The organism is Nonomuraea deserti (genome assembly GCF_004348685.1).
GTDB classification, from domain to species: Bacteria; Actinomycetota; Actinomycetes; order Streptosporangiales; family Streptosporangiaceae; genus Nonomuraea; species Nonomuraea deserti.
Genome location: NZ_SMKO01000030.1, coordinates 1 through 54,683 on the forward strand (window position 1 = coordinate 1; position 54,683 = coordinate 54,683).

Annotated in this window: 62 protein-coding genes (1 of these 62 running past the window's edge); 25 read left to right on the plus strand and 37 right to left on the minus strand. The window is 71.3% G+C overall.

Going from position 1 to position 54,683, the window contains the following annotated elements; all coding sequences use genetic code 11:
* The 6 genes from E1292_RS14385 to E1292_RS14410 form a co-directional block, all read right to left on the minus strand.
* A partial coding sequence (locus E1292_RS14385; protein ID WP_165974532.1) for a serine/threonine-protein kinase occupies positions 1-1,028 on the minus strand: 1,028 nt, incomplete at its 3' end.
* 137 nt (positions 1,029-1,165) lie between these two features.
* Positions 1,166-2,785, minus strand: coding sequence for an alpha/beta fold hydrolase (locus E1292_RS14390; protein ID WP_132595644.1), 1,620 nt, complete (start codon positions 2,783-2,785; stop codon positions 1,166-1,168).
* Between the two features lie 47 nt (positions 2,786-2,832).
* On the minus strand, positions 2,833-3,393 hold the full coding sequence (gene pspAB, locus E1292_RS14395) for a PspA-associated protein PspAB (RefSeq protein ID WP_132595645.1): 561 nt from the start codon (positions 3,391-3,393) through the stop codon (positions 2,833-2,835).
* A gap of 6 nt (positions 3,394-3,399) precedes the next feature.
* On the minus strand, positions 3,400-4,299 hold the full coding sequence (gene htpX, locus E1292_RS14400; RefSeq protein ID WP_132595646.1) for a zinc metalloprotease HtpX: 900 nt from the start codon (positions 4,297-4,299) through the stop codon (positions 3,400-3,402).
* A gap of 4 nt (positions 4,300-4,303) precedes the next feature.
* On the minus strand, positions 4,304-4,582 hold the full coding sequence (gene pspAA / locus E1292_RS14405; RefSeq protein ID WP_132519798.1) for a PspA-associated protein PspAA: 279 nt from the start codon (positions 4,580-4,582) through the stop codon (positions 4,304-4,306).
* Positions 4,579-5,403, minus strand: a complete 825-nt coding sequence (locus tag E1292_RS14410; protein ID WP_220446822.1) for a PspA/IM30 family protein — start codon at positions 5,401-5,403, stop codon at positions 4,579-4,581. The genes pspAA and E1292_RS14410 overlap by 4 nt, the downstream gene beginning before the upstream one ends.
* 150 nt (positions 5,404-5,553) lie before the next feature.
* Between E1292_RS14410 and E1292_RS14415 the strand changes: the two genes are divergently transcribed.
* Positions 5,554-6,138 carry a DUF3043 domain-containing protein gene (locus tag E1292_RS14415; protein WP_246090113.1) on the plus strand — a complete coding sequence of 195 codons (585 nt, stop codon included), beginning with the start codon at positions 5,554-5,556 and terminating at the stop codon, positions 6,136-6,138.
* Between the two features lie 45 nt (positions 6,139-6,183).
* Here the strand turns inward: E1292_RS14415 and E1292_RS14420 are convergent, their stop codons facing one another.
* Positions 6,184-7,197: an SMI1/KNR4 family protein gene (locus E1292_RS14420; protein WP_132595648.1), complete on the minus strand. Its 1,014-nt coding sequence runs from the start codon at positions 7,195-7,197 to the stop codon at positions 6,184-6,186.
* A 57-nt stretch (positions 7,198-7,254) separates the two neighbouring features.
* Between E1292_RS14420 and E1292_RS14425 the strand changes: the two genes are divergently transcribed.
* Positions 7,255-8,256 carry an aldo/keto reductase family protein gene (locus tag E1292_RS14425; RefSeq protein ID WP_132595649.1) on the plus strand — a complete coding sequence of 334 codons (1,002 nt, stop codon included), beginning with the start codon at positions 7,255-7,257 and terminating at the stop codon, positions 8,254-8,256.
* Between the two features lie 66 nt (positions 8,257-8,322).
* On the opposite strand, the gene E1292_RS14430 is transcribed toward E1292_RS14425, so the two are convergent.
* The gene (locus E1292_RS14430; RefSeq protein ID WP_132595650.1) at positions 8,323-8,529 is read right to left on the minus strand and encodes a hypothetical protein; all 207 of its coding nucleotides are present in this window, start codon (positions 8,527-8,529) and stop codon (positions 8,323-8,325) included.
* Between the two features lie 82 nt (positions 8,530-8,611).
* On the opposite strand from E1292_RS14430, the gene E1292_RS14435 reads away from it, so the two are divergent.
* Both E1292_RS14435 and E1292_RS14440 read left to right on the plus strand, forming a co-directional pair.
* Positions 8,612-9,301 (plus strand): SCO2322 family protein, encoded by a 690-nt coding sequence (locus E1292_RS14435; protein ID WP_132595651.1) that lies wholly within the window; start codon positions 8,612-8,614, stop codon positions 9,299-9,301.
* A 161-nt stretch (positions 9,302-9,462) separates the two neighbouring features.
* Positions 9,463-10,758: a bifunctional adenosylcobinamide kinase/adenosylcobinamide-phosphate guanylyltransferase gene (locus E1292_RS14440; RefSeq protein WP_246090114.1), complete on the plus strand. Its 1,296-nt coding sequence runs from the start codon at positions 9,463-9,465 to the stop codon at positions 10,756-10,758.
* A 206-nt stretch (positions 10,759-10,964) separates the two neighbouring features.
* Here E1292_RS14440 and E1292_RS14445 read toward each other — a convergent pair whose 3' ends face one another.
* Positions 10,965-11,765 carry an ABC transporter ATP-binding protein gene (locus E1292_RS14445; protein ID WP_132595652.1) on the minus strand — a complete coding sequence of 267 codons (801 nt, stop codon included), beginning with the start codon at positions 11,763-11,765 and terminating at the stop codon, positions 10,965-10,967.
* A gap of 104 nt (positions 11,766-11,869) precedes the next feature.
* Here E1292_RS14445 and E1292_RS14450 point away from each other — a divergent pair, with 104 nt between their 5' ends.
* Complete coding sequence (locus E1292_RS14450; protein ID WP_132595653.1) at positions 11,870-12,712, plus strand: adenosylcobinamide-GDP ribazoletransferase; 843 nt, start codon at positions 11,870-11,872, stop codon at positions 12,710-12,712.
* Here the strand turns inward: E1292_RS14450 and E1292_RS14455 are convergent.
* Genes E1292_RS14455 through E1292_RS14470 form a run of 4 tightly spaced genes read right to left on the minus strand, consistent with a single transcriptional unit; the run spans position 12,701 to position 14,956 of the window.
* Positions 12,701-13,651, minus strand: coding sequence for a CPBP family intramembrane glutamic endopeptidase (locus E1292_RS14455; protein ID WP_132595654.1), 951 nt, complete (start codon positions 13,649-13,651; stop codon positions 12,701-12,703). The genes E1292_RS14450 and E1292_RS14455 overlap by 12 nt on opposite strands.
* Entirely contained in the window at positions 13,648-14,361 is a 714-nt protein-coding gene (locus E1292_RS14460; protein WP_132595655.1) for a DUF1648 domain-containing protein, read from the minus strand. Before E1292_RS14460 ends, E1292_RS14455 begins: the two co-directional genes overlap by 4 nt.
* A complete protein-coding gene (locus E1292_RS14465) occupies positions 14,340-14,612 on the minus strand; it encodes a DUF1648 domain-containing protein (protein ID WP_132595656.1) in 273 nt (90 codons plus the stop codon). The genes E1292_RS14460 and E1292_RS14465 overlap by 22 nt, the downstream gene beginning before the upstream one ends.
* Positions 14,609-14,956, minus strand: a complete 348-nt coding sequence (locus E1292_RS14470; RefSeq protein WP_132595657.1) for a GntR family transcriptional regulator — start codon at positions 14,954-14,956, stop codon at positions 14,609-14,611. Before E1292_RS14470 ends, E1292_RS14465 begins: the two co-directional genes overlap by 4 nt.
* 105 nt (positions 14,957-15,061) lie before the next feature.
* Here E1292_RS14470 and E1292_RS14475 point away from each other — a divergent pair, with 105 nt between their 5' ends.
* The 12 genes from E1292_RS14475 (at position 15,062) to E1292_RS14530 (ending at position 27,224) form a co-directional block, all read left to right on the plus strand.
* Entirely contained in the window at positions 15,062-16,531 is a 1,470-nt protein-coding gene (locus E1292_RS14475; protein ID WP_132595658.1) for a leucyl aminopeptidase, read from the plus strand.
* Between the two features lie 50 nt (positions 16,532-16,581).
* Complete coding sequence (gene lpdA / locus E1292_RS14480; protein WP_132595659.1) at positions 16,582-17,946, plus strand: dihydrolipoyl dehydrogenase; 1,365 nt, start codon at positions 16,582-16,584, stop codon at positions 17,944-17,946.
* 38 nt (positions 17,947-17,984) lie between these two features.
* The gene (gene sucB / locus E1292_RS14485) at positions 17,985-19,430 is read left to right on the plus strand and encodes a 2-oxoglutarate dehydrogenase, E2 component, dihydrolipoamide succinyltransferase (protein ID WP_132595660.1); all 1,446 of its coding nucleotides are present in this window, start codon (positions 17,985-17,987) and stop codon (positions 19,428-19,430) included.
* A gap of 243 nt (positions 19,431-19,673) precedes the next feature.
* A complete protein-coding gene (locus E1292_RS14490) occupies positions 19,674-20,567 on the plus strand; it encodes a TIGR01777 family oxidoreductase (protein ID WP_132595661.1) in 894 nt (297 codons plus the stop codon).
* Positions 20,568-20,609: 42 nt separating this feature from the next.
* Positions 20,610-21,347, plus strand: a complete 738-nt coding sequence (locus E1292_RS14495; RefSeq protein ID WP_132595662.1) for a Type 1 glutamine amidotransferase-like domain-containing protein — start codon at positions 20,610-20,612, stop codon at positions 21,345-21,347.
* 37 nt (positions 21,348-21,384) lie between these two features.
* Positions 21,385-22,077, plus strand: a complete 693-nt coding sequence (lipB, locus tag E1292_RS14500) for a lipoyl(octanoyl) transferase LipB (protein WP_132595663.1) — start codon at positions 21,385-21,387, stop codon at positions 22,075-22,077.
* A gap of 192 nt (positions 22,078-22,269) precedes the next feature.
* Positions 22,270-23,199 (plus strand): lipoyl synthase, encoded by a 930-nt coding sequence (lipA, locus tag E1292_RS14505; protein ID WP_132595664.1) that lies wholly within the window; start codon positions 22,270-22,272, stop codon positions 23,197-23,199.
* Between the two features lie 175 nt (positions 23,200-23,374).
* A complete protein-coding gene (locus E1292_RS14510) occupies positions 23,375-24,334 on the plus strand; it encodes an AraC-like ligand-binding domain-containing protein (protein WP_165974533.1) in 960 nt (319 codons plus the stop codon).
* A 160-nt stretch (positions 24,335-24,494) separates the two neighbouring features.
* A complete protein-coding gene (locus E1292_RS14515) occupies positions 24,495-24,881 on the plus strand; it encodes a VOC family protein (RefSeq protein ID WP_132595666.1) in 387 nt (128 codons plus the stop codon).
* Positions 24,857-25,672, plus strand: a complete 816-nt coding sequence (locus E1292_RS14520; RefSeq protein WP_132595667.1) for an alpha/beta fold hydrolase — start codon at positions 24,857-24,859, stop codon at positions 25,670-25,672. The genes E1292_RS14515 and E1292_RS14520 overlap by 25 nt, the downstream gene beginning before the upstream one ends.
* 107 nt (positions 25,673-25,779) lie before the next feature.
* Positions 25,780-26,460 (plus strand): DUF4191 domain-containing protein, encoded by a 681-nt coding sequence (locus E1292_RS14525; protein WP_132595668.1) that lies wholly within the window; start codon positions 25,780-25,782, stop codon positions 26,458-26,460.
* Entirely contained in the window at positions 26,460-27,224 is a 765-nt protein-coding gene (locus E1292_RS14530; RefSeq protein WP_132595669.1) for a class I SAM-dependent methyltransferase, read from the plus strand. Before E1292_RS14525 ends, E1292_RS14530 begins: the two co-directional genes overlap by 1 nt.
* Here the strand turns inward: E1292_RS14530 and E1292_RS14535 are convergent.
* Genes E1292_RS14535 through E1292_RS14545 form a run of 3 tightly spaced genes read right to left on the minus strand, consistent with a single transcriptional unit; the run spans position 27,205 to position 29,278 of the window.
* Positions 27,205-28,143, minus strand: a complete 939-nt coding sequence (locus E1292_RS14535; RefSeq protein ID WP_132595670.1) for a glycoside hydrolase family 113 protein — start codon at positions 28,141-28,143, stop codon at positions 27,205-27,207. The genes E1292_RS14530 and E1292_RS14535 overlap by 20 nt on opposite strands.
* Positions 28,121-28,759 carry a TetR/AcrR family transcriptional regulator gene (locus tag E1292_RS14540; RefSeq protein WP_246090115.1) on the minus strand — a complete coding sequence of 213 codons (639 nt, stop codon included), beginning with the start codon at positions 28,757-28,759 and terminating at the stop codon, positions 28,121-28,123. Before E1292_RS14540 ends, E1292_RS14535 begins: the two co-directional genes overlap by 23 nt.
* Before the next feature lie 57 nt (positions 28,760-28,816).
* Entirely contained in the window at positions 28,817-29,278 is a 462-nt protein-coding gene (locus E1292_RS14545; protein ID WP_132595671.1) for an RDD family protein, read from the minus strand.
* Between the two features lie 230 nt (positions 29,279-29,508).
* On the opposite strand from E1292_RS14545, the gene E1292_RS14550 reads away from it, so the two are divergent.
* Both E1292_RS14550 and glnA read left to right on the plus strand, forming a co-directional pair.
* The gene (locus E1292_RS14550) at positions 29,509-30,021 is read left to right on the plus strand and encodes a hypothetical protein (RefSeq protein WP_132595672.1); all 513 of its coding nucleotides are present in this window, start codon (positions 29,509-29,511) and stop codon (positions 30,019-30,021) included.
* An 84-nt stretch (positions 30,022-30,105) separates the two neighbouring features.
* Positions 30,106-31,530 carry a type I glutamate--ammonia ligase gene (glnA, locus tag E1292_RS14555; protein WP_132595673.1) on the plus strand — a complete coding sequence of 475 codons (1,425 nt, stop codon included), beginning with the start codon at positions 30,106-30,108 and terminating at the stop codon, positions 31,528-31,530.
* Positions 31,531-31,764: 234 nt separating this feature from the next.
* On the opposite strand, the gene E1292_RS14560 is transcribed toward glnA, so the two are convergent.
* Positions 31,765-32,238, minus strand: a complete 474-nt coding sequence (locus E1292_RS14560) for a rhodanese-like domain-containing protein (RefSeq protein ID WP_132595674.1) — start codon at positions 32,236-32,238, stop codon at positions 31,765-31,767.
* A 94-nt stretch (positions 32,239-32,332) separates the two neighbouring features.
* Between E1292_RS14560 and E1292_RS14565 the strand changes: the two genes are divergently transcribed.
* Positions 32,333-32,815, plus strand: coding sequence for an Lrp/AsnC family transcriptional regulator (locus tag E1292_RS14565; RefSeq protein WP_132595675.1), 483 nt, complete (start codon positions 32,333-32,335; stop codon positions 32,813-32,815).
* 122 nt (positions 32,816-32,937) lie between these two features.
* Here the strand turns inward: E1292_RS14565 and E1292_RS14570 are convergent, their stop codons facing one another.
* The 4 genes from E1292_RS14570 to E1292_RS14585 all read right to left on the minus strand — a co-directional run bounded on the left by E1292_RS14570 (position 32,938) and on the right by E1292_RS14585 (position 35,384).
* A complete protein-coding gene (locus E1292_RS14570; protein WP_132595676.1) occupies positions 32,938-33,342 on the minus strand; it encodes a hypothetical protein in 405 nt (134 codons plus the stop codon).
* An 88-nt stretch (positions 33,343-33,430) separates the two neighbouring features.
* Positions 33,431-33,853: a hypothetical protein gene (locus tag E1292_RS14575; protein WP_132595677.1), complete on the minus strand. Its 423-nt coding sequence runs from the start codon at positions 33,851-33,853 to the stop codon at positions 33,431-33,433.
* A gap of 298 nt (positions 33,854-34,151) precedes the next feature.
* Positions 34,152-34,844 carry a B3/B4 domain-containing protein gene (locus E1292_RS14580; protein WP_132595678.1) on the minus strand — a complete coding sequence of 231 codons (693 nt, stop codon included), beginning with the start codon at positions 34,842-34,844 and terminating at the stop codon, positions 34,152-34,154.
* Positions 34,845-35,060: 216 nt separating this feature from the next.
* Entirely contained in the window at positions 35,061-35,384 is a 324-nt protein-coding gene (locus E1292_RS14585; protein WP_132595679.1) for a nuclear transport factor 2 family protein, read from the minus strand.
* Positions 35,385-35,451: 67 nt separating this feature from the next.
* Here E1292_RS14585 and E1292_RS14590 point away from each other — a divergent pair, with 67 nt between their 5' ends.
* Positions 35,452-36,000, plus strand: coding sequence for a TetR/AcrR family transcriptional regulator (locus tag E1292_RS14590; protein ID WP_132595680.1), 549 nt, complete (start codon positions 35,452-35,454; stop codon positions 35,998-36,000).
* Here E1292_RS14590 and E1292_RS14595 read toward each other — a convergent pair.
* From E1292_RS14595 to E1292_RS14620, 6 genes are read right to left on the minus strand one after another with little or no spacing between them, the layout of a single operon-like run.
* Positions 35,981-36,514: a GNAT family N-acetyltransferase gene (locus tag E1292_RS14595; RefSeq protein WP_246090117.1), complete on the minus strand. Its 534-nt coding sequence runs from the start codon at positions 36,512-36,514 to the stop codon at positions 35,981-35,983. The genes E1292_RS14590 and E1292_RS14595 overlap by 20 nt on opposite strands.
* 5 nt (positions 36,515-36,519) lie before the next feature.
* A complete protein-coding gene (locus E1292_RS14600; protein WP_132595707.1) occupies positions 36,520-37,272 on the minus strand; it encodes an amino acid ABC transporter ATP-binding protein in 753 nt (250 codons plus the stop codon).
* Positions 37,273-37,280: 8 nt separating this feature from the next.
* A complete protein-coding gene (locus E1292_RS14605; RefSeq protein ID WP_132595681.1) occupies positions 37,281-38,189 on the minus strand; it encodes an amino acid ABC transporter permease in 909 nt (302 codons plus the stop codon).
* Positions 38,186-39,124 (minus strand): ABC transporter substrate-binding protein, encoded by a 939-nt coding sequence (locus tag E1292_RS14610; protein WP_132595682.1) that lies wholly within the window; start codon positions 39,122-39,124, stop codon positions 38,186-38,188. Before E1292_RS14610 ends, E1292_RS14605 begins: the two co-directional genes overlap by 4 nt.
* Positions 39,117-39,917: a deaminated glutathione amidase gene (locus E1292_RS14615; RefSeq protein WP_132595683.1), complete on the minus strand. Its 801-nt coding sequence runs from the start codon at positions 39,915-39,917 to the stop codon at positions 39,117-39,119. Before E1292_RS14615 ends, E1292_RS14610 begins: the two co-directional genes overlap by 8 nt.
* The gene (locus E1292_RS14620; RefSeq protein WP_132595684.1) at positions 39,914-40,855 is read right to left on the minus strand and encodes a substrate-binding domain-containing protein; all 942 of its coding nucleotides are present in this window, start codon (positions 40,853-40,855) and stop codon (positions 39,914-39,916) included. Before E1292_RS14620 ends, E1292_RS14615 begins: the two co-directional genes overlap by 4 nt.
* Positions 40,856-40,972: 117 nt before the next feature.
* Here E1292_RS14620 and E1292_RS14625 point away from each other — a divergent pair, with 117 nt between their 5' ends.
* A complete protein-coding gene (locus tag E1292_RS14625; protein WP_132595685.1) occupies positions 40,973-42,325 on the plus strand; it encodes an aminotransferase-like domain-containing protein in 1,353 nt (450 codons plus the stop codon).
* Here E1292_RS14625 and E1292_RS14630 read toward each other — a convergent pair.
* From E1292_RS14630 to E1292_RS14640, 3 genes are all read right to left on the minus strand, one after another.
* Positions 42,309-43,343, minus strand: a complete 1,035-nt coding sequence (locus E1292_RS14630) for a hypothetical protein (protein WP_132595686.1) — start codon at positions 43,341-43,343, stop codon at positions 42,309-42,311. The two genes, E1292_RS14625 and E1292_RS14630, sit on opposite strands and share 17 nt — an antisense overlap.
* A gap of 82 nt (positions 43,344-43,425) precedes the next feature.
* Complete coding sequence (locus tag E1292_RS14635) at positions 43,426-46,386, minus strand: bifunctional [glutamine synthetase] adenylyltransferase/[glutamine synthetase]-adenylyl-L-tyrosine phosphorylase (RefSeq protein ID WP_132595687.1); 2,961 nt, start codon at positions 46,384-46,386, stop codon at positions 43,426-43,428.
* 86 nt (positions 46,387-46,472) lie between these two features.
* On the minus strand, positions 46,473-47,153 hold the full coding sequence (locus E1292_RS14640; RefSeq protein ID WP_132595688.1) for a type 1 glutamine amidotransferase: 681 nt from the start codon (positions 47,151-47,153) through the stop codon (positions 46,473-46,475).
* A 195-nt stretch (positions 47,154-47,348) separates the two neighbouring features.
* Here E1292_RS14640 and E1292_RS14645 point away from each other — a divergent pair, with 195 nt between their 5' ends.
* A complete protein-coding gene (locus tag E1292_RS14645) occupies positions 47,349-48,524 on the plus strand; it encodes a mandelate racemase/muconate lactonizing enzyme family protein (protein WP_220446824.1) in 1,176 nt (391 codons plus the stop codon).
* Between the two features lie 176 nt (positions 48,525-48,700).
* Here E1292_RS14645 and E1292_RS14650 read toward each other — a convergent pair whose 3' ends face one another.
* A complete protein-coding gene (locus E1292_RS14650) occupies positions 48,701-49,414 on the minus strand; it encodes a PaaI family thioesterase (RefSeq protein ID WP_132595689.1) in 714 nt (237 codons plus the stop codon).
* A 392-nt stretch (positions 49,415-49,806) separates the two neighbouring features.
* On the opposite strand from E1292_RS14650, the gene E1292_RS14655 reads away from it, so the two are divergent.
* A complete protein-coding gene (locus tag E1292_RS14655; RefSeq protein WP_132595690.1) occupies positions 49,807-50,604 on the plus strand; it encodes a potassium channel family protein in 798 nt (265 codons plus the stop codon).
* A 70-nt stretch (positions 50,605-50,674) separates the two neighbouring features.
* On the opposite strand, the gene E1292_RS54890 is transcribed toward E1292_RS14655, so the two are convergent.
* Positions 50,675-51,355, minus strand: a complete 681-nt coding sequence (locus tag E1292_RS54890; protein WP_132595691.1) for a transposase — start codon at positions 51,353-51,355, stop codon at positions 50,675-50,677.
* Between the two features lie 61 nt (positions 51,356-51,416).
* A complete protein-coding gene (locus E1292_RS14665; protein WP_132595692.1) occupies positions 51,417-51,863 on the minus strand; it encodes a DUF6262 family protein in 447 nt (148 codons plus the stop codon).
* On the opposite strand from E1292_RS14665, the gene E1292_RS14675 reads away from it, so the two are divergent.
* On the plus strand, positions 51,850-52,758 hold the full coding sequence (locus E1292_RS14675) for a histidine phosphatase family protein (protein ID WP_220446825.1): 909 nt from the start codon (positions 51,850-51,852) through the stop codon (positions 52,756-52,758). The genes E1292_RS14665 and E1292_RS14675 overlap by 14 nt on opposite strands.
* 216 nt (positions 52,759-52,974) lie before the next feature.
* Here E1292_RS14675 and E1292_RS14680 read toward each other — a convergent pair whose 3' ends face one another.
* From E1292_RS14680 to E1292_RS14695, 4 genes are all read right to left on the minus strand, one after another.
* The gene (locus tag E1292_RS14680; protein WP_165974531.1) at positions 52,975-53,145 is read right to left on the minus strand and encodes a hypothetical protein; all 171 of its coding nucleotides are present in this window, start codon (positions 53,143-53,145) and stop codon (positions 52,975-52,977) included.
* A 120-nt stretch (positions 53,146-53,265) separates the two neighbouring features.
* Positions 53,266-54,183: an aminoglycoside phosphotransferase family protein gene (locus tag E1292_RS14685; RefSeq protein ID WP_132595694.1), complete on the minus strand. Its 918-nt coding sequence runs from the start codon at positions 54,181-54,183 to the stop codon at positions 53,266-53,268.
* 75 nt (positions 54,184-54,258) lie between these two features.
* Positions 54,259-54,549, minus strand: a complete 291-nt coding sequence (locus E1292_RS14690; RefSeq protein WP_220446826.1) for a hypothetical protein — start codon at positions 54,547-54,549, stop codon at positions 54,259-54,261.
* Positions 54,546-54,683, minus strand: the end of a protein-coding gene (locus E1292_RS14695; RefSeq protein ID WP_132595695.1) for a hypothetical protein. Its footprint extends 321 nt past the window's final position; the window shows 138 of its 459 coding nt (coding positions 322-459); its start codon lies beyond the right edge, outside the window — the gene reads right to left on this strand; it ends in the stop codon at positions 54,546-54,548. The genes E1292_RS14690 and E1292_RS14695 overlap by 4 nt, the downstream gene beginning before the upstream one ends.

A 54,683-nucleotide genomic window follows, 5' to 3' on the forward strand; every position in this document is an offset into this window, starting at 1 on the left:
AGACAGGGCGAGACGGACATGGCGACGGTGGGCGTGGGGGACGCCGTGCGGCCCCGCAGGTCGCCGAGGCGCACGGCGACCAAGGTGCCGGCCGCGGCGAGGACGAGCGCGCCCGCGACGCTCCCGGCGACGATCCAGCCGGTCGCCCGTCTCCGCCCCGGCCGGGTGGGCGGATGGGCGGCCGTCGAGCGGTACGCCGCCTGTGCGCGGGAGGCGGCCGCCGCGCTGCCCTGCTGGAGGAGGCCTGGCTGCTCGTACGCGGGCCGCGGAGCCGGGGCGTGGCCGAGCAGGCGCATCAGGGCGTCGTTCGCGGCCGGCCGCCGGTCGGGGTCCTTGGCCAGGCAGTCCGTCACCAGGGCGCGCAGCGCGGGATCCCGGACGGCGCCGGCGTCCGGCTCGGTGTGCATGATTCGGTTGATCACGGCGGGCAGGCTGTCCTGCCCGAACGGCGGCTGCCCCGACGCGGCGTACAGCAGCGTGCACGCCCACGCGAACATGTCCGACTTCGGCCCCGGGCTCGACCCGGACAGCTGCTCGGGCGCCATGAACGCGGGCGTGCCGACCACGGCGCCGGTGAGCGTCGAGGTGAGGTCGAGCGCCTTGGCGATGCCGAAGTCGATCACCCGCGGGCCGTCGGAGGCCAGCACCACGTTCGACGGTTTGAAGTCGCGGTGCACGATGCCCGCCTGGTGGATCGCCACCAGGGCCGTGACGGTGCCGATGGCCAGCCGGTGCAGGGAGGCGCCCTCGCGCGGCCCCTGCGCGCGCACGACCTCGGCGAGCGTGGGGCCGTCGATGAACTCGCTCACGATGTACGGCCGGCCGCCGAACAAACCCGTCTCGATGACCTGGGCCGTGCAGAACGGCGCCACCCGCCGGGCCATCGCCACCTCGCGGACGAACCGCTCCGACGCCTCGCGGTCACCCGCCAGGTCGGCGCGCAGGAGCTTGAGCGCGACCCTAGTGCCGTCCGGCGCCGTGGCCAGGTAGACGATGCCCTGCCCGCCCTCGCCCAGGCGTCCGGTCACCGTGTACGCCCCCACGGACGCGGGATCCCCTGGCCTCGGAGCCGCGAGGTCCGGCATGTACTACCCCCACAATATGGCGTCTTTCCCGCCATTCTGGTGGGTTTCGCGGCTCCCCGTCACCCGTTCACGGGAGCACCTCAACGGACGCCCGAGACGGCGTCCACGATCGCCTCCGGGGCTTCGAGCGGCACCTGGCGGCCGACGGCCGGCAGGCGTACGAGCTCGGCCGCCAGGTCCCGCGCGAGCCGCTCCTGGCAGGCGTCCCGCTCACCCGTGCTGATCACGGTGACCGCCACGCCGGGGACCGGCTTCTCCTGCCTGAGCCGGTGCAGGTCGGCCGCCATGTCGCGGCGGGCCAGCCACTCCCCCACGACGGCGGCCGGCACCTTGCCCATGCTGTAGACGCCCGCGGGGTCGGAGCAGCCCGCGAACAGCCGGTGCGCCGGGGGGCCGATCAGGCGGGCCAGCGCGGTCGCCCCCCACGTGCCGCCCAGAGCGGGCAGCCACCGGCCCGCGGACCTGGCCAGCGCGAGCGGCCGCCGCTCCCTGGCGCAGGCCGGGGCCACCAGGACGAGCCCCGCCACGCAGAGCGGGTGCAGCCTGGCGAACGCCTCCGCGTGCCAGCACGCCACGCCGTGGGCGACGACCGTCACCCGCTCGGGGTGAGCCGGGGCCAGCGCGGCCAGCCTGGCGACCTCGGCGTACAGGGTGGGCGGGGCCGGTGAGCGAGGGCTGAGGCCGAGCCCCGGGCGGTCGAAGCGGATGACGCGGTGGCGCCTCACGAGCTCCGCGGCCACCGCGTCCCAGTGGAACCAGGCGCCCGCGGCGCCCGCCGTGATGAGCACCGCGGGCCCGGTCCCCTGCTCGACCACGTGGGGCGGCCCGTACCCGTCCACCGCTCCGAAGTCCGGCCTCCTGCCGGGCGCCCTCATGCCGGGTGGCGCGCCCGCCACCGCGCCGAGGGCGACGCCGGGGCCCGCGTTCAGCGCCATGCCGGGGCCCGCGGCCAGCACCTCGCCGAGGTCCCCGTCCGACGGCACGCGGGCCGCGATGCCGGGTGCTGGGCTCGGGGCGGCGTGCGTTCGGGCCGTCGCGGGCCGTCCTTCGCGGGCCCGCGTGACGGGGGCGGGTATCAGGTCGGGGACCGGCGCCTGGTGGTCGTCCGACACGAGCAGGTGCAGGGCCGCGTACACGAGCCAGACCGCGAACATCGCCAGCTGGGCCCGGTGCGCGATCCCCACGCCCTGCCCGGCCGCGAGCGCGCCCACCGTGAGCAGCGTGGCGGCCACGCTGAGCCAGGTGAGCAGCCACGACACCCACGACCGCCACCGCGCGCCGAGCAGCACCATCGCCGCCAGCCCGAAGACCGTGGAGAGCGCCGCCGCCAGTGAGTGCACCCGGTGCGACCAGGACGGCTCCCGCAGCCCGCAGGCCGGGTCGCTCAGCGCCGCGCAGTCGAGGGGGAACACTCCTGAGGCGAAGGTGAACAGCCCGAACGCGGCCACCGCCAGCCAGCCCGGCCACTCGCGCGCAGCCCTCGGCAGGAGCAGCACGCCGGACACGCACGCCAGTCCGGCCAGCCCGTCGCTGACCCGGAACAGGCGTGTCCACGGCTGGTCGCGGGCGGCCAGCTCGCTGACGTACCCGTGGGCCCTGTCGACCGCCGGCGTGGTGAACTGGCCGGTGATCCACGCGCTGCCCAGCACCGCCGCCACGATGAGCGCGGATGCCGCGAGCACCACCAATCTTCGCTCCACGTGAACATTAGATCACTGTGGGTGATAATCCCTCAGAAGGGCCCCCGTCAGAGGCCGGGCGCACCCCAGACGGGGAACCACCTGCTGAGGTCCTTCTCCAGCGGCAGCTCACCCTCCAGCACACCTCTGGCCTGGAGTTCGAGCGCGTTGTCGCGCCGCTGCCCGGGCAGCGGCGCGAACGGGTAGAACGTGCCCCGCTTGTACAGGTAGACGACCGCCAGCCGGCGCCCGTCGTCCGGGGCGGCGAACGACACCAGCGAGCACAACAACGAGGGCCCGAACCCGGCCGACTCCAGCGACGAGTTGACCGCGTGCAGCTCGGTGACCAGGTCGCTGAGCGCGTCGGGCGCGCGGCGCACCAGCAGCCAGGTGTAGCCGTAACCGTCGTCGGACTCCTCGACGCGCTCGCCCAGCAGTGCCTTGACGTCGCGTTCGAGCGTGGCGAACGCGCCTCCCTCAGCGGCCCTGAACGCCACCGAGCCGAGGCCCGTGGGCGTGAGCCCGGTCGCGGCCTGCAGCGTCACGGCCGCGGACGGCAGCGCGAACAGCGCGTCGAGATTGGGCTTGACCGGCTTCGACCGGCCGAGCAGCGCATCGAGCCAGCCCATGCGGGTTCAGCCCCTTCCGAGCTGCTGGGAGATGTTCGTCAGCTGCTCCAGGCGCCGCTCGAGCCGCGGGTGCGTGGAGAACAGGTTCGCGAGCGTCTCACCGGGGGCCAGCGCCGGGGCGAAGTAGAAGGCGTTGAACGGCTCGGCCTCGCGCAGGTCGCGGGTGGGGATCCTGGCCATGTCTCCGGTGATCTTGACCAGCGCGCTGGCCAGGGCCGACGGCCTCTGGGTGAGGAGCGCGCCCGCGCGGTCGGCGGCCAGCTCCCGGTAGCGCGACAGGGCGCGGGTGAGCAGGAAGCTGATGGCGTACACGATGACGGAGACCAGAACGATGATCAGCCCGATCGGCACGCCGCCCTGGCCGCCGTTGCGGCGGCCGCCGAGCCCGGTGTAGAGGGCGAACCTGGTCATGAGGCCCGCCACGATGCCGAGGAACGAGGCGATCGTCATGACGGCCACGTCGCGGTGCGCGACGTGGGAGAGCTCGTGCGCGAGCACGCCTTCGAGTTCCTGCGGCTCGAGTCGCCGCAGGATGCCCGTCGTCACGCAGACGACGGCGTTCTTCTGGTTGCGGCCGGTGGCGAACGCGTTGGGGACGTCGGACTCCGCGATCGCCACCCGCGGTTTGGGCATGTCGGCCAGGGCGCACAGCCGGTCGATCAGGCCGTGCAACTCGGGGGCCTCCTGCGGCGAGACCTCCCGCCCTCCCATCGCGAACAGCGCGATGCGGTCGGACAGGAAATACTGCACGACCAGCAGACCCCCTGCCAGCACCAGCACGGTCAGCGCCCGCACGCCCAAGGCGATCAGGACGCCGACGAACACCACGTAGAGCAGCCCGAGCAGGAACATCGTCACGACCATGCGGCTGGTCAGGCCGCGGTCGGACGCGAACCGCGTGCGCACGGGCTCAGCCCGGGATGAGGCCTTGGTCGCCCAGCATCTCCCGGACCTCCTCGATCGAGGCGTCCGCGGGGGGAAGGATCAGCTCTGACGGCTCAAGGCTGTCGTCGGGGAGCGCCTTGCCCACGTGGCGCACCTTGTCGAGCAGTGCGTGCAGCTTGACGCGGAAGGACTTCTCGTCGCCCGCGTCGATGGCCGCCTCCAGCTCGGTGTCGAGCTCGTTGAGGACCGAGATGTCGTCGGCGGAGATCTCCACCTGGCCCTCGCCCATGATCCTGACAATCATGCGCCCTCCCCTGGCTGCCGCAGCTGCTGGGTCTGGCCGGGCTGCTGCTGGGCCTGCTGCGGGGCCTGCTGGGGCTGCTGCTGCGGCTGGCCCTGCTCGATGGCGCCCTGCGGCGCCGGGCCCTGGCCCAGCTCGGACTTCATCCTGGCCAGCTCCAGCTCGACGTCCATGCCGCCGCCCATGCGGTCGAGCTCGGCCTGGATGTCGTCGGCCTTGGTGCCGCTGTAGTCGTCGAGCGCGCCGCTGGCCAGCAGCTCGTCGATGGCGCCCGCGCGGGCCTGCATCGAGGCCGTCTTGTCCTCGGCGCGCTGGATCGCCAGGCCGACGTCGCCCATCTCCTCGGAGATGCCGGAGAACGCCTCGTTGATGCGCGTCTGCGCCTCGGCGGCGGTGTAGGTGGCCTTGATCGTCTCCTTCTTCGTGCGGAAGGAGTCGACCTTGGACTGCAGCCGCTGGGAAGCCGTGGTCAGCTTCTCCTCCTCGGCCTGCAGGTTGTCGTGCTGCACCTTCAGGTCGGCCATCTGCGTCTGCAGATTGGACCTGCGCTGCAGCGCCTCGCGGGCGAGGTCTTCGCGCCCCACGGACAGCGCCTTGCGGCCCTGCTCCTCGTAACGCTGGGCCTGCTTCTCCAGGCCGGTGATCTGCAGCTCCACCCTCTTGCGTGACGTGGCGACGTCGGCCACGCCCCTGCGCACCTTCTGCAGCAACTCCAGCTGCCGCTGATAGGAGTAGTCGAGGGTCTCGCGCGGATCCTCCATCTTGTCCAAAGCCCTGTTGGCCTTGGACTTGAAGATCATCGAAAGTCTCTTCATCACGCTCATGCGCGTCGGCCGTCCCCTTCTAGGTCGTGCTGGTGTTCCCAATGCAGCGCAGCCGCCTTGGGATTACCCTACGCATAACGCGCGAGGGCGTCACTAAGTTGCAGTCCAGGTAGGGTTGACGTCGTGTTGCGACGCCGTTCCCAAACCTCCGTGGACGATACCCCCGCCCCCACTGACGATCCTAAGCCCCAGGGCAAAGGTCGTCCCACACCCAAGCGCCGGGATGCCGAAGGCAAACGGCGTCAGCCGGTCTCCGCGCCCAAAGACCGCAAAGAGGCCTATCGGCAGATGCGGTCCAAGCAGGCCGCCGAGCGTGAAAAGGCCCGCAGGGGCATGCTCGCCGGTGACGAGCGTTATTTCCCAGCGAGAGACAAGGGCCCCGCGCGCAAGTTCGCGCGCGACTGGGTCGACTCCCGCCGCCTGCCGAGCCAGTATTTTCTGCCGTTCTCGCTACTGATCCTGCTGGCGACGTGGATTCCCTGGCCCATGGAGATCCGCGCGCAGGTGCTCAACCTCGTCATCGCGGTCGGCTGGCCGATCATGATGATCGGCGTGCTGTTCACCTCCATCTATGTCGCCTGGAAGGTGAAGCGGCAGGTGGCGGAGAAGATGCCCGACGAGAGCCTCAGGGGCGTGGGCTTCTACGCGGCCATGCGGGCGCTGCAGATCCGCAAGCTGCGGTTCCCCCCGCCGCAGGTTCTGCCGGGCGGCAAGCCGGTACCACCCAAGCGATAACCAAGTTTTCCCGATTTTCGGGGAGATTCCGACAAATCGGGAAAATTATGGGTTGCCGTACTCGACGTTGTCCCAGCGCAGCACGCCTCCTCTGACCGCGGGCCGCCGGCCGTCGATCGCCTCGCCCTGCTCCAGGGCGTCGGCGACGGCCCGCATCAGCGCGTAGTAGGACGGCAGCCTGGGCCCCATGCCGGAGACCGTGTCGTCCCACCCGACGGTGCCCTCCACGGAATCGACCACGGCGTACACGCCGTCCCCGCTGTTGCGCTCCTCGAAGAGGACGAACGGGATCATGCGGCCGTTCCAGTCCTCGATCGCCGGATCGGAGCCCAGGTCGGTGCGGTTCCAGGAGCACTCCGACCGCCAGGCGTCCCTGATCTGGCGGATGCCGAGGATGGGGGCGCCGTCCCACCAGAACCCGAAACCGAACGCCCGCGCTCCTCGCGAGCCGTTGTGGCGCAGGAGCGAGGCGCGCAGGTCGTCGGGGAAGTCCACACCCATCTGGGCTTCGGCGATCGCGATCGTGCGGGCCCTGCCGGGCGCCCCGAGCGTCTTGTAGGTGCGCGGCGCGTTCGCCTCCAGCCACCGCTCGATCCGCCGCCACTGGCGGTCCACGGCCCGCTTGACCTTCGGATCGATCGGCCGCACCCGCACCCGGCGCGGCTCGGGCGCGCAGTCGGGGTCGGCAACCGGCGCCGGCGGGCCGGTCGGGGACGGCGTGGGGAACGCCGTGACGGCGGGACCGGTGGGGAGCGGTGTCGCGGGTTGAGCGTCGTCCCCGGACATCAGCGCGGCGGTGAGGGCGTCCTGTTCGGCCTGGTACGCCCGCGCCCGGGCCGAGGCCGCCTCATGCGCCCTCGTGGGGACCAGCGCGGCCACCAGGGTGACCGCCACGATCGCCGCGATGCCGGCCCACACCAGGCCCATCCCGGCCTTTCCCACCGGCGGCTGCGGCGGGGGCGGGGATGGTGTCTCCGGCATGCGGGCGCGGCGGCGCAGCCGGACCACGATGGCGGTCACGACGGCGGCCGTCAGCGCCAGCCGTACGAGCTTCAGCACGTCGCGCACCCTATCCCGAAACGGATCACGCCACGCGCCGGGATTAAGGTCGAGTGCATGGAATTCCGACACCTCGGTCGCAGCGGCCTCATGGTCAGCGAGATCAGCTACGGCAACTGGCTCACCCACGGCTCCCAGGTAGAGGAGGACGCCGCCAAGCAGTGCGTGCAGGCGGCACTCGACGAGGGCATCACGACGTTCGACACGGCCGACGTGTACGCGGCGACGAAGGCCGAGGAGGTGCTCGGCAGGGCGCTCAAGGACGTACGCAGGGAGTCGTTGGAGATCTTCACCAAGGTCTACTGGCCGACCGGACCCGGCAGGAACGACCGCGGCCTGTCGCGCAAGCACCTCACCGAGTCGATCCACGCTTCGCTGCGGCGCCTGCAGACCGACTACGTCGACCTCTACCAGGCCCACCGCTTCGACTACGAGACCCCGCTCGAGGAGACGCTCAAGACCTTTGACGACCTCGTACGCCAGGGCAAGGTCCTCTACATCGGCGTCAGCGAGTGGACGGCCGAGCAGATCGCCCAGGCCCTCAAGATCGCTGACGAGATGGGCTTCGACCGGATCGTGTCGAGCCAGCCCCAATACTCCATGTTGTGGCGGGTCATCGAGTCCGAGGTCGTGCCGCTGAGCGAGAAGGAGGGCATCGGCCAGATCGTCTGGTCGCCGATCGCCCAGGGCGTGCTCACCGGGAAATACCTCCCGGGCGGGCAGCCCCCGGAGGGCTCGCGGGCGACCGACAAGAGCGGCGGCAGCAACATGATCGCCCGGTGGATGAGGGACGACGTGCTGACCCGCGTACAGGAGCTCAAGCCCATCGCCGCGGACCTGGGGCTCAGCATGGCGCAGCTGGCCATCGCCTGGGTCCTGCAGAACCCGAACGTCTCCAGCGCCATCATCGGCGCCAGCCGCCCCGAGCAGGTGCGTGACAACGTGCGGGCGTCGGGCGTCAAGCTGGATGCGGACGTGCTGCGGCGGATCGACGACGTGCTCGGCCCCATCGTCGAGCGCGACCCCTCGAAGACCGAGAGCCCTCGCACCCGCCCGTAACCACAGAAACAGCAAAAACCCCTTGAGCCACGAATGCGCTCAAGGGGTTTTTGTCGTTTCTGTCATTCACTCCGGACGCAATGACATTCCCGCGTATTCGACGCGGTCCTCCTCGAGCAGGGCCACCTGCTCCACCCCGGATTCGAGCAGGTCACGCCAGTTCTCGCCGAGCCACGACTCCGCGTCCGCCTGGCTCGGAAAAACCTCTCGCGGCAAAGGACGATTTGTTACCTCACCACCATTTGCGTTTTCATAACGCCAACGCCATGTCATGCCATACGCTCCTTTTCCGCGGGTTCGCCGGCGCACCCTCCGCAGGCACTGGAACCCTACTCCCGAGCTTGGAGGTCCATCGATGCTGCGCGCGTTTCGTGTTGCGGCCGGAGTCGCCCTCGGGGCGGCCACCTTAGTCTCCCTCCCCTGCTCCGCCCTCGCCGCACCGCCCGTCTCCCCCGGAGACCCCGTGCCGGGCGCCGCCGACCCCGGCGCCGCGCGCGGATGGAGCGTCTGGCAGAGCGACGGCACCGCCTGGCTGGCGGCCGCGCCCGGCGACTCGCCGCCGGACGGCTCCGTCATCGGCTGGCGCTTCTCGGTCGCGCCGGACGGGACGGCGGGCGAGCCCCCCGGCGGGGAGCTGCCCTCTTTCCAGGCCGTGTGCGGCAAGGACACCGCCGCGTCCGGGCACAAGCGCGTGGTCCTGGCGGTGGACTTCGGCGAGGCCCGCTCCGACGCCTACCCCGGCGAACGGCCGCCCGCCGAACCGGCGGCCACGTGCGTCGCGGGCGCCGAGTCCGCCACCACCGCCCGGCTCCTCGCCTCCGTGGCCAGGGTCCGGGTGAACACGGGCGGTGACGTCGTCGCGGTCGACGACTATCCGGGCAGGGAGAAGGGCGGCTCGGCGCTCGGCACCGCCGCCCCTGCCGCCGCCTCCGAGGGCGGGGTGCCGGTCACGTTGATCGCGGGTGGGGCGGGCGTGCTGGCCCTGCTCGGAGGCGGCGCCCTGGTGGCCACCCGCCGCCGCACCACGGTGAAGACCGGCCGCTGACCCCGCCGACTCGACCACCGCCCTTGCGCCCTGGCACCCCGCCCTGGCACCGCGCCCCGGCACCGTGCCCTGGCACCGTGCCCTGGCACCGTGCCCTGGCACCGTGCCCTGGCACCGCGCCCCAGGGGCTGGCCCGCCGGCCGCATTCCAGGTCGCGGCGGGTGGATCCGGACGAAGCGGGCACGTGGGTGTCGCGCCGCCGGTGGCGGGAGCGCGGCCCTCACCGGGTGGACGCCCCCGTGGCGGCGAAGGTCGCGCACCCGGGCGGGCGGGATCGCATGCGACTTTGTACGCTCGGCGCGGTGAAGCTCCTCATCAACGGCACAGCGGGCGGCGCCGGCTGGCCCGAGCCCGGCTGCGGGTGCGCCTCGTGTGCCGGGTTGCCTGTCGGCCATCGCCGCCCGTTCGAGCTGGTCGTGGACGGCGTGGTCCGCTACCCCTTCACCGGCCCGCCCGACGGCTACCGGCCCCTCGCGGGCGGTCTGGGGCTGGCGGGCCCCGACGGCTCGGCGCTCCTCCACCTGCCGGCGGGACGAACGCCCCCGGCGGACGGGCCCGCGCGCTACGACGTCGTGCTGGTCGACCTGCTGGACCGGCCGGAGCGGCTCGGCGAGCTGCGGCGCGCGGGGCTGGCCGACGAGGCGACCCTGGTGGTGGCCGTCGGGCTCGATCACCGGGTTCGGTCGGAGGAGGAACTGGCCAGGCGCCTGCGGCTGTGGGGAGCGATCGCCGTCCCTGACGGCACCGAACTGGCGTGCCGTCCGTCGAGCGGCCCGCGAAGCGACCCCGCGAACCCTCAGCCGAGCGGCTCCGCGGACAGGCGGGCGTGCTGCTCCGTGCCTGAGCGGGCGAACGGCTCCGCAGACGAGCAGGCGAGCACCTCCGCCGGCAAGCGGGCGAGCGGCTCCGTACCTGAACGGGCGAGCGGCCGGATGGGCCAGCCGCGGCGGACGTTGTTGCTGGGCGGGTCACGGTCGGGCAAGTCGGCGGAGGCGGAGCTGCGGCTGGCGGCGGAGCCGTACGTCACCTATGTCGCCACCGGCCCGGTCGGCGGAGAAGACGGCGAGTGGGCGGAACGGGTGCGGGCGCACCGGGCGCGGCGACCCGCGCACTGGGCCACCGCCGAGACCACCGACCTGGCCACGGCCATCAGGCGCGCCACCACACCGCTGCTGATCGACGGGCTGGGGACCTGGGTGGCGGCGGTCTTCGACGAGCACGGAGCCTGGGAGGGCGACCGCGTGCCGGTGATCGCGCGCTGCGACGACCTCGTGGCGGCGTGGCGGCAGGCCCCGGAACGGATCGTGGCGGTGTCCGACGAGGTGGGGCTGGGCGTGGTGCCCGCCACGGCCGCCGGGCGGGCCTTCAGGGACGTGCTGGGGCGGTTGAACGAGCGCCTGGCCGCCGAGTCCGAGCATGTGGCCCTGGTGGTCGCCGGGCGGCCGCTGGAGCTCTGACGGCGACATGGACGCCGTCACGGGCGGGACCACCGACACGGAGGGCGGGTGGAACGACCGACACGGGCCCCACGCGAACGTATCGGGGAACACCGGCGTGAGCGCCTGCGAGGGCGAGCGGCATCAGAGGCGTCAGGAGGAAGCGTCGTCAACAAGAAGGGACGGTGTCAGAGGGGGGTGCCAGGCGGGAGATGCCGGAGGCGGGGTCAGGGGCGTGCGGCGCGGGCGTACCAGCGGCCGTCCACGCGGTCCACGTGCAGGGAGCGGCCGAAGCAGTCGGAGAGGTTGGCGGGGGTGAGCACGTCGTCCGCCGGGCCGACCGCGAGCACTCCGGCGTCGCGCATCAGCATCGCGTGGGTGGTCGTCGCGGGCACCTCCTCCAGGTGGTGCGTCACCGTCACGGTGGTGAGCACGGGCCTGGTGGTGGCGAGGTCCTCGACGGCGGTGATGAGGTCTTCCCTGGCGGGCAGGTCGAGCCCCGCGAACGGCTCGTCGAGCAGCAGCACCGCCGGGTCGGCCATGAGCGCCCTGGCCACCCGGATCCTCGCCCGCTCCCCCTGCGAGCACACGCGGAACGGCCGCTCCGCCAGCTCCTTGCAGCCCAGGTCCGCGAGCAACCGGTGGGCCCGGTCACGCTCGACCTCGCCGTACTTGTCCCACAGCGGGACGCTCGTCCCTGTGTGACCGGTGAGCACCACGGTGTGCGCGGTCGCGCCCTCCTGCTCCATCAGCTCCTCGTCGATCAGCCGCTGGCTGGAGGCGACCAGGCCGATGTGACGGCGCAGCTCTCGCACGTCGACCCGGCCGAGCGGGTGGCCGAGCACCTTGACCGTGCCCTCGCTGGGATGCCGTACGGCGCCGGCCAGCGAGAGGAGCGTCGTCTTGCCCGCGCCGTTGGGGCCGAGCACGGCCCAGTGGTCGCCGTAGCCGACCTGCCAGTCGATGCCGTCGAGCAGCGCCTTGCCGACAACGCGGACGCCTACGCCTTCGAGTTCAAGCACGTGCATCCCGACAGACTAGTGGGCACCGGGATCGTCCGTTACCGATGTGAAATACGAACGCGTACTGGCGCCACGGTCTCGGCCAGGCACGAGGAGAGGGCGGCGGTCGGGTGAGCAGGTTTGTCAGGGTTCGGCTACTCGCGGACGGCTGGCGGTTCTCGACCGGCACGCTGACCGTCTTCCCCGTGCGCGTGGAGCGGGTGGACCGGGAGGTCGCAGGGCGGGCGATGGTGCTGGCGCCGGCTGTCGGGCTGGTGCTCGGGCTCGTCGCCGGGCTGCCGTTGCCGCTGGTCCCGCTGCTGCACGGGCCGCCGCTGCTCGGGGCGGCGCTGGCGGCGGGGTCGCTGGCCGTACTGACCCGGGGGTTGCACCTGGACGGGCTCGCCGATCTCGCCGACGGGCTGGGCAGCGGCAGGCCGGCGGCTCAGGCGCTCGACGTCATGAAAAAGTCGGATATAGGGCCGTTCGGGGTAGTGGCGCTGGTGTTCACGCTGCTCATCCAGGTGGTCGCGGCCGCCGACGCCGGCTACGCGGCCCTCGTGACCGCCTGCGCGACGGGACGGCTGGCGCTGGTGTGGGCCTGCCGGGAGGGCGTGCCCGCCGCCCGGCCCGGCGGGCTCGGCGCGATGGTCGCGGGCACGGTACGCCCGCTCGTCCCGTGGCTCGTCACCGTGGCCGCGCTGCTCGCCGCCGCCGCGCTCGGCCTGGCGGCTCCCTCCCTCGGGCCGCTCTCCGGCGACGCCCTCACCGCCGCCGAATTCTGGGCGCCAGGCGCAGGACAGGCGGCGGGCGCGGGTGTGTTGCCGGTCGGCCTGCTCGCCGGGCTCGGCGCCGCCCTGCTGCTGCTCCGGCACGCCAGGCGGCGACTCGGCGGGATCACCGGCGACGTGCTCGGCGCCCTCGTGGAGACCGCTACAGCCACGACGCTGGTGGTGTGCGCGCTACTCGGCTGAGTCGTGCTGTGCGCTGCTCGGCGAGGTCTGCGGCTCGGCGGCGGCGGGCGGCGTGCGGCCCGCCTGCTCCTGGCGTACCGGGAAGAAGCGGAGCAGTGCCGCGCCGGCCAGTGCCAGCACGACCCAGCCGACCAGGCCGGTCAGCCCGACCAGGAGTTCGTTGGGGGGCGCGGCGGCGTCGCCGAGCAGCAGGACGGGCGGGACGACCGCGTTGAGCGAGCCATGGGCCACGACCGCGGGCCACACGCTGCCCGTGCGCAGCCGCAGCCAGCCGATCAGCACCCCGGCCAGCACGCAGAAGCCGATGAAGACCAGCGCCGCCCACGAGCCCAGGCTGGGGTAGTTGTAGCCGAGCAGGGTGAGCGGGGCGTGCCAGACGCCCCAGATCGCGCCGGAGAGCAGCAGGCCGGCGAGCATGCCGTTCGCGGAGGTGAGGCGGGGCAGCAGCCAGCCGCGCCAGCCCCACTCCTCCCCCAGCGCGGGGATCGCGTTGAGCAGGGGGCCGGCGACGATCGCCACCACGATCTGCAGCGCCGCGACCGTGCCGAGGTCGCCGGGGATCTCCATGCCGCGGGCCTGCAGGGCCGCCCTGAGCAGGCTGAGCCGGTCGAGGTCGAGCGCGACCAGTCCGACGGCGGCGCTGAGCCCCATCGCGAGGAACGCCAGCAGGGGCACCCCGAGCCAGGCGGCCAGCACGATCAGCCCGGTGCGCTTCCCGCGCTCGCCGAGCGTGAGCCCGGTCCGGCGGGCCCAGTCCTTGGCGGGCGCGCGCGTGACGGCCCACACGCCGAGCACCGCCGCGGTGGGCGTGAACATCATGACCGAGGCCAGCAGGGGCAGCAGCGGCGAGCCGAGCCCTCCGCCGAGCCACAGGGGCAGCGCGGCCGCCCAGGACAGCCCGAAGGCGAGGACGACGAAGATGGGGAGAGGTCTGTTCATTGCTCCACTCGCTCGGCGATGAGGGCGTTGATGAGGGATGCGCCGCGTGCGGCGTCGTCGATGCTGATCGCGAGCTGACCGCCGGAACGGTACCTGATGATCAGGCAATCCCCGCCGCGCAACATGATGGTGGCGCTGCCGGGGAGCCCGCGGAAGCCCCAGCCGCCGACCTGGCTCGGATGGCGGGTCTCCGACAGCGCCAGGTCGATCTTCGGCAGCCGGATCCTGCGCACCGGCCAGCCGAACGGCCCGAACCCGATCGCCACCCCGTCGCCGCTCACCCTGACGGAGACCGAGGCGGACAGCAGCCCCAGGACGAGCACGAGGACGAGCACGGGCAGCGTGACGCCCGGGACGGCGCCCGTTCCGGACCCGATGAAACGCAGCACGATCAGCACGCACACGCCGGCGCCCGCGGCCGCGGCTCCCGCGGCCAGCCACGGGTTGGTGACGCGGCTGACCCAGACCGTGCGCTCTCCCTCCTTGAGCCGCAACAGCGGCGGGCGCGCGTCGGCGGAAGGCGGCTGGTCGGGCTCACCCCTGCCGAGGTAGCCGGCCGTCACGGCCACGGCGGCGGTTCCGGCGAGGACGGCGATGAGGTGCCAGGACGGCAGCCGGGCCGACGTCCAGACGGGCGCGTCGAGGTTCGCGTCCAGCGTGCTGAGGCTTATGCCGGCCGCGAACACGCTCATGAAGCCGAGGTGCCCCACCAGTACATCCTGCCGGTCCTGCGCACGTGCGCCCGTCCGCTCACGACCAGCAGGACCACCCAGGGCACCCCCCAGAGCAGCAGCCCCATCGCGACGAATCCGGTGAACGGCATCGACCCGTCCGCCCTGCCGTCGTGCCCCCAGTGCGTGGCCATCGGTTCGGGCAGCCGGTCGCGCACCGCCAGGGGGACCAGGACGAACGCGGCGGTGACCGGCAGGCCCCAGGCCGTGGCGATGGCTCGGGGATTCATGGCAGCTCCTCCAAGATGGCGATGAGGTCGTCACGGCCGTAGCCGTGCTTCCTGGCGTCCTCCAGCAGCTCACGCGCCCGCTGCACCAGCAGGGCGCGCCCGTCGGCGCGGCCCGCGACGCTGACCCCCCGGCCTCTCCTGAACTCCAGCAGGCCCTCGTCCCGCAGGTCGCGCAGCGCGCGCAGCACGGTGTTGGGGTTGATGCCCAGCGCCTGGGCGAGGTCGCGGGCCGGCGGCAGCCGGTCGCCCGGGCGATAGGAGCCCTCCCCGATGGCGCGCCGGATGGCGCCGGCCACCTGCTCGTGCAGGGGCCTGGCGTCATTCAGATCGAGCGTCAGCAGCATGATGCCAATGACACTAGCACCATGTCACACGAACGGGCGCGGTGCCATTGGTAGGATGAACCCCTGTTTGTGAGTACCGAGAAACCGTGGATAGCATCGGTTTACGTGACCACTGTGCGGCTGAACTCAGCAGATCCCGTCTCCTTCGACACCGACGCCCTGATCGTCGGCTTCAGGTCCGGCCCCGACGGCCCCCGGCCCGTGACGGGCGACGAGTCCCTCGACACGGCCTTCGGCGGCAAGCTCGCCGCCTCCCTCGCAGCCGTCGCCTTCACCGGCAAGGCGGGCGAGCTGGCCAAGCTGCCGACGTTCGGCGCCACCGCCGCACCGCTGCTGGTCGCGGTCGGCCTGGGCGACTCCCCCGACGCCGACGGCCTGCGCCGGGCCGCCGGCGTCGCCGTGCGCTCACTGGCCGGCACCGCGCGCGCCGCGCTCGTCCTGCCCGCGGGCGACCCTGACGAGGCCGAGGCCGTCGCGCTGGGCGCGCTGCTGGGGGCGTACACGTTCTCCCGCTACCGCACCGACGGCGAGCAGAAGGCGCCCGTCTCCGAGCTCACGGTGGTCTCCGGCCAGCCCGGGGACGTGGCCGAGCGCGCGAGCGTGCTGGCCGAGTCCGTCGCGCTGGTGCGCGACCTGGTCAACACCCCGCCCTCCGACCTGTGGCCGGCCAAGTTCGCCGAGATCGCCGAGCAGGCGGGCGGCAAGGCGGGGCTGCGCGTCGAGGTCCTCGACGAGAAGGCGCTCAAGGACGGCGGCTACGGCGGCCTCATCGGCGTCGGCCAGGGCTCGGTCAACCCGCCGCGCATGGTCCGCCTCTCCTACACCCATCCCGAGGCGAGCAAGACGCTGGCGTTCGTGGGCAAGGGCATCACGTTCGACTCCGGCGGCCTGTCGCTCAAGCCGTCGGCCTCCATGGACTGGATGAAGTCCGACATGGGCGGCGCGGGCGCCGTGTTCGGCGCGCTGATCGGCATCGCCAGGCTCGGCCTGCCCGTCAACGCGACCGGCTACCTCTGCCTGGCGGAAAACCTGCCCAGCGGCACCGCGCAGCGCCCCTCCGACGTCATCCACAGCTACAGCGGCAAGACGGTCGAGGTGCTCGACACCGACGCCGAGGGTCGCCTGGTGCTCATGGACGGCATCGCCAGAGCCGCCGAGGACAACCCCGACGTGATCGTCGACGTCGCCACCCTCACCGGCGCGCAGATCGTGGCGCTGGGCTGGCGCACCGCCGGCGTCATGGCCAACGACGACGCCGTCAGGGATCTCGTCCTCGAGGCCGCCAAGGCCGCGGGCGAGGGCGCGTGGGGCATGCCGCTGCCCGAGGAGCTGCGCAAGGGACTCGACTCACCGATCGCCGACCTCGCCAACCTGCACCCCGAGCGGTGGGGCGGCATGCTGACGGCGGGCATCTTCCTGAAGGAGTTCGTGCCGGAAGGAGTGCGCTGGGCCCACATCGACATGGCGGGCCCCGCGTTCAACAAGGGCGAGCCGTACGGTTACATCCCGAAGGGCGGCACCGGTGCGATCACCCGCACGCTCATCGGACTGGCAGAGCGGCACGCGAGCATCTGAAACAAATGAAAAGATGAGGGCATCACAACACCCCGACAAGGAGCCTTCCTGTGGCCTATGACATCGTCGTCCTAGGTGGCGGCAGCGGCGGTTACGCCTGCGCGCTCCGGGCGGCCGAGCTGGGCAAGTCGGTCGTCCTGATCGAAAAGGACAAGATCGGCGGCACCTGCCTCCACAGGGGATGCATCCCCACGAAGGCCCTGCTGCACTCGGCCGAAGTCGCCGACGAGACCCGCGAGAGCGAGTCCTTCGGCGTCAAGGCACGCTTCGACGGCATCGACGTCCAGGGCGTCCACGCGTTCAAGGACAAGATCGTCACGCGGGCGTGGAAGGGCGTGCAGGGCCTGCTGAAGGGTGCCGGCGTGACGATCGTCGAGGGCGAGGGCCGCCTCGCGGGCCCCGGCCGGGTCCAGGTGGGCTCCGAGGTCTACGAGGGCCGCAACGTCGTCCTGGCCACCGGCTCCGCCCCCAAGACGCTGCCCGGCCTGGAGATCGACGGCGAGCGCGTCATCACCAGCGAGCACACGCTCACGATGGACCACGTGCCGAGCTCGGTGATCGTGCTGGGCGGCGGCGTGATCGGCGTCGAGCTGGCCAGCGTCTACCGCTCGTTCGGAGCCGAGGTCACGATCGTCGAGGCGCTGCTGCACCTGCTCCCCACCGAGGAGGAGTCCAGCTCCAAGCTGCTGGAGCGGGCCTTCCGCCGCCGCGGCATCAAATACGAGCTGGGCGTCTTCTTCGACGGCGCCAAGACCACGGAAACCGGTGTGGTCGTCACGCTCGCCAACGGCAAGACCCTCGACGCCGAGCTCCTGCTCGTCGCGGTCGGCCGCGGCGCCGTCTCCTCGGGCATGGGCTTCGAGGAGCAGGGCATCACCATCGAGCGCGGCGCCGTCGTGGTCGACGAGCACTGCCAGACGTCCGTGCCGGGCGTCTACGCCATCGGCGACCTCATCCCGACGCTGCAGCTCGCGCACGCCGGCTTCGCGGAGGGGATCATGGTGGCCGAGCACATCGCCGGCCTCAACCCGCCGCCCATCGACTACGCGGGCGTGCCGCGCATCACCTACTCCGACCCCGAGGTGGCCTCCGTCGGGATCACGTCGGCGCAGGCGGCCGAGCGCGGCATCGAGATCGTCGAGCAGGTCTACGACCTGGCGGGCAACCCCAAGAGCCAGATCCTCGGCACCTCGGGCGCCGTGAAGGTCATCGCCCAGAAGGACGGCCCCGTCGTCGGTGTCCACATGGTGGGCAGGCGCATCGGCGAGCTCGTCACGGAGGGCCAGCTGATCTACAACTGGGAGGCGCTGCCCGCAGAGGTCGCCCAGCTCATCCACGCACATCCGACGCAGTCCGAGGCAGTCGGTGAGGCGATGCTGGCCCTGGCCGGCAAGCCGTTGCACGTACACAACTAGTCCAGCCCTCGAGATCAGAACGCGAGAGAAGAATAACGATGCCGGTCTCCGTACAGATGCCCCAGCTCGGCGAGAGCGTGACCGAGGGCACCGTAACCCGTTGGCTGAAGAAGGAGGGCGAGCGCGTCGAGGCTGACGAGCCGCTCCTCGAAGTGTCGACCGACAAGGTCGACACCGAGATCCCGTCGCCGTCCGCGGGCGTCCTCACCAAGATCGTGGTGGCCGAGGACGAGACGGTCGAGGTCGGGGCCGAGCTCGCCGTCATCGACGAGAACGGCCAGGCGGGCGCCACCGCGTCGGCTCCCGAGGCGGCCCCGGCCGCCGAGCCGGCTCCGCAGCCCGAGCCTGAGCCCGAGCCCGCACCGGCTCCTCCCGCCTCTTCGATCCCGCAGCCGGCTCCGGCGCAGCCCGCCCCGGCTCCCGCACCGGCTCCGCAGCCCGCCCCGCAGGCGCCCGCGCCTGAGCGGCAGGCGCCGGCCGCCGAGCCCACACCGATCCCGTCGGGCGACAGCCCTTACGTGACGCCGCTGGTGCGCAAGCTCGCCAACGAGCACGGGGTCGACCTCGACTCGATCACGGGCACCGGCGTCGGCGGCCGCATCCGCAAGCAGGACGTGCTCGAGGCGGCCAAGACGCAGCGCGAGAAGGCCGCCCAGGCCACGCAGGCGCCCGCCGCCGCCCAGCCCGCCGCCGCTCCCGCTCCCGCGGCCCAGGCTCCGGCCGCCGCCGCGGCGCCCGAGCCGGTGGAGGTCGACACGACGCTGCGCGGCCGCACCGAGAAGATGTCGCGCCTGCGCCAGACGATGTCCAAGCGGCTGGTCGAGTCGCTGCAGACGGCGGCGCAGCTCACCACGGTGGTCGAGGTCGACGTCACCAAGATCGCGCGGCTGCGCGAGCAGGCGAAGGCCGACTTCGTCCGCCGCGAGGGCGTCAAGCTGTCGTTCATGCCGTTCTTCGAGATGGCGGCCATCGAGGCGCTCAAGCAGCACCCGAAGCTCAATGCGACCATCAACAACGAGACCATGGAGGTCACCTACTTCGACGTCGAGCACCTGGGGATCGCGGTCGACACCGAGCGCGGCCTGATCGCGGCGGTCATCAAGAACGCCGGCGACCTCAACCTCGCCGGGCTCGCCCGCAAGACGGCCGACCTGGCCGAGCGCACGCGCGCCAACAAGGTGACCCCGGACGAGATCACCGGCGGCACGTTCACGCTGACCAACACCGGCAGCCGGGGCGCCCTGTTCGACACGCCGATCCTCAACCAGCCGCAGGTGGGCATGCTCGGCACCGGCGCCGTCGTGAAGCGGCCCGTGGTGATCGACACGCCTGAGGGCGAGGCCATCTCCGTGCGGTCGATGGTCTACCTCGCGCTGACCTACGACCACCGGCTGGTGGACGGCGCCGACGCGGCGCGCTTCCTGACGACGGTCAAGCGCCGTCTCGAGGAGGGCCGCTTCGAGGCCCAGCTCGGGCTCGCGTAGACGCAGGGTTGTCGTGACGCCGGGCGGTCCTCACGGGCCGCCCGGCGTCCGCGTGCAGGCCCTGCCCTCGCGACGACCGGTACGCCGGGCCCGTGCGGGCCGCACGCAGCGTCCCCCGGCGGGCACGACGTCGCACGGCCCGGGACGGGCGCGCGGCGTGGCCCCCGTGCCGGGCGCGGGGTCGGGGCAACACGGCTGAAGTGGTGGCGCGCCGCCGGCAAGGCCGCGGCGTACATTGGGATGATGGCGATCATCGTGACGGGGGCGTCGGGGCTGCTCGGCTCGGCGCTGGTCGAGGCGCTGCGGGCCGAGGGCCGGGAGGTCGTCAGGCTGGTACGCCGGGAGCCCCGCGGAGCCGGTGAGGCGTACTGGCAGCCGCGGGAGCAGGTGATCGACCTGGCCGCGCTCGAGGGCGCCGACGGCGTGGTCCATCTCGCCGGGGCGTCGATCGGCGACCGGCGGTGGAGCGAGGCGTACAAGCGGGAACTGGTCGCCAGCCGGGTGGAGGGCACCCGGGTGCTCGTCGACGCCCTGCGGGAGTTGGAGGCGCCGCCCAGGGTGCTCCTGTCGGCGTCCGGGGTCGACTTCTACGGCGACACCGGGGATCGGGTCATCGACGAGAGCCAGGGCCGGGGCGAGGGTTTCCTGGCGGACCTGTGCGCGGCATGGGAGGGCGAGGCGGAGCGGGCCGGGGAGGCGGGGGTCAGGACCGCGTTCGCGCGTACGGGGCTCGTGCTGAGCCGCCGGGGCGGGGCGCTGGGAAGGATGTTGCCGATCTTCAGGCTGGGGCTGGGGGCGCCGCTCGGGTCGGGGAAGCAGTACTGGTCGTGGATCAGCGTGGACGACTGGGTGGGCGCCGCTCTCCATGTCCTGAAAAATCAGGACATGGTGGGCCCGGTCAATTTCACCTCGCCCTCCCCCGTCACCAACGCCGAGTTCACAAGGACGCTCGGGAAAGCCCTGCGCAGAAGCACGATGCCGCTCCCCGTGCCGGCGTTCGCGCTGTCCGCGGGGCTCGGTGAGTTCGCCCGCGAGGCGCTCCTCCCCGGCCACCGGGTCCTGCCGGCGAAGCTGTCCGACTCCGGCCACCGCTTCGCGCATACCAGCCTCGGTGAGGCGCTCAGCGCCGTACTCTAGGATGCCGTTCCACTACTTTCTGCACGTCGGGAGATTCTTGACATGAGCAGGTCAGGACAGTCGCACATCCTCGCCATCGGCGGTGGATCGTTCCGCCCGAGCAACCGCTACAGCTTCATCGAGGCGAGCCCGCTGCTGCGCTACGGCCTCGACCTGACCGGACAGGACCGCCCGAAGCTCGGCCTGGTCGCCACGGCGCTCGGCGACTCCAGCGACTGGCTGCTGAAGATGTACGGCGCCTTCGCCGGGTGGGACGTCGAGCTGAGCCATCTGACGGTGTTCCCGATGCCCAACGTGCCCGATCCCCGGGCCTGGATGCTCGAACAGGACATGATCTACGTCAGCGGCGGCAGCGTCGCCAACCTCATGGCGTTGTGGCGGCTGCACGGCCTGGACGAGGCGTTCGGCGAGGCGTGGCAGGCGGGCGTGGTGCTGTCCGGGCAGAGCGCGGGCGCGTTGTGCTGGCACGTCGGGGGCAACACCGACTCCTTCGGCCCGGAGCTGCAGGTGTGGGCCGAGGGCATGGCCCTGCTGCCCTACTCGTGCGGCGTCCACTACGACTCCGACCCGCAGCGCCGCGAGCTGCTGCAGAAGTCGGTGGCCGACGGCGAGCTGCCCGGCGGATACGCCGCCGACGAGGGCGTCGGGCTGCATTACGTGGGCACCGAGTTCATCCAGGCCGTGACCGTCGAGCCGGGCGGCTACGCCTACAAGCTCGAGCACGACGGCGCCAGCGGGGTCAAGGAGGTCAGGATCGAGCCACGGTTGCTGACCCCCTGATTACCCTTCGAAGGTAAGGGAACGGCACAATAGGCTCATGCGCCCCATCCACGGGGACGATCCCCACGCACTCGCCATCGTCCGCCTTGGTGTCGACGTCCCCTACGAGCAGGCCTGGTCGCTGCAGCGCTGGGTGCACGACAAGCGGGTCGCCGGCGAGCTGACCGACACCGTCCTGTTCCTGGAGCACGCGCCGGTCTACACCGCGGGCAAGCGCACCGCCCCGCATGAGCGACCCGCCGACGGCACCCCGGTCATCGACGTCGACCGGGGCGGCCGGCTCACCTGGCACGGCCCCGGGCAGCTCGTCGCCTACCCCATCGTCGCGATCACCGACGTGGTCGCCTACGCCTGCCGCCTGGAAGACGTGATGATCCAGATCTGCGCCGACTTCGGCGTCGCGGCCAGGCGCGTGCGGGGACGCGGCGGCGTCTGGGCGGCCGGCGAACCCAGCCTCGGCCTGCCCGACCGCCAGCTCGGCGCGGTCGGGTTGCGCGTCACGCGCGGCGTCACCATGCACGGCTTCGCCCTCAACTGCGCCAACGACCCGCGCTGGTTCAACCGCATCACGCCGTGCGGCATCCCCGGCGTGGGCGTCTCCTCGCTGTCGGCGGAGACAGGCCGTCGCATCGTGGTCGAGGAGGTCATGCCGATCGCGGAGAAGCGGCTGGCCGAAGCGCTCGGCATGGAGCCGTACGACCTGCACGAGGAGGATCTCCTCCGCCGGTGACCGTACCGGCACCTGACCATGCCGGAAACCGGCCTGTGCTGCGCGTGTGACGTCCGTCCTCCTCGCGCTCGGGGCGCACCCGCCGCCGTACGCCGCCGCGGAGCGGGTGGACGTCAGGCGGGTCCGGCCTGGTCACGTGGGCGCGTACGCCCCCTCGGACAGCGCGGGTCGCGGGAGACGTAAGCTGAGAACGTGACCGTTGCTCCTGAAGGCCGAAAGCTCCTCCGCCTGGAGGTGCGCAACGCCGAAACCCCTATCGAGCGCAAGCCCCCGTGGATCAAGACCAAGCTGAAGACGGGCCCCGAATACACCGAGCTCAAGTCGCTGGTGCGCCGGGAGGGTCTGCACACGGTCTGTGAAGAGGCGGGCTGTCCCAATATCTACGAGTGCTGGGAGGACCGCGAGGCCACCTTCCTCATCGGCGGCGACCAGTGCACGCGCCGCTGCGACTTCTGCCAGATCGACACGGGCAAACCCAAGGAATACGACCGCGACGAGCCCCGCAGGGTGGCCGAGTCCGTCCAGCAGATGGGCCTGCGCTACGCCACCGTCACGGGAGTGGCCCGCGACGACCTGCCCGACGGCGGCGCCTGGCTCTACGCCGAGACCGCGCGCCAGATCCACGCGCTGCTGCCCGGCTGCGGCGTCGAGCTGCTGGTGCCCGACTTCAACGGCAACCCCGACCAGCTGGAGGAGGTCTTCTCCAGCCGGCCCGAGGTGTTCGCGCACAACGTCGAGACGGTACCGCGGATCTTCAAGCGCATCCGCCCGGCCTTCCGCTACGACCGCTCGCTCGGGGTGATCACGACGGCCCGCGAGGCCGGGATGGTCACCAAGTCCAACCTGATCCTGGGCATGGGCGAGACGCGCGAGGAGATCACCGAGGCCATGCGCGACCTCCACGCGGCCGGCACCGACCTGCTGACGATCACCCAGTACCTCCGGCCGACGCCGCGCCACCACCCGGTGGAGCGGTGGGTCAAGCCGGAGGAGTTCGTCGAGCTGCAGGCCGAGGCCGAGGCCATCGGGTTCGCCGGAGTGTTGTCCGGGCCGCTGGTCCGCTCGTCCTACCGGGCGGGCAGGCTCTACAAGCAGGCCATCGAGGCGCGCCAGACCGCTTGAGCGGATGGCAGGGCCCCGGGCGCGCGCCCGGGGCTCTTGCGTGTCCGCCCTGCCGTATCCGCCCTGCCGTATCCGCCCTGCCGAGTCAGCCCTGCCGAGTCAGCCCTGCCGTATCAGCCCTGCCGTATCCGCCGGCGTTAGCATGGCCAGGGCCGCCGACAGGAGGATGACGGGCATGGCCGTTCTGATCCGGACCAGCGACTTACCCGCCAAGAGCCGCCACGACGCCTGGCGGGCTCTCGTGTGTGACACGCTCGGCCCGCTCGACCTGCGCATCGACCCCGACGCCCCGCTGCGGGGCGAGATCGAGCTCGGCCAGCTCGGCTCCGTGGGCGTCGGCAGGGTCCGCACCTCCACGCCGCACAGCGTTCACCGCACCCCCGGCCTGATCCGCCGCGACAACCCCGACGTCTACCGGGTCGTGCTGGCCGTGTCAGGCAGCCCGCGGATCTCCCAGGACGGCCGGGCCGCCCAGCTCCGCCGCGACGAGTTCGCCATCTACGACTTCACCCGCCCGTACGAGCTGGCCTACGACGGGGCGGTGCAGCTCGCGGTGTTCAGCCTGCCGCACGACCTGCTCGCCCTGCCTCCCGGCGCCATGTCCGAGCTGACGGCGCTGCCCATTACGGCGGAGACGGGCGCCGCCGCGCTCGCCGCCCCGCTGCTGCGCAGGGTGGCGTTCGACCTCGAGAGCTACCAGCCGGCCAGCGCCGCCAGGCTGGCGACCGTGGTACTCGACCTGATCGGCACCGCCGTCGCCGAGCGGATGGAGCAGGCCCGGACCCTGGCGCCCGACACGCGCCGGCGCACGCTGCTGCTGCGCGTCCGCGCCTTCATCGAGGAGCGCCTCGGCCAGGCCGACCTCGACCCGGCCACCGTCGCCGCCGCCCACCACATCTCCGTGCGCTATCTGCACCGGTTGTTCGAGCAGGAGCACACGACGGTGGCCTCCTACATCCGCCAGCGCCGCCTGGAGCGCTGCCGGGCCGACCTGGCCGACGCCGCGATGCGCGACCTGTCCGTGAGCAGCGTCGGAGCCAGATGGGGGTTGCCCGACTCGGCGCATTTCAGCAGGTTGTTCCGGCGCGCGTACGGGATGCCGCCCGCGGAGTACCGCCGCGCCGGGGCGCCCTGAGCACCCTGCGTGCCGGCGCGCCCTGAGCACCCTGCGTGCCGGCACGTTTCTGGGCACAGTGCGCTGAACGTCAAGTCGCCTGGCGTCCAGATCCAAGACCCGGGAGCCGCCGGTCGGCAGACTCATGGGTGTTCCTCCCCAACGGCGAAAGGCCTCGGACATGCAGCTTTTTGTGAACCTCCCGGTCAAGGATCTGGAGCGGTCGAAGGAGTTCTTCACCGGCCTCGGCTTCCAGCTGTTCGGCGCGTCCCCCGACATGGCGTCGGTGATCATCAGTGCGGAGGCGCAGGTCATGCTGCTCACGGAGCCGGTGTTCGCCCAGTACATCACCAAGGACATCGGCGACGCCGCCAAGACCACCGAGTCGATCCTGGTGCTCGGCGTGGAGAGCCCGGCGCAGGTGGACGAGCTGGTGGACAAGGCGCTGGCGCTCGGCGCCACGCCCGCGGGCGTGCAGCCCGACGACGGTTTCCGCTACCAGCGCGGCTTCGCCGACCTCGACGGCCACCACTGGGAGGCGCTGTGCCTGATCCAGCCCGCCGGTTGAGCGGCAAGGCGACCTCGGCGGACGGCACCGCCATCGCCTTCGACCGGTACGGTTCGGGACCGGCCCTCGTCCTGGTCAACGGAGCCTTCACCGACAGGGGGCACGCCACGCTGGCGAGCGTGGCGGCCGCCCTGGCCCCGTGGTTCACGGTCGTGAACTACGACCGCAGGGGCCGCGGCGACAGCGGCGACACCGGGCCGTACGCCGTCGAGCGGGAGGTCGAGGATCTGGCCGCGGTCGTCGATGCGGCGGGCGGCACGGCCATGGTGTTCGGCGGCTCGTCGGGGGCCGCGCTGGCGATCGAGGCGGCGGCCGTGAACCCGGCGATCTCGAAGCTGGCCCTGTGGGAGCCGCCGTACCACGTGGACGACAGCGCGCCCCCGCTGCCGGACGACTTCGCGGCGCAGCTCGACGCTCTGGTGCGGGCGGGCAGGCGGGGCGAGGCGGTGGAGCGGTTCATGGTGGAGGCCGCCGAGGCGCCGCCCGAGGCCGTCGCCGCGATGCGCGCGCTGCCGTCCTGGGTGCCGATGGAGGCGGTCGCGCACACCCTCGCTTACGAGGCGGCCGTGATGGGGCCGGGCAACCGGCTGCCCGCCGGCCGGCTGGCGGCGCTCACGCAGCCGGCGCTCGTGCTCACCGGCGATGCCGGCCCCGCGTGGATGGCTCGGGCGGGGCAGGCGGTGGCGGCGGCGGTGCCCGGGGCGGTGCACCGCGTGCTGGAGGGCCAGGCGCACAACGTGGCGCCGGAGGCGCTGGTGCCCGAGCTGCTGGAGTTCTTCGTCACCGCGTGAGGACGAGCGGCGAGCGTGCGGCCGCAGAAGGTCACGATCCAGCCTGGAAGCGAAAACGGGCGGCCACGTTTTCCATCCGGCACCAGTTGGTTTGTATCCTTCTGAGCATGGCAAAGTCCGAGGACCCAGAGAAGCCGGGGCGCATCAAACAGCTCCGCATGATCGCGAAGATCATCAAGCAGGCCAATCCCAAGGGGATGCCGATCGTCTTCCTCTCGGCGGTGGGCACGCTGGCCGTGGTCGTCGTGATCGGCCTGGTCACGGACTACTTGTGGTATTCGGTGTTCATCGGCGTGCTGGCCGCGTTCACCGTCGGCCTGGTGGTTTTCGGGCAGCTGGCGCAGAAGGCCCAATACTCGATCCTGCACGGCCAGACGGGCGCCGCGGCGGCGGTGCTGCAGGGCATGCGGGGCAACTGGCAGGTCACCCCGGCCATCGCGGTCAACCGCGACCAGGACCTGATCCATCTCGTGGTCGGCTATCCGGGCGTCGTGCTGGTGTCCGAGGGGCCGGGCAACCGGGTGGCGAAGATGCTGGCGGCCGAGAAGAAGCGGGTCGCGCGGGTGGTGCTGGGCGTCGAGATCTACGACATCCAGTGCGGTGACGGCGAAGGGCAGGTGCCGATCAGCAAGCTGCAGCGCCACATCATGAAGCTGCCGCGCAACCTGAAGAAGCCCTCGGTCAACGAGGTCAAAGACCGGTTGCGGTCGCTGCCGAAGAACATGCCGATGCCCAAGGGGCCGATGCCCAAGGGCGCCCGCATGCCGCGCGGCCCCAAGATGCGCTAGTGCCGTCGGTCTCGTCGCGGGCCAGTCGCGGCTGGTGGGACGGCAACGCCGACGACTACCAGGTCGAGCACGGCGGCTTCCTGCGTGACAGCGGCTTCGTGTGGTGTCCGGAAGGCGTGGACGAGGCCGAGGCGCACCTCCTCGGGGAGGTGCGCGGCCGGCGCGTGCTCGAGATCGGCTGCGGGGCGGCGCAGTGCGCCAGGTGGCTGGTGTCGCAGGGGGCCGAGGTCGCCGCGTTCGACATCGCCCACCGCCAGTTGCTCCACGCCAGGCGCATCGACCTCGACACCGGCCTGCGCGTTCCCGTGCTGCAGGCCGACGCCGAGTCGCTGCCGTTCGCCGGGGCCTCCTTCGACCTGGCCTGCTCGGCGTACGGGGCGCTGCCGTTCGTGGCCGATCCCCTCGCCGTGTTCCGCGAGGTGCGCCGGGTGCTCAGGCCGGGCGGCCGGTTCGTGTTCTCGGCGAGCCATCCCGTCAGGTGGGCGTTCCCCGATGATCCGGGGCCCCGCGGCCTGACGTCCGACCGGCCCTATTTCGACCGGTCCCCCTACGTGGAGCACGACGAGCACGGCAACGTGACGTACGTCGAGCATCACCGCACGATGGGCGACTGGGTGAATCTGCTGGTGACGTCGGGGTTGACCGTCACCGGGCTGCTGGAGCCCGAATGGCCCGAGGGGCACGAGCGGGTGTGGGGTGGCTGGAGCCCGCTGCGCGGCCGTCACCTCCCGGGCACGGCCATCTTCAGCTGCTCGCGTACCTAGCGGCCATGGCGTGGAAGACCTCCTTGGGCTCCCACCTCTTCTCGTCGAGCATCCTGACCACGCCGTAGGAACCGAGGTCGGCGTCGCCGGTCCTGTTGTAGGCGGCGAAGGTGAACCACAGGGCGGTCTCGACGCCCTCCTGCTCGAAGACGTCCATCAGTTCGGTGAAATAGCGGACCTGCTCCCCCTCGTCGCGCACCGCGCCTTCCGGCACCACCCACGCCGAGCCGCCGCGCTCGCCCGCCCCCTGGTAGGGGCAGGTGCCGAACTCGGTGACCGCGACCGGCTTGCCCTGCTTGAAGTGCGCGCGCAGCTCGTCGGTGAAGTCGTGGGCGTTGTACGCCGCACGGTAGGCGTCCACGCCCGCCACGTCGAACGGCGCCCAGTCGACCGGCTCCCACGGCCCGGAGGCGTAGCTCAGCCGGCCTCCGAACAGCGGCCGCACGGTCTCGGCCACCGTCGCCAGGTAGGCGTTGAAGCGCGGCATGACCTGCATGAGCGTCGTCCACCACGGCACGTCGCCGGTCATCATCGCGTCGAGCCGGTCGCGGTAGGCCGCGCCTTCGATGAAGCCGTGGCCGAAGGCGGTGATCTCGCAGCCGGTGACCAGCACCACGTCGCCGCCGGCGCGGCGCAGGGCCTCGGCACGCTCGGCCGACTCGGCGAAGAGCGCCGACATCTCGTCCTCCGTCAGGTCAACGGGGAAGGGGGTGAACCAGACCTCCAGTCCGGCCGCGACCGCGCGTTCGGCGGCGGCGGTGATGCGCCCGGGGTCGCGGCCGGAGATGCGGACCGAGTCGCAGTGCAGGTCGCGGGCGATGGTGCGCATGTCGCGCTCGACGTCTTCGAGGTCGAACGACCTGCGGCTCAGATCGTCGCCCGGGAGGAACCCGGTGTCATAGTTGATGCCCCTTTTCATGCTTCTCCTCTTCCGTGTATGTCAGCCCGTGCTCCAGAAGGTCGAAGGCCACTTCGACGTCTCCGGCCAGCTGCCTGGCCGCCTCCTCCAGCGGCGCGCCCGCGGCGAGCCGATGGAAGAAGGTCTCCTGGAGGGTGGTGATGGCGGCGGTGATCTGCGCGGCCGTCAGGTGCGCCGTCAGATCGGGCTCCCGACCGCCGGCGAGGGCGGCGGCCAGCTCGTGGCGCTGGCTCATCTGGGCTCCGTACACCGCGGCAAGCAGGGCGGGGCTGGACGAGATCACGCGGATCCTGGTGATCAGCGTCTCGACGTCCATGTCTTTCGCGACCGGTGCGGCAGTCGCCCGGTAGTGCGCGCGCAGGGCCTCGATCGGCGAGCATCCTTCGGGGCGGCCGGTCACGACGGCGGCCAGGTCGTCCTTGACCCCGTCGGTGACCAGGCACTCCTTGGTGGGGAAATAGCTGAACAATGTCACCTTGGCGACCCCGGCCGCCTCGGCGATCTCGTTGACGGTCACCTGGTCGTAACCGCGCTCGTCGAACAGCCGCAGCGCCACCTGAAAGATGCGCCGGCGCGTCTGCTCCTTCTTCCGCTCCCTGAGCCCCGCCATCATCATGCGGGCAGCATAAACCATACCGGGTACAATTCCGAACCCGGTATGGTTTTTATCCGCTCACATGCGGACGACCATCGTGTTGGACACGCGGTCGTGCACCCCTCGGTGGTCACGGTCCCAGATCAGGGCCGGCAGGGCCAGGGCGAGCAGCACGGTGCGCACCAGCACGGGCAGCAACCGCGGATCGCCGCCGTCCATGGCGGCGACCCTGATGCCCGCCAGGCGGTGCCCGAACGTCTGCCCCATGAGCCCGACCAGGATCAGGTATTGCACGGCGAAGGCGAGCGCCGGCGCCCACGGCGACTCCGCCGGGTTCATCCGGAACAGCAACTGCACGACGACCCACGTGCAGATCATCCAGTCGATGACGAGCGCGGCGATCCTGCGGCCCCACCCGGCGATCGACCCGCTGCCCTCCTCGGGCAGCCCGAGGCGCTCCCCCGGATATCCGAGATCGACCCCGGCGGAGCGGAGCCCGCCCAGCCACGTCTGCGTCCACCGAGGTTCCTTGCCGCTCATGGAGTCAACGGTAGCCGCCCGGTGCGGCGGTCCGCTTCGTGACCCGTTCGCGTCGCGGAGCCGCCATCCTGGACGCCGTGCCACACGACGATGGCCTTGACGATGCCACCGCACGCCGTCGGCCCCGCCTGGTACACGATGGCCACCCTCACGATGCTGATCGCCGCCGGGTGCGTGATCGCCAACCATCGCCCCCGGCCTGCCCGGCTCCTCGGGAGCGCTGATCGAGAATGCCATGCCGGTGGACCCGCTCGACCCGTTCGCGGGCTCGCCGGCCGAGCACCACGCCGAGGGGATCGACGGCTTCGTCCTGCCCGGGCCGAAGGCGCTGGGCGGGCTGTCGGAGGAGGACGTCGCCAAGGGCCTGGAGCGGACGCGCGCTGCTGGCCACCGCCCACCTCGACAGGAAGACGCTGCTCGGCGACGACCCGGCCGCCCTCGTCAAGCTGCTGCACCGGGAGCAGCGCGAGTGGTTCACGCACAAGGGCCCCGGAAAGCGCCGGGCCGCCAGGAGCCTCGTCGACAGCTTCGCCCCGAAGGCGGCCGAGCTCGCCACCGGCGCGATCAAGGTGCAGGGCGAGGCGGCGCTGGGCACGTACGAGGAGGATGGGTGGCGCGGCGCCGACGTGAAGCTCAGCCACCTGATCGTGTACGCGGTGCACCGCCCAGGACAGCCCGCGACCGAGGACGCCCCGTCCGGCGACGGAGGTGTGAGGCGTCGCAGCCCACGTGACTCCGCGTAACACGTGCGAAACAATCGAGACACCGGACGGAAACGGCCAAGCCCTAGCGTCGGCATGATGGCCAGTCCCCAGGGAGGTTCGAGAGTGTTCAACTCCGCCGACGACGTCCTGAAGTTCATCAGTGACGAAGGGGTGCAGTTCGTCGATGTCAGGTTCACCGACCTGCCGGGGACGACTCACCACTTCACCTTCCCGGTAGAGAACTTCAGTGCGAGCGTCTTCACCGACGGGCTCATGTTCGACGGATCGTCGATCCGTGGATTCCAGGCGATCCACGAGTCCGACATGCTGCTGCTGCCCGACCCGGCCAGCGCCGTGGTCGACCCGTTCCGCCAGCACAAGACGCTGAACATCAACTTCTTCGTGCACGACCCGCTGACCGGCGAGGCCTACAGCCGTGACCCGCGCAACGTCGCGCGCAAGGCCGAGGAATATCTCAAGGGCACCGGCATCGCCGACACGGTCTATTTCGGCCCCGAGGCCGAGTTCTACATCTTCGACGACGTGCGCTTCGAGACGCGGCAGAACGCCGGCTACTACTACATCGACTCCATCGAGGGCGCCTGGAACACCGGCAAGGCCACCGAGGGCGGCAACCTCGGTTACAAGCCGCGTTACAAGGGCGGCTATTTCCCGGTGCCGCCGATGGACCACTTCACCGACCTGCGCTCCGAGATGGTGCGCAACCTCATCGAGTGCGGCATCGAGGTCGAGATGCAGCACCACGAGGTCGGCACGGCCGGTCAGGCGGAGATCGACTTCAAGTTCGGCACGCTGCTCAAGACCGCCGACAACCTGATGCTGTACAAGTACATCATCAAGAGCACGGCACTCGAATACGGCCACACGGTCACGTTCATGCCCAAGCCGATCTTCGGTGACAACGGCTCCGGCATGCACTGCCACCAGTCGCTGTGGAAGGACGGCTCGCCGCTCTTCTACGACGAGGTCGGCTACGCGGGCCTGTCCGACACCGCCCGCTACTACATCGGCGGCCTGCTCAAGCACGCGCCGTCGCTGCTGGCCTTCACCAACCCGACGGTCAACTCCTACCACCGTCTGGTGCCCGGCTACGAGGCCCCGGTCAACCTGGTCTACTCCCAGCGCAACCGCTCGGCGTGCGTCCGGATCCCGATCACGGGCTCCAACCCGAAGGCCAAGCGCATCGAGTTCCGGGTGCCCGACCCGTCGTGCAACCCTTACTTCGCGTTCTCGGCGATGCTGATGGCCGGCGTCGACGGCATCCGCAACAAGATCGAGCCGCCGGAGCCGGTCGACAAGGACCTCTACGAGCTCCCGCCGGAGGAGGCCCGCCAGGTGCCGCAGGTGCCGGGCTCGCTCACCGACGTGCTCAACGCGCTGGAGGACGACCACGACTACCTTCTCGAGGGCGGCGTGTTCACGCCCGACCTGATCGAGACGTGGGTGGCGTACAAGCGCGAGAACGAGGTCGACCCGATCCGGCTGCGCCCGCACCCGCACGAGTTCGAGCTCTACTACGACGTGTGACGGCGCGGTTCCCCGGCTCCGGAGATCTTCCCTTGGAACGGTCGCCGAGCTGGGAGAACCTTTCCGTCCCTGCTCGTGTTCTCCGTCCTTTCCCGTCCTCCGGCGGAACAGGACCTGAACGGAACGGAACGGCCCGGCATCGAAGCGCGATGCCGGGCCGTTCCCGCACCTGGAAAGGGGGCCCGCCAATCGTGGCCCCTTGACGCCCGCACACCCGGGTCGTAGGGTGCGTCGTCAGCAGGCGCAGGTGGCGGAGCCTGCCGGGGCGGTCAGCGGGTCAGGGGCACGTCTCTCCGAGCCGGTCGCGGTGCCGACGGGAAACCCCTCGCGGATCCAGTACTCTATGCCGCCGATCATCTCTTTGACGCGGTAGCCGAGCAGGGCGAGGGCGAGTGCCGCCCGGGTGGCGCCGTCGCAGCCCGGCCCCCAGCAGTAGGTGATCACCGGCACCGCGGGGTCGAGCAGGCCTGCGGCGCGGTCCGGGATGAGGGCGGTGGGCAGGTGTACGGCGCCCGGCACGTGGCCCTGCCTCCAGCCGTCGGCGGACCGCGAGTCGACCAGCACGAACGCCGGGTCTCCTGACTCGAGGGAGGCGTGAACGTCAGAGACGTCGGCCTGGAAGGTGAGGCGGGCGGTGAAGAAGGCGGCGGCGTCCGCCGGAGCCGCAGGCGGCACCCGCAGGGCCGGACTCGTGAATGTGGTGGTCATGACCCACGACACTATGAACCCTGACCGCGCGCCGGAAGCGGTGACCAACGGAGTTTTCCCCAAACGACCATGGATTTCATGGTAATCGTCGCATATGGCCGATGTTTCCCTCGACGAGACAGACATGCGCATCCTCGAAGCCCTGCAGCACGACGGGCGGGCCAGCTACGCCGAACTGGCTCGGATCGTGTCCATGTCGGCCAGCGCCGTCACCGAACGAGTCCGGCGGCTGGAGGAGACAGGCGTGATCAGCGGCTATTCCGCCGTCGTTGATCCTGAACGCCTCGGGCTCGGCATCCTGGCCTTCGTCCGGCTGCGCTATCCCACCGGCAACTACCGGCCGTTCCACGACCTGATCGCCACCACACCCGAGATCATGGAGGCCCACCACGTGACCGGCGAGGACTGCTTCGTCCTGAAGGTCGTCGCCAGTTCCATGCGCCACCTCGAACACATCACCGGCCGGATCTCCGCACTGGGCTCCGTCACGACCAGCGTCGTCTACTCCAGTCCCCTCCACAGCCGCGCCGTCACCACGACCGCCACCACCTGGTCATCGTCCACTCGTCGCACCTAGTGGAGATTTCGGCAACGGATTCCGGCCGTCTCCGGTCACTGGCCGCCGGGAGGTGGGACGGCGCGAGAAAGGCCATCGGCTACTTCGCCGATGGCCTTTCCCGCGCGCCCTCGCTGTGCGCCTCAACTCGTGGAACCAGGCGCCGGACCGGCCATGCTCGCCGGACCGGGAGCCGGACCGGCAGCCGGACCGGGAGCCGGACCGGCCGTGCTCGGGGAACCGAGCCCGGCCGCGTCGACGGCCTCCTGAGCGGCGTGCTCGCTGCCTCGGAAGTCACGAGCCATCGCCGTGATGCCCTCGCCGGTCAGCCGGAGGTTGCCGTCCAGATGTGCGCAGGCCTGCTGGAGCAGATCGGTCAGCCCGTCCATGGCCATGCCCACGGCGCTGCCTCCCCATGCCGTCTCCCCGGTGCCGCGCACGGCCGCGAACAGGGCCTGGGTGCGCTGCTGGAACTCGGTTGAGACGTCCTGGAGGTGTCGCCCCGCTGCTTCCAGCGACTTCTGGTCGAATCGAATGCCGGCACTCATCTCTCAGCTCCTACGAGGCCTCCCGGTTCGATCGGCGACTGTACCAGCAACGGGTGACATCCGGCCGTGGTGTCAGTCGCCCTCGCGGTCACCACCCGGTGAGATCACCATCTGTCGGCCACCACTCGTCGTGGTCGTTGTCGAAGCCGTCGGGCTCGAAGTCGCGGTGGTCGAAGTCACGGTGATCGAAGTCGCGGTGGTCGAAGTCGTCGCGCTTGATGTCCTCCTTCTTGACGTCTTCCTTCTTGACCTCCTCCGGCTTGACGACCTTGACCTTGACGTCCCGCTCGTCGTGGTGGCGGCGGTGCTTGTTCTTGTTGCGGTTGAGGTTGTGGACAATGATGTCGATCTTCGGCGGGTGCCAGTGCGGGCTGCGCAGGATCGGCTTCTCCCTAGGGACGTGCCTCGGCTTCGAGACGTGCCGTACCGGTGCGGACGGCGGGCCCCCGGCCTCGACGGCGACGTAGCCCGCGCTCGCGCTGGCCACCCCCTGGCCCACTGGAAGGAACATGACACCGGCGACAGCGCCGGCCAGAGCTAGTACCGCGAACCGCCCATGGCGCGGCGTCCGCGATTGCCGACTTCTAGTATTCACGCGCTCGTTTCCATTCATGGATAGATCAGCCGAAACCAGGCACCCACCTCGGGTGCTCAGACGGAAGCAGACGTACCCATGCACATATTCTCAGCTACCTCTATAAACCCAAACGTCCCGTCAAAACCCAAACGTCCAATAATGATCTGGGCATCATTTACCGGTTTCGAGGCATATTCCTAGGATTTAGCGTCGGACGCGCCCGCGCGGGATCTCAGAACGTGAAGCGCGGCGACGAGGCGGTCAGGAGGACGGGTTCCGGAGTCGCCCGCCAGAGGGCGCGCACTTCACCGGCCAGTCCGGCGGTGAGCGCCTCGATGTCCGCGCGGGCCGTGCCGTGCAGGGCCTCCGCGACGATCAGGACGTCGGTCGTGGTGTCGCGCACGGCCGAGTGGCCGCTCTGGCGGTTGGTCCAGCGGCGGGCGTGCGCCATCGCGGCGGCGTCGGCGAAGACGACCTCACCGGCCGGCGGACGCTCCGTCTCGCCGGAGAAGGTCACGTACGTCTCATCGCCCGCCGCGTAGCGGACCTCGACGTAGGAGGAGATCCGGGAGACGTCGAAGACGGCCACCGGGACCGCGTACGCGAGGGACACCGCGTTGCACAGGTCGATCAGCGGGTGCAGCCGCGGCAGCGCGCCCTCCTTCCTGAAGCGGCGCAGCAGCGACTCCGACGCGCAGCGGTACTGCGTCGGCTTCAGACCCATCGCCGAGAACGCCCGGCGCCACGCCCTGATCTCCGGCAACTCGCCCTCGGAGGCAGTGGCCAGGCGCTTGGCGGCGATCTCGCCGTAGTGCGCGAGCCGGTCGTCCACGCGGACGTCCTCGGTGACGCCGGTCACGGACATCACCCCCGGGACGAGCTCGGGAAAGTCGCGCCAGATGTCGGTCGAATGCTGGAAGTGCACGGTCACCTCGTCGTCGCGGCCAGGGAGAACGGGCCGATCACTGTACCCGCATCCCGGTGCGGGAACGCGGGAGGCGCGACGCGGACGCGCCGGACGGACGCGCGCGGCCGAGGCCGTCCCACCGCTCGCCAGCACCACCCGTCAGCACCACTCCCCAGCACCACCCGCCAGCGCCGCTCGCCAGCGCTCAGCAGGGCGGCTCGGCAGGGCGGCTGGTCAGGGGATGGGGAGCGCGGCGAGGAGGTCGGGCAGGCGGCCGGTGGCGGCGGCCACCCGCAGCACGTCCTGGTATTCGCGCCAGTGCACGATCCGCCCGTCGCGGACCCTGAGCACGCCGATGAAGGGCGCCGACACGCGCTCCTCCGTTCCCGGCAGGACGGCTTCCAGTTCGTACTCGACGATGATCGTGTCGGGGTCGGCGGTGTCGTGCACGGTGACCTCGCCCAGCTCCAGCCGCACCGGCAGCGCGGCCCGGCCGGCGCGGGCGAGTTCCAGGAACCGCTCGCGCCCTCCACGGGACTCCTTCCACCCAACTAAGATGAGTCATCACTCATGATGGTTCGAAAATAATGAGTCAGCACTCATGTTGTCAACGGGAGCTCAGCCCATGACCCAGCTGCGCGCCGACGCCCGGCGCAACCGCGAACGCATCCTCACCGCCGCCGAGTCCGTCTTCGCCGAGCGCGGCGTGTCCGCCTCGACGGAGGAGGTGGCCGCGCGGGCGGGGGTGGCGATCGGGACCGTGTTCCGGCACTTCCCCACGAAGCACGACCTGCTCGCCGCGATCGTGAAGCGGCTGCTCGCACAGCTGGCCGAGCGGGCGGAAGCGCTCGCGGAGGACGGTGATCCGGAGACGGCGTTGTTCGCGTTCTTCACGCACGTGGTGGAGGAGGCCGCGGCGCGCAGGACCGTGGCCGAGCTGCTGGCGGGCGGCGGCATGGAGGTGCGGGTCGGCGAGCCGCTGGAGCGGCTGCGCCGGCCGGTCGGCACGCTGCTGGAGCGCGCTCAGCGGGCCGGGGCGGTCAGGCGGGGGGTACGGCTGGACGAGGTGATGGCCCTGCTCGCGGCGACCTCGCAGGCGGCCCTGCTGGCCGGCTGGACCCCCGACCTGCGGGACCGCACGCTGGAGATCATCTTCAACGGGTGTCGCGCCTGAGCCGGTAGAGGACGTGGCGGCGCAGCGGGCTGTTCTCGGGGACCTTCGGGTGGTCGAAGTCCTCGGCCGGGTCGCGGGTCATGCCGAGGCGCTCCATCACGGCGCGCGAGCGCACGTTGCGCACGGCCGTCATGGAGATGATGGCGTCGAGCCCCGCCTCGGCGAACGCGTACGCGGCGGCCCGCCTGGCCGCCTCGGTGGCGTAGCCGTGCCCCCACGCCGGGCGGGCCAGCCGCCAGCCGATCTCCACGGCGGGCAGGAAGGGAGCGTCGAACGTCTGCGGCACCAGCCCGGCGAAGCCGATGAAGAGCCCGCTCTCGCGCACCTCCAGCGCCCACAGCCCGTAGCCGTGCCGGTCGAAGCCCCGCTCGATCCGGTCGACCATGGTGTCGCTCTGCTCCCGGGTGAGGGTCGCGGGGAAGTGCTCCATCACCTCGGGGTCGGCGTTCATGGCCGCGAAGGGCGCCAGGTCCGTGTCGCGCCACCGGCGCATGATCAGCCGCTCGGTCTCCACGCGGATCAGAGTACCCGGCTCAGGAACGCCTTCGTCCGCGGGCTGGCCGGGCGGTCGAGCACGTCCGCCGGGGCGCCCGACTCGACCACGACGCCGTCGTCCATGAACACCACCCGGTCGGCCACCTCCCGCGCGAACCCGACCTCGTGGGTCACCACGATCATGGTCAGGCCGTCCTCCGCCAGGCCCTTCATCACCGCGAGCACCTCGCCGACGAGCTCGGGGTCGAGGGCGCTGGTCGGCTCGTCGAACAACATCAGCTTGGGCCGCATCGCCAGCGCACGGGCGATGGCGACGCGCTGCTGCTGCCCTCCGGACAGCTGACGGGGGTAGGCGTCCGCCTTCTCCTCCAGCCCGACGCGGCGCAGCAGCGCGTGCGCGCGCTCCCTGGCCTGGCCGCGGGGTTCGCCGCGGACGCCGACGGGTGCCTCGATGACGTTCTGCACCACGGTGAAGTGCGGGAAGAGGTTGAACTGCTGGAAGACCATGCCGATCTCCCTGCGCTGGCGGGTGATCTCCCGCCGGCGCAGGTGCCGCACCCGGCCTCCGGACGCCTCGAACCCGATCAGCTCCCCGTCGACGTGGATGGAGCCGCCGTCGATGGTCTCCAGGTGGTTGACGCAGCGCAGGAACGTCGACTTGCCCGATCCGGACGGTCCCAGGACGACCACGACCTCGCCCTGCCGCACCTCCAGGTCGATGCCCTTGAGCACCTCGAGGTGACCGAAGTGTTTGCGCACGCCGCGGGCGCGGACCATGGGGATCGTCACGAGGGCACCTCCGGGGTCGGGCGGCGGCGGAAGGTCAGGAACGACCAGAAACTCTGCGGGGCGTTCCTGGTGGCGCCGCGCGCGTAGTGGCGCTCGATGAACGACTGGCCGACGTACAGGATCGAGGTGATCACCAGGTACCAGACGCAGGCGACGATCAGCAGCGGGATGGTCTGGAACGTACGGTTGTAGATGGACTGCACGGTGTAGAGCAGGTCGGCCAGCGCGATGACGCTGACCAGCGACGTGGCCTTCAGCATGCTGATGACCTGGCTGCCGGTGGGCGGGATGATGAAGCGCATCGCCTGGGGCAGCACGATCCTGCGGAAGGTCCTGGCGCCGCCTATGCCGAGCGCGGAGGCGGCCTCGGTCTGGCCGTGGTCCACCGACATGAGACCGCCGCGGATGATCTCCGCCATGTAGGCGCCCTCGTTCAGGCCGAGGCCGAGGATGGCGGCGAGCAGCGGCGTGATGAGCACGTTGGTGTCGGCGCTGACGAACTCGGGCCCGAACGGGATGCCGAACGAGATCTCCGGCAGCAGGTACGACAGGTTGTACCAGAGCACGAGCTGCACCAGCACCGGAGTGCCGCGGAAGAACCACACGTACAGGCCGCAGGCGGCCCGCGCGACCGGGTTCTCCGACAGCCGGCCGACGGCCAGGAGCACCCCGAGGACGACGCCCACGGCCATGGCGATCACGGTGAGCAGCAGCGTGGTGAAGATGCCCTGGCCGATGATCTGCGCGTTGACGTACCGGCCGACCACGTCCCACTGGAAGTTGGGGTTGGTGACCAGCAGGCTCACGAGCTGGGCGGCGAGCACGAGCAGGACGATCGAGGCGACCCAGCGCAGCGGGTGGCGGGTGCGGGCGGCGCCCGCGACGTCGACGTCGGGCAGGCTCATGACTTCGCCAGGTTCACGCCGGCCTGGTCGAGCTTGTTGTCGGACGTGCCCCACCTGTCCATGATCTCGTCGTAGGTGCCGTTGTCCATCAGCTTCTGGATGCCGTCCTTGAGCACGTCGCGCAGCGGCGAGTCCTTGGCCACGACGGCGCCCTGGTACAGGTCGTCGAATCCGTTGGACTGCCCCTTGCCGGCGAGTTCGAGCTTGCCGCCGGCCTGCTCCACGAAGTAGGTGAGCGGCGCCTGGGAGGAGAAGAACGCGTCGGCCCGTCCGGAGCTGACCGCCAGCACGGAGGTGGGCTGGTCCTTGTACGACTGGACGTTGATCTTCGGCTTGCCCTCCTTGACGCATGTCTGCGACTGGCCCTTGATCACGCTCTCGGCGGAGCCGCCGGCCATGACGGAGATCTTCAGCCCGCACGTGTCCGCCAGGGAGCCGATCTTCTTCGGGTTGCCCTTCAGCACGGCGAAGACCACGAACTCCTTGACCCAGTCGACGAAGTCGTTGGACTTCTGCCGGTCACGGAAGTCGCCGACGGGCCCGATGGCGAAGTCGTAGCGCCCGGAGGCGATGCCGGTGAGCGAGCTGGGCAGGCCGTCCACGGTGACGTGCTCGATCTTGACGCCGAGCAGTTGGCCGAGCGCCTCGGACATGTCGGCGGCGGCGCCGGTCAGCGACCTGCCGTCGGCTCCGGCGATCTCGTACGGGGGGAAGGAGCCGTTGTTCACCGAGACGAGCTTGCCCGCCTTCTTGGCCTTGTCGGGCAGCCGGTCGTACAGCGCCTGGTCCTTGGCCTGGGCGGCGGTCGTGCCCTTGGGCTGCTGGGAGTTCAGGACGCCTTCCGCCTCCTCGGGGTTGGCGCCGCATCCGGACAGCAGGAGAGCCGCGCCGAGCAGGGCGGCCGTCACGCCTCTGGGCGTCGTGTACCTAGACATGTCGCTCCAATCGTGGGTCGACGGCGAAGCGCCGGTTCTCGAGGACGGGCAGGGTGAGCCGGGCGTCTGCCAGCTCGCCGGCCGAGGCGTCGGCCCAGAGCATTCCCGGCGCGTCGCCGAGGCGGGCCCGGGTGATGCCGAGCGGGTCGACGACCATGCTGGCGCCGATGTTGCGCCGGCCGCACTCGCCGGAGGCGGCCACGTAGCAGGTGTTCTCCAGGGCGCGGGCGGTGACCATGACCTCCCAGTGCCATTCCTTGGCCGGTCCGCGCACCCACGCGGTCGGCAGCGCGATGATCTGGGCGCCCTGGTCGGCCAGGAGCCTGGCCATCTCGGGGAAGCGCACGTCGTAGCAGGTCATCATGCCGACCTTCCAGCCCGCGCAGTCGATCACGACGGGGGCGTTCGTGCCGGGGACGACGTTGTCGGACTCGCGCCGGCCGAAGGCGTCGTACAGGTGGAGCTTGGTGTAGGTGGCGACGAGCTCGCCGTCCCTGGCGGCGACCAGGACGTTGTACACGCGGCCGTCGCCGGCGGGGATGTGCACGCCGGCGATCACGGTGGTGGCGGAGCCGCGCGTGCGCTCGACCAGCCCGCTGACGAACGGCCCGTCCAGCGGCTGCGCGGCCTCCCTGATGCGGGCGGGCTCGTCGACGAAGAGCGCGAGCGATCCCTCGGGCAGCACGAGCAGCCCGGCGTCGCCCGCCAAGGCCTGGTCGATCAGGGCCTGGCAGGTCTTGAGGTTCTGGGTCCAGTCCGGCGCGGAGGCGAACTGTCCGACGGCGATTCTCATGGGGCGAAGACCTCCTCGGCTCCGATGCGACGGGATGAGATGCCCTGGGCGTGCAGCTCGGCGCAGAAGGCGGCGACCATGGCCGCGTTCGGGGCGGCGCCGTACGGCATCCAGTCGTGGCCGAAGGTCAGCGCCGTCGCGGTCAGGTCGGACAGCAGCCACGGCGTGGTGTCGGCGAGCAGCCGCCGCCGGGCCAGCCAGTGCCGCTTGGAGCGCTCGAACAGGTCCTGGACGGCCTGCGGCAGCCACGGGTGGCGCTCGACGCTCTCGCGCTTGAGCGTCACGAGGTGGATGCCGGGCACGAAACCGGTCTGCTCGTAGTAGGCGAGTTCGGCGGCGCGGTGGTCGGGCAGCAGGTGGCGCAGGCGGCTCCCGGGGGTGAAGAGCTCCGCGGGCATGAACGGCGTCATGATCGCGTCGAAGCGGCCGGCCGCGAGCCCTTCGGCGAGCCCTTCGTCCGTCAGCGAGACGTTGCCGGGGATCGGGACCGGGCCGGTCCTGTCCTTGCCGGTCTCGCCGGCGGCCAGCGGGCCGACCGTCCAGTCGATGCCGCCGAGGTCCACGCCCGCGGCTCTGAGCAGGGCCCGGGTCCAGGTGTTGCCCGAGTCGGGCCAGCCGGTGAGCCCGACGCAGGCGCCCTTGAGCTCCTCCAGCGAGGTCAGCTCGCTGTCGCGCCGGACCAGGACGCAGCGGTGCCGGAAACCGCGCATGACGAAGACGGGCAGGCCCACGAGCCGGTCGTCGCCGGCGGCGCGGCCGAGCACGTACCTGCTGAACGAGGTCTCGCCGCCGTCCAGGCCCGGCTCGCTCAGCACGTCGGGCGTGACGGCACGCGAGTCGAGGTCGAGGGCGAAACCCTCGGGCCTGACCGCCCCCGTCGCGACCGGCACGAGGTGGTCCCAGTCCCGCGCCGCCAGCCGAATCCGAATCTCGGCCACAAACCCCCCAAAAGACATTAGTTGCCCCGAATTGCGATGAACCATATGTTCAGGGAAAGGCCAACACAAGACGATCTTTGTTACTGAACAAAGATTTGCGGAACCCATGGGGGTTGAGTGGACGCCGCATGGCTGGCGGAACGCATCGGCGAACCGAGCGCGCGCGGGATCGCGACCGTCCTGACCGACCTGATCCGGGAGGGCACGGTGACCGCCGACACCCGCCTGCCGACCGTGCGCGCCCTGGCCAGGGAACTGCGGGTCAGCTCGGGCACCGTCGCCGAGGCGTGGTCGGAGCTGCGCCGGCACGGGATGATCCGCACCGACCGCCGCAGGGGCACGGTGGTGCTCGGCCCGCCCGACGTGCCGCGCCCCATCCGGTACGAGCGCATCGGCCACTTCGGGGACCGGCTGGCGACCGACCTGGCGATCGCGTCCCCCGACCCGGCGCTGCTGCCGCCGCTGGATACGGCCCTGGCCGCGGCCGCCCGCACCGACCGGCTCAACGACTACACGCGCGAGACGATCACACCGCGGCTGCGCGCCGCCGTGGAGCCGGGCTGGCCGTTCGCCGCGCAGGGCTGGCTCGCGGTCGGCGGCGGCTACGAGGGCGTGCAGCTGCTCGGCCAGACCGCGGCCCTGCCCGGCGACCGGATCGCGATCGAGGAGCCGACGGCGGCCCGGCTGCTGGACATCCTGGAGACGATCGGCGTCCAGATCATCCCGGTCGCCTGCGACGGGGACGGCCCGCTGCCCGGCGCGCTGGCCAAAGCCCTGCGGGCCAGGCCGGTGGCGTTCGTCTACCAGCCGCGCGGCCAGTCGCCCTGCGGCCACGCCGTCACCCCGGAGCGCTCCGCCGAATTGGCCGCCCTGCTGGAGCCCACGGCGACCCTCATCGTCGAGGACGACGGGATCGGCGAGCTGTCGGTCTCGCCGATGGTGAGCATGGGGACGCGATTCCCCGACCGTACGGTGCTGGTGCGGTCGTACTCCAAATCCCACGGCCCCGACCTGCGCATCGCGGTCATCGGCGGGGCGGCCGAGGCCGTGGAGCGGGTGCGCGTGCTGCGCAGCTTCGGCACCGGCTGGACCAGCAGGATCCTGCAGGACGCGCTGGCCCACCTGCTCGGCGACGCCGCGACGCGGGCCGGCGTCGAACGCGCCCGTGACACCTACGCGGGCCGGCGCGCCCGGCTGGCCGCGGAGCTGTCGGCCCGCGGCGTTCGCACGGGCGGGCGCGACGGCCTGGTGTTGTGGGTGCCGGTACGCGAGGAGTCGGCAGCGCTGGTCACCCTCGCGGCGCACGGGATCTCGGCGGCCCCGGGCAGCCGCTACGTGATCGACCCCGCGCCCGCCCACCACCTGCGGCTGGCCACGGCCCGGCTCACCGACGACCCCGGCGAGCTCGCGGAGCTGGCCGACGTGATCGTGCTGGCCGCCACGGGCACGCGGCTCAGCGCCTCGACCTGATCCCCGTGAGCCGGCGGAGGACGTCCCACCAGAACGGCGCCCCGAACAGCAACGCCACGTACGTCAGCAGGAATCCGGGCCAGTGGCTCGGCGTGGTCAGCCGGTCCCACCACACGCCGCCGTTCCAGGCGAACACCGGCTCGCCCCGCTCCGGGATCGACACGGCGAGCGGCGCCTGGCCGAGCATCCTGGCCAGCGCCGGCCGGCTGAGCGTGTCCGTGACGCACGACACCGGGTCGCCGCCCGTGCACCGCGCCTTGAGCTCGTCGTACGCGGCGGGCCCCGCCTCGGCGACGGCCGTCACGGAGGCGCGGAAGGCGTTGTCGCGCAGCAGCGTCTTGGCGTGCTCCAGCCCGTCCACGGTGAACAGCAGCGTCACCGCGACGCACAGCACGGTGACGACCCACCTGACGTAGCGCCGGTAGAGCATGGTGAGCCGCTGCATCTCGCCGTCGAACCAGGTCTCCACGCCCTGCCTGAACCGGTCGAGGTCGCGCTGCGCCGTCTCCCACACGCCGTTGAGCGGCCCGTGCAGCGGGCTGCCGATCTCCTTCAGCTTCGCCAGGAATCCCTCGACGCCGCCGGGCGCGCCCGCGGCCAGCTCCATCACGGCCACCGCGAACCGCCCCGGCGGGATGTCGGCGATGCTGGTGCGGCCCCTCTTGGGGTGATCGATCTCCCGCACCCGCTGGTAGAGCAGGGTGACCAGGGCGTCGTCGGACTCGCCCGCGCCGGCGGGCAGCTCCCCCGTCTCGGCGGGCGCGGGCCGGCCACTGTGCCGTGGGCGCGGGTCGCGCTGGAACGGCAGCGCCGCGAAGACGTCGCGTACGCCGGCCGGTAACCAGGACCGTCCCTGGGCGTCCGAGCCGTCCAAGGTGTCCCTGAGGTAGGCCCACAGGAACTTGCTGCGGATGGACAGCAGCCGCACCACGGCTTCGTTCAGGCCGCTCACCAGCAGCGACAGCAGCAGGAACGACACGACGAGGCCGAGCGCCAGGTCCACGTAAACGGAGAGCATCGCGCTTTGATACACCCGCAAGCCCCTGCGATCAAGCCCTCGCTCCGCTCGTCAGGCCGCCACCTCACCGTCGCGCCGGCCCTCAGGCGTAGAAGACGCGCTCCACCACCTTCCTGGCGCGGCGCGTCACGCGGCGGTAGTCGTCGAGGAAGTCCTCGGAGCCGTCCGGCGGGTAGCCGAGCGCCTGCGCGATCAGCCCGCGCTCCCCCGAGTCGCGCGGCACGCTGTCGCCCGGCCTGCCCTTGACCAGCATGATCGCGTCCCGGATGCGGGAGGCGAACCGCCACGCCTCGGCGAGCACCACCTCGTCCGCCTGGCCGAGCAGCCCTTCCGCCACGGCCGCGCGCAACGCCTCCAGCGTACGGGTGGTGCGCAGGGACGGCAGCGCGCCCGCGTGGCGCAGCTGCAGGAGCTGGGCCACCCACTCCACGTCGGACAGGCCGCCGGGGCCGAGCTTGGTGTGCAGGGCCGGGTCGGCGCCGCGCGGCAGACGTTCGGCCTCCATGCGGGCCTTGAGCCGCCTGATCTCCCTGACGGCGTCGTCGGGCAGGCCGTCCTGCGGGTAGCGCAGCTCGTCGATCATCGCGACGAACGCGGCGCCCAGCTCCGGGTCGCCGGCCGAGAACCTGGCCCGCAGCAGCGCCTGCGCCTCCCACGGCGACGACCAGCGCGCGTAGTAGGCGCGGTAGGAGGCCAGCGTGCGCACCAGCGGGCCCTGCCGCCCCTCCGGCCGCAGGTCGGGGTCGATGGCCAGCGGCGGGTCGGGGGCGGGCAGCGACAGCAGCCTGCGCAGCTCGTTGGCCACGGCGTGGGCGGCGTCGGTGGCCTCGCGCTCGTCCACCCCCGGCAGCGGCGAGTGCACGAACATGACGTCGGCGTCGCTGGCGTAGGAGCACTCCATGCCGCCGAGCCGGCCCATGGCGATGATCGCGAACGAGGTGAGCCGCGCGACCTTGCCGAGCGCGGCGTCGAGCGCGGCCTGGAGGGTCGCGTCGGTCAGCAGCGACAGCGCCGTGCCGACCGTCTCGATGTCGATGAGCCCGGAGATGTCGGCGACGGCCGTACGGAACAACTCTTTGCGCCGCAGCGCCCGCACGGCCGCGACGGCGTTCCCCGGGTCGCCCGCGTGCCGCGACACCGCGGCGGACGCCTCGCCCAGCAGCGACTCCCGCGAGCGCACGGCCAGCTCCTCGTCCGAGCCCAGCATCGCCACCGCGTCGGGCGCGTGCATGAGCAGGCCGGTCGCGTAGCGGCTGGTGCCGAGCACGCGCGCCATCCTGGCCGCCACCGCCGTCTCGTCGCGCAGCAGCCGCAGATACCACGGCGTGCTGCCCAGCTTGTCGCTGACCTGCCGGAAGCCGAGCAGCGCCGCGTCCGGGTCGGGCGTGTCGGCGAACCAGCCGAGCATGACCGGCAGCAGCGTGCGCTGGATCGCGGCCCGCCTGGACACCCCCGTGGTCAGCGCGGCGATGTGGCGCAGCGCGCCGGTGGGGTCGTCGTAGCCGAGCGCCTCCAGCCTGGCCGCGGCGGCCGACGTCGACAGGCGCGCCTCCGACTCCGGCAGCCGGGCCACGGCCTGCAGCAGGGGGCGGTAGAACAGCTTCTCGTGCAGCCGCCGCGCCTCCATCGCGTGCCGCCGCCACCTGGCGGTGAACTCCCCGACCGGGTCGGCCTGCATGCCCAGTGCCCGGCCCAGCCTGCGCAGATCGGCCTCGTCCTCCGGCACGATGTGCGTACGCCGCAGCCGGTGCAGCTGCAGCAGGTGCTCGACCTGGCGCAGGAACGCGTACGCCTCCGCCAGGCCGCGCGAGTCGTCACGCCCGACGTAGCCGCCGCGGGAGAGGGCGGCCAGGGCGGGCAGCGTGCCCCGGCGGCGCAGCAGCGGGTCGAGCCTGCCGTGCACGAGCTGCAGCAGCTGCACCGCGAACTCGATGTCGCGCAACCCGCCAGGGCCCAGCTTGAGCTGGCGCTCGCCCTCGGCGCGCACATGCGCCTCCACCCGGCGGCGCATCGCCTGCACGTCCTCGACGAAGTGCTCGCGGGTGGCCGCCGACCAGACCAGCTCGTTGACCGCCTCGACGTAGGCGGCGCCCAGCTCCAGGTCGCCGGCCACCGGCCGGGCCTTGAGCAGCGCCTGGAACTCCCACGTCTTCGCCCAGCGCCGGTAGTAGGCCAGGTGGCTGGCCAGCGTGCGCACCAGCGGCCCCGACCGGCCCTCCGGCCGCAGCCCGGCGTCCACCTCCCACAGCGAGCCCTCCGGGGTGGTCGTGGTGCAGGCCCGCATCATGAGCTGGGCCAGCCGGGTCGCCGAGCGCAGCGCCTTCTCCTCGTCGGCGCCCTCCCGCGGCTCGGCCACGAAGATCACGTCGACGTCGCTGATGTAGTTGAGCTCGCGGGCGCCGCACTTGCCCATGCCGATCACGGCCAGGCGGACGTCGGCGGCGTCGACCTCGGCCCGCGCGATGGCCAGCGCGGCCTCCAGCGCCGCGCCCGCCAGCTCGGACAGCTCCGCCATGACCTCCGCCAGCGTGGCCCGGCCGGTGAGGTCGCGCGCGGCCAGGTGCATCACCCTGCCCCGGTACGCCACCCGCAGCGCCGTCAGCGCGTCCGCACCCGATGCCGGCCCTTCCGGTGCCGCCCCGCCGGACCCCATGTCGCCGGCGCCCTGCCGGGGGGCGCCCGGATCGGCGCCGACCGCGCGGAGCAGCTCCTCGCGCGGGTTGCCCAGGCGGGGCTCGGCGAGCAGCGCCACCTGCTCCGGATGGCGTACCAGATGCTCGCCGAGCGCCGCGCTGACCCCGAGCACGGCGACGAGCCTGGCCCTCAGCTCGCCGTCGGCGCGGAGCCTGCCGGGCACGGACGGATCCCGCTCGGCCAGGCGGGCCAGCGAGGCCAGCGCCTGGTCGGGGTCGGCCACGTCGACCAGCGACTCCAGCAGGTCGTCCAGATCGGCTCCGGCCTGGCCGACGAGCCTGGCCGCCCTGGCGCCGTCGGCGAAACCGAGCTTGGCGAGCCTGGCGGCGGTGGATTCGATCCTGGGCACCCCTCCATAGTGGCAGCTCGCCCGCCGCCGGCCGCAGAGGCCGGCGCGACGTCGCGGACCGATGCGTTCGGTGGCCGCGGCCCAGGTCAGCGGTGGGCGGTGCGGATCACGTCCGCGAACGACTCCGCCACCGGGCGCCACGTCGCGATGAGGGCGCTCTCGGCCGACTTGACCTCGGCGTTGAGCTCCTCGGCCCCCTCCAGGGCCGTCTCCCCGCTCCAGGACGCGAAGATCTCGGGGGTGGCCTCCGGGTGGAACTGCACCGCCCAGGCGGCATCCCCGAGCCGGTAGGCCTGGTGAGGGTACGGCGAGCCGGTCATCAACGGCACCGCGCCGTCGGGCGGCCGCGTGATGACGTCCTGGTGGAACTGCACGGCCACGGCCGTGCAGATGCCGGTGAAGAGCCGGTCGGAGGCGGCGTCGGGCAGGGCGACCACCTCGCGGGCGCCCACTTCGAGCCCGTACGCGCCGCGCTCGACCGCGCCGCCGCAGGCCATGGTCAGCAGCTGCGCCCCCAGGCAGATCGCCAGCGTCGGCGTGCCCTCCTCGACCGCCCGCAGCAGCAGGTCGCGGGTGGCGGGTTGCCAGGGGCTGCGCTCGTCCTCCCATGCGGCCGCCGCGCCACCGAGCACGATCAGCCCGTCACCCGGGCGTACGGGAACCTCATCGCCCAGGTACGGCCGCACGACGTCGAAGTCCAGCCCCAGCCATTCGCCCAGATATCCGAGCCCGGCCTCGGCCTCGTGCTCGATGACGGTAACGCTCATATCGGCCCATTATCCGGAAATTTCCGAGCAAGTCGCTACATCCCGGGCGGAGCCCGGCCACGCCGGCGGGGGCCGCCGGCATCCCGCGGCGGACCGCCACCCGCAATCGGGCGTATCCGGCCGACAGGCACATACGCCACGTTTGATGGCCAAGCCACCTGTGCATATCGGGTCTGAGCATCGAAAGGGGAACTCGTGAAGATCGTCGCCCTCGAGACCATCCGGCCCGCCGTACAGCCCAACCTGCTGTTCGTCCGCCTGCACACCGACACCGGACTGACCGGGCTCGGCGAGGCGTTCTTCGGAGCGCTGACGGTGGAGGCGTACCTGCACGAGAGCGTCGCCCCCGTCCTGCTCGGCCTGGCCGGTCCCACGCCGGAACGGGTCGCCCGCCTGCTCACCCCGTACACCGGCTACCAGGGCTCCGGCGCCGAGACGCGCGGCAACGGCGCGGTCGATCTCGCCCTCTGGGACCTGCTCGGCCAGGCCGCCGGGCTGCCGCTCGTCGACCTGCTCGGCGGCGCCGTCCACGACGGCATGCCCATCTACAACACCTGCGCGGGCCCCGGGTACATCGCCACCTCGGCCCGGCAGGAGACCGGCAACTGGGGCCTGGCCACCGGCCGCTACGAGGACCTGAACGCCTTTCTCACCGACCCGGCCCGGCTCGCCCGCGACCTGCGCGAGCAGGGGATCGGCGGCATGAAGGTATGGCCGTTCGACGCCGCGGCCGAGCGTACGGGCGGCGCCGGCATCTCCCAGGCCGACCTGGACCGGGGGCTCGAGGTGATCGCCGCGATCCGGGAGGAGGCCGGCCCGGACATGAAGCTGATGGTCGAGCTGCACGGCCTGTGGAGCCGGCCGGCCGCCGAGACGATCCTGGCCGCGCTGGAGCCGTACCGGCCGTTCTGGGTGGAGGACCCGCTGCGCTCCGACGCGGCCGACGCCTACGCCCGCCTCGCCTCCCCCGTGCCGATCGCGGCCGGGGAGACGTGCGTCGGCCGGCGCGGCTTCAAGCCGCTGCTGGACTCGGGCGCCGTCGACGTCCTCACCCTCGACGTCCAGTGGACCGGCGGCCTGACCGAGGCCCGCAAGGTGGCCTCCCTCGCCGACGCCTACGGCGTGCCGGTGGCGCCGCACGACTGCACCGGGCCCGCCACGCTGGCGGGCTGCGTGCACTTCGTGTGCGGCCAGCCCAACGGGCTCATCCAGGAGACGGTCAGGGCCTTCCTGCACACCTGGTACGACGAGCTCGTGACGGGGTTGCCCGTCATCGAGAACGGCGTCGTCACGCCGGGCCGCGAGCCCGGTCACGGCGTACGGCTGCGCGAGGGCGACCTGGCCGCGCAGCGGCGCTTCTCCCGCTTGTGACGGCGATCCCCCTCAGGCGGGCCGCGCGCCGGCCCGAACCCTGACCGGCATCCCGCCGGCCGCCGCGCCGACCCGGTGGTCGCCGCGCCCATCGGGCCTTGCGGTCCTCCCCGGATGTGTCGTTGGCGAGGATCCGTCGCCTTGAGGGTGGGGCGACCGCCGGTGACGGCGCGGTGTCAGCGTGGAGCGATCCAGGTGGCGCGGGCCGCGGCCACCAGGGTGCCGTCGTCCTCGTAGATGGCGCTCTGCCCGAACATCTTGCGCCCGTCGCGGCCGGTCGGGCGGGCCACCACGGAGTAGCGGGCGCCGGGGTGGACCGGCCGGTGGATCTGCACGCCGAGCCGCCCGAGCAGCGCGGTCTCGCCCGGGCCGAAGTGGGCCCAGCCGGTGATGCAGTCGAGCACCGCCCCGACGATCGAGGCGGGAACACCTTCCTCGCCCGTCACGTTGAACGGCACCCGCCATCCGGCGGCCACCATGTCGGTGCCCTCCACGGGCCCGGGGAAGATGCGCAGGCCGTCGCCGGGCTCGCGCATGCCGCAGGCGAAGCACTCGGCGAACGGGTGCGCCCGCAGGCCGACGAATCCCGCCTCGGCGCGGGCGGCGTCGGTGAACGGCACGAAGCCGGGCCCCTCCAGGTCTTCGGCCACGGGGATCGCCTCGACCAGGAGCCGGTCGCCGTGGGAGAGGGAGACGGAGTTGGCCACGTGTTCGAGGCGCAGCTCGGTCTCCAGCGGGGTGGGAGCGTGGAGTGTGACTTCGACGGCTGGTCGGCCACCGTTCAGAGCCTCCGCCATGGTGCCCGCTATCCAGCCGCCGTTGGCGACCCCCACCGGGCCACGGAAGCGCTCGGGAACGGTCAGCACGGTCTGCAAGGCAGCCGTCGTCATGCCACACCCTCCTACATCGCCGCATATGGCGAAAAGTCCGTAATTGTCAATAGAAGCAGGCCGATTTTACCCAGACTCCCGATTCCCGCAGATGCCGGGGGTCTCGCGGCTGATCGACATGACCTACAACGCCTCGATGAGGTCCGTTGCTTCCCGCCCGTCGCGCGGCCATGCCTGCCATCACGCCTACCACGGGACCGTAGGCGCCCCACATCGCGCGGACGTGAGCCGGGGGTGAGAAGCAACGAAAATCGGCCTCACTCCGAACCGCTGCCGGGAGTGAGGCCGATCAAGGCGTCAGGCAGTACCCTATCCCGGCTCCTCCGGGTCCCGCGACCAATCCGCCGATACCGGCCTAGAGCCACAGGCGGTCATGCCATCAGACTGTCGGGATGGATCGGCTGACCTCATGGGAGCGCCGCACGAGCACGGCACTTCTCACCATTGGCACCGCGTTTCTCCTCAGCTGGGCGATCCCCATCGTCTTGCCCGGCCTTCCGCCCGTCGTGGACCAGGGGTTCTGGTACCTCCAGGTCTGCACCTATCTCCTGTTCACCGCGGACTACCTGATCCGCGTCTACCTGGCCCCCCGCCGCACACGGTTCGTCCTCAGGAACATCCCCTCGCTCCTGGTCGTCCTGCTCCCCCTCCTGCGCCCGCTCTGGCTGCTGCGCGCGCTGCTGCTCCTGCAGATCGTGGCGGAACGGATCCAGCTCCCGCTGCGGCTACGCGCGGTCGTGTACGTGAGCGGCACCGCCGTCTTCCTGGCCCTGGTCGGCAGCATCGCCGTGCTGGGCGCGGAGCGTGACAACCCGGCCAGCAACATCCAGACGATCGGCGACGCCCTGTGGTGGTCGCTCACCACGATGACCACCGTCGGGTACGGCGACCGCTTCCCCGTCACCGCCGAGGGCAGGCTGGTGGCGTCGGGGCTGATGCTGGCGGGGATCGCCCTGCTCGGTGTGGTCACCGCGGCCATCGCGTCCTGGTTCGTCGAGCGGTTCGAGCGCAACGCCGCCAGGGAGCGGCGTACCGAGGCCGACGTGGCCCAGATCCTCTCCGAGATCAACGAGCTACGCGGGGCGGTGGACGAGCTGGCCGGCCTCCGTACCGTCCTGGCCGGCATCGGCGACGACCAGGCCCGGCTGCACGACCGGCTGGATGCCCTGACCACGCGCCTGGCCCGCTGATGCCGGCCCGGCCGCGGGCGCGCGCCACGGCCCGGCTTCGACGAGTCTCTAAGAGCCTGCTGACGAAGGCTTAAGCCCTCGTGGGCATGGGGCCATAGAGGGCTGGTCCGATCTTGTTGATGTAACCCTGGTGGGACCATTGGGACAGCTGGACGCGGAAGCTGTTGACGTTCTCGATCCCGAGGATGGCGGCCAGCTCGGCCCCTTTCCAGGCCCGCCAGGGCTGGGCGGCCAGGATTTCCAGCACCTTGCCGCGCCGGTCGGTACTGGACAGCTCCGGAAGCGGTGGCGGGTCGCTCCAGCGGCCATGGGGCGGTTGTCCTGCCAGTTCGCGGGTCAGGCGGCGGGTCATCTGGTGCACGGTGGCCCACCAGATCATGGCTTCGTGGTGTTCGGGCTTGCGTTCGTAGATCCGCACCAGCCGGCGGTAACGAGTGAGCCAGGCGAATGTTCGTTCTGCCACCCACCTACGCGGCAACACGACGAAACCGCGCAGGTCATCGGAGCGCTTGACGATCGTGACGGTCAGGTGGAGCACGTCGCGCGCCCAGGCGAGCAGGCGTCCGGCGTAGCCGCCGTCCGCCCACACCAGCGCGATGGTGAACTTCGTCCGTAGCCGGGCCAGTAACGGGTGTGCGCCGTCACGGTCTTGAACCGACGCGGCGGTAACGATCACGCGCAACAGCAGCCCGAGCGTGTCGACCGCGATATGCCGTTTGCGACCGTTATCTTGAGCTCTTGAAATGATCATGCGGTTGACCTGGCGTCAGCGAGAGAGACGGTGTTCTCGACGAACGTGTCCGGCCTCCTGCTCAACACGGTCCGATCGTTTTCGAGGATTTTCTGTTCGGCGTGTCGTGGTTGCCGGGTTCGCCGAGGACGTCGCGTGTTCGGCGCTCGCCGAGTGCGTGGGCCAGGGCGTCGCGGAGCTGTCGATTCTCCTGTTCAAGGGTGCGGGTGCGTGCCATGGCGATCTCAAGGCGTCGCAGGAGCGAGGCCTCAGAGCTGCGTTGACGGTCCGGCGGTGACGGATTGGCGGGTCGCGGTGAGCGTTCGCGGAGCCGTCGTATTTCGGCTCGAAGGTCGTCTTGGGCGTAGAGCCACGAGCGGGAGACGCGGGCCTCGCGGCTGACGGTGTCGAAGTTGATCGGCTTGCCGGTGGCGTCCATGCGGCGGAGTGCAGCGAGGGCTCGTCGGCGGGTGTCTTCGGTGCGTTGCCGAGCGGCGGCGATGAGGTGGCGAGTGTTGTCAGCTCGCATCGGCTGCCCCTGGGGCGGGTTCGTCTTTCTCGATCTCGCCGATCATGCGGTCCAAGTTGGTGAGGACCTGCTGGTTCATCTCCACGACGCGGACCTGGCCCTTGTCCTGGGAGATGTCGATGAGGGTGAGGGTCCGTTGGCGCTGCTGGCGCAACTCAGGGAGGAACTCGGGGCCGGTGATGAAGACCGGGCAGGTCAGGCCCCGTTGACTGATCGAACCGCGTTGATTGTGCAGTTCAGGGCACTCTCACTCATGCGCACCATCTACGCCGTCACCCACCCGGAGGCGACGCACCACGTCGAGGGGATCGTCGGCGGCTGGCATGATTCGCATCTGACGCCAGCCGGCCTCAGCGCGGCGGCCTCCATTGCCCAGGCGCTGCGGGCCCAGATCCCGGACGGCGCCGATGTGGAGCTATTCTCCTCAGATCTGCAGCGCACCCGGCAAACAGCCGAGAAGGTTGGCGAGCTGTTCGGCGTGACACCGATCCTGGACCGCAGACTGCGGGAGAAATCCTACGGAGAGGCGGAGGGAAGGCCACAGGAGTGGCTGGACCAGCGATTCGTCCAGCCGCCGGTTGCCGGGGAGCGGTTGGAACACGACGAGGGCGTGGAGGGCGCCGAGACCAAGGCAGCGTTGGTGCAGCGCATCTACGCGGCCATGGACGAGATCTTGCAGCGCCCCTGCGAACACCAGATCATCGTGACGCACGGTGGCTCCCTGACAGTTGTCGTGGCGTCCTGGATCAAGATGCCGATCAAGGCGGTCGGCCACGCCTATTTCCGGGCGCCATCCGGCAGCATCACCACGCTGCACGAAGACGACTTCTACTACAACCGCCAGGTCGTCAATCTCGGTGACACCCGCCATCTCGACTCCGCCGAAGCCGGCTGACCTCTACCTGGCAGGCTTCGACGGCTAACGAGGTGACGTGCCACCGCTGAGCAGACTCCGGCCTATGAGGCTTCGCCAACCCACAAGAGCCGGGCGCCCGCGACACGCCGAGCGGCAGGCCATCAAAGACTCTCACGGTCACGTTCAGCACCTCACAGATTCTCGATGACCTTGAACCTCCTTCAAGATCAGTTCGGTTAAGCTTGTGTCAGGTGTTCACTCCTCAGGCCGGATCCTGCCCAACGCATCCGCATCGAGGAGATCCGCGACAACCTCATCGCCCGCATCGCCGAAGCCGAACGCGAAGGCTGGCTCGGCGAGGTCGAAGGACTCTAGGTCAGCCTGGCTGGCGCCGAGGAAAAGCTCCGCCAGCTCGATCGGCGCCACGGGCAGCATATGGCCGTGGACCTTGGCATCCCCACCACGCGCGGTGATCGATAAGCTCCACGAAGGTGCGCTGCCACATGGCCCTCAACCAAGATCGAGAACAAGTTCAAGAAGTGTGCATCAAACGCCCTTCAGAACACGATCAAGTGCCGCCCGGCCTGCAGGTCCCCAGTGCGGCTTGCCGCCGGGAAGGCCCCGGTCTCCGTTCTGCCCCATGAGCATCAGGAAGAGGCTCTTCATAGCGGCCAGCCCGCGGGCGCGCCGGATCGCCGCCTCGTCCGCGTGCGCGTACGCGTCGAAGAACCGTGAGGCCGTGCCCGCGGGGAGCAGCACCCACGCGGCGGCGAGGTCCCACGCCGGATCGCCGGCGAACAACGCACCGAAATCGATCACGCCCGAGAGCGTCCCGTCCGAGACGACGACATTCGCGGGATGGAGGTCACCGTGCAGCCACATCGGCGGGCCCTCCCACTCGGGGGCCGCGACGGCATCGGCCCAGACGGCCCGGACGGCGCGGACATCGCCGACGGCGTCGGGGTCAATGGCCTGCAAGAACTGCTCGAAGCCGCCCGTGCACCTCTTGGGGTGTTCGCGGCGGACCGAGGCGCCGAGGTCCGAACTGGCCGGGGCTTCGGCGGGCGCCTCCACATGGAGCGCCCGGAGGAAGCCCGCCAGCGTGTCGGCCGCGTGGGCGCCGCGGCTGATCGAGCCGTGGTCAAGCGGCTCGCCGGGAACCCACGTCATCACGGTCCAGTGCTTGGGGAAGCGCTCGGACGGTTCGCCGAACCGCACCGGGGTCGGCACCGGGAGCGGCAGGCGCGGGGCCAGCACGGGTAGCCACCGCCGCTCCTTGAGCTGGAACTCCGGGGTGCGGTCCATGCGCTGCATGCGCACGACCAACTCGTCCCCGAGGCGCCACATTTGGTTACCCCAGCCGCCCACCACCTCGCGGATGGCCAGCCCTGCAAGATCTGGATGTTGCTCCTGCAGCAGGTCACGGACCAGGTCTGCGGTGATCTCAATCTCGGTGTCGGTCATGCAAAGTCACAGTACTGAGGCGGCAGGCGGAGCGGCTCTCGTTATCCGGAACATCTCGCTGTGATTCCTCTGGCATCACCCATTCGGTTTCAGAGAGCTGCAGATCAGAGGCTTTGGGACGGAACGGCCCCGAAGTTCAGAGAAGCAGGCGTTGGCATGCGGGCAGCTCTTTTGGACGGGTAGCCCGCAGTAGCCGTTGGGCAGGGTTTGGGTGGCCATGCCGACGCGGGTCTTGGCCCACTGTGCCTGGGCGAGCGGCCCGTCGGGAGCGAGGGTGACCCGTTCGCCTTTGAAGTTGACCTTGGTGGCTTGTTCCCAGTGCCGCCGGACCGTCTGATCGGTGATTTTGGCGTAGCGGGCCGTCATCCGGTGGGACTCAGTCCGCGCAGGTCGATGGCGGAGCTGCCCGCGAGCTGGCAGTCGAGGACGAAGGCCTTCGGGTCGGGGCGGCCGGCGCGTTCCCATCGATCCTGGTGGTTGTGGCAGAAGACCTTGGTGGT

Excerpts from the sequence above, each read along its gene's own strand:
- E1292_RS14545 (WP_132595671.1), bottom strand. The coding sequence starts at position 29,278 with ATGAGCGGCAAGGAACCTCGGTGGACGCAGACGTGGCTGGGCGGGCTC.
- E1292_RS14435 (WP_132595651.1), top strand. The coding sequence starts at position 8,612 with ATGCTGCGCGCGTTTCGTGTTGCGGCCGGAGTCGCCCTCGGGGCGGCC.
- E1292_RS14490 (WP_132595661.1), top strand. The coding sequence starts at position 19,674 with ATGGCGATCATCGTGACGGGGGCGTCGGGGCTGCTCGGCTCGGCGCTG.
- E1292_RS14565 (WP_132595675.1), top strand. The coding sequence starts at position 32,333 with ATGGCCGATGTTTCCCTCGACGAGACAGACATGCGCATCCTCGAAGCC.
- E1292_RS14610 (WP_132595682.1), bottom strand. The coding sequence starts at position 39,124 with ATGTCTAGGTACACGACGCCCAGAGGCGTGACGGCCGCCCTGCTCGGC.
- E1292_RS14690 (WP_220446826.1), bottom strand. The coding sequence starts at position 54,549 with ATGACGGCCCGCTACGCCAAAATCACCGATCAGACGGTCCGGCGGCAC.
- sucB (WP_132595660.1), top strand. The coding sequence starts at position 17,985 with ATGCCGGTCTCCGTACAGATGCCCCAGCTCGGCGAGAGCGTGACCGAG.
- E1292_RS14575 (WP_132595677.1), bottom strand. The coding sequence starts at position 33,853 with ATGTTCCTTCCAGTGGGCCAGGGGGTGGCCAGCGCGAGCGCGGGCTAC.
- pspAA (WP_132519798.1), bottom strand. The coding sequence starts at position 4,582 with ATGATTGTCAGGATCATGGGCGAGGGCCAGGTGGAGATCTCCGCCGAC.
- E1292_RS14410 (WP_220446822.1), bottom strand. The coding sequence starts at position 5,403 with ATGAGCGTGATGAAGAGACTTTCGATGATCTTCAAGTCCAAGGCCAAC.
- E1292_RS14535 (WP_132595670.1), bottom strand. The coding sequence starts at position 28,143 with ATGAAAAGGGGCATCAACTATGACACCGGGTTCCTCCCGGGCGACGAT.
- E1292_RS14615 (WP_132595683.1), bottom strand. The coding sequence starts at position 39,917 with ATGAGAATCGCCGTCGGACAGTTCGCCTCCGCGCCGGACTGGACCCAG.
- E1292_RS14655 (WP_132595690.1), top strand. The coding sequence starts at position 49,807 with ATGGATCGGCTGACCTCATGGGAGCGCCGCACGAGCACGGCACTTCTC.
- E1292_RS14605 (WP_132595681.1), bottom strand. The coding sequence starts at position 38,189 with ATGAGCCTGCCCGACGTCGACGTCGCGGGCGCCGCCCGCACCCGCCAC.
- lipB (WP_132595663.1), top strand. The coding sequence starts at position 21,385 with ATGCGCCCCATCCACGGGGACGATCCCCACGCACTCGCCATCGTCCGC.
- E1292_RS14455 (WP_132595654.1), bottom strand. The coding sequence starts at position 13,651 with ATGAACAGACCTCTCCCCATCTTCGTCGTCCTCGCCTTCGGGCTGTCC.
- E1292_RS14510 (WP_165974533.1), top strand. The coding sequence starts at position 23,375 with ATGGCCGTTCTGATCCGGACCAGCGACTTACCCGCCAAGAGCCGCCAC.
- E1292_RS14600 (WP_132595707.1), bottom strand. The coding sequence starts at position 37,272 with ATGGTCCGCGCCCGCGGCGTGCGCAAACACTTCGGTCACCTCGAGGTG.
- E1292_RS14465 (WP_132595656.1), bottom strand. The coding sequence starts at position 14,612 with ATGAATCCCCGAGCCATCGCCACGGCCTGGGGCCTGCCGGTCACCGCC.
- E1292_RS14550 (WP_132595672.1), top strand. The coding sequence starts at position 29,509 with ATGCCATGCCGGTGGACCCGCTCGACCCGTTCGCGGGCTCGCCGGCCG.
- E1292_RS14495 (WP_132595662.1), top strand. The coding sequence starts at position 20,610 with ATGAGCAGGTCAGGACAGTCGCACATCCTCGCCATCGGCGGTGGATCG.
- E1292_RS14590 (WP_132595680.1), top strand. The coding sequence starts at position 35,452 with ATGACCCAGCTGCGCGCCGACGCCCGGCGCAACCGCGAACGCATCCTC.
- E1292_RS14470 (WP_132595657.1), bottom strand. The coding sequence starts at position 14,956 with ATGCTGCTGACGCTCGATCTGAATGACGCCAGGCCCCTGCACGAGCAG.
- E1292_RS14560 (WP_132595674.1), bottom strand. The coding sequence starts at position 32,238 with ATGACCACCACATTCACGAGTCCGGCCCTGCGGGTGCCGCCTGCGGCT.
- E1292_RS14430 (WP_132595650.1), bottom strand. The coding sequence starts at position 8,529 with ATGACATGGCGTTGGCGTTATGAAAACGCAAATGGTGGTGAGGTAACA.
- E1292_RS14685 (WP_132595694.1), bottom strand. The coding sequence starts at position 54,183 with ATGACCGACACCGAGATTGAGATCACCGCAGACCTGGTCCGTGACCTG.
- E1292_RS14515 (WP_132595666.1), top strand. The coding sequence starts at position 24,495 with ATGCAGCTTTTTGTGAACCTCCCGGTCAAGGATCTGGAGCGGTCGAAG.
- E1292_RS54890 (WP_132595691.1), bottom strand. The coding sequence starts at position 51,355 with ATGATCATTTCAAGAGCTCAAGATAACGGTCGCAAACGGCATATCGCG.
- E1292_RS14650 (WP_132595689.1), bottom strand. The coding sequence starts at position 49,414 with ATGACGACGGCTGCCTTGCAGACCGTGCTGACCGTTCCCGAGCGCTTC.
- E1292_RS14630 (WP_132595686.1), bottom strand. The coding sequence starts at position 43,343 with ATGCTCTCCGTTTACGTGGACCTGGCGCTCGGCCTCGTCGTGTCGTTC.
- E1292_RS14445 (WP_132595652.1), bottom strand. The coding sequence starts at position 11,765 with ATGCACGTGCTTGAACTCGAAGGCGTAGGCGTCCGCGTTGTCGGCAAG.
- E1292_RS14570 (WP_132595676.1), bottom strand. The coding sequence starts at position 33,342 with ATGAGTGCCGGCATTCGATTCGACCAGAAGTCGCTGGAAGCAGCGGGG.
- E1292_RS14425 (WP_132595649.1), top strand. The coding sequence starts at position 7,255 with ATGGAATTCCGACACCTCGGTCGCAGCGGCCTCATGGTCAGCGAGATC.
- E1292_RS14640 (WP_132595688.1), bottom strand. The coding sequence starts at position 47,153 with ATGAGCGTTACCGTCATCGAGCACGAGGCCGAGGCCGGGCTCGGATAT.
- E1292_RS14525 (WP_132595668.1), top strand. The coding sequence starts at position 25,780 with ATGGCAAAGTCCGAGGACCCAGAGAAGCCGGGGCGCATCAAACAGCTC.
- E1292_RS14665 (WP_132595692.1), bottom strand. The coding sequence starts at position 51,863 with ATGCGAGCTGACAACACTCGCCACCTCATCGCCGCCGCTCGGCAACGC.
- E1292_RS14540 (WP_246090115.1), bottom strand. The coding sequence starts at position 28,759 with ATGATGATGGCGGGGCTCAGGGAGCGGAAGAAGGAGCAGACGCGCCGG.
- pspAB (WP_132595645.1), bottom strand. The coding sequence starts at position 3,393 with ATGGGCTGGCTCGATGCGCTGCTCGGCCGGTCGAAGCCGGTCAAGCCC.